The organism is Chroococcidiopsis cubana SAG 39.79 (genome assembly GCF_003991895.1).
Lineage (GTDB): Bacteria > Cyanobacteriota > Cyanobacteriia > Cyanobacteriales > Chroococcidiopsidaceae > Chroococcidiopsis > Chroococcidiopsis thermalis.
On record NZ_RSCK01000046.1, the window covers coordinates 1 to 52,124 of the forward strand.

A 52,124-nucleotide genomic window follows, 5' to 3' on the forward strand; every position below is an offset into this window, starting at 1 on the left:
AATTCGCGATCTGAGTGTAGATGCTTCTAGCACGGCACAGGCTGAGGCGATCGTGCAGGCAGTACGGGCATTACCAGAAATTGAAGTGATTAATGTCTACGATCGCACTTTTAATTTGCATCGGGGTGGCAAAATCTCCGTCAGTAGCAGAATTCCGCTTAAAAGTCAAGATGATTTGGCAATGGCATACACGCCAGGAGTGGGGCGAGTTTGCTTGGAGATCGCCCGCGATCCAGAACAGGTGTACAGTCTGACAATCAAACAAAACACCGTGGCGATCGTCACTGATGGGAGTGCAGTTTTAGAATTGGGAAATCTGGGGGCGGCGGGGGCATTACCTGTCATGGAAGGCAAAGCCACGATCTTTAAAGAATTTGCTGGGATTAATGCTTTTCCAATTTGTTTGGCGACTCAGGATACAGAAGCAATTATCGCTACTGTGAAAAAAATTGCTCCCGTATTTGGTGGCATAGACTTGGAAGATATTGCTGCCCCGCATTGCTTTGAGATCGAACGACGGCTGCGGCAAGAATTAGATATTCCCGTGTTTCACGGCAACCAGCAGGGGACAGCGATCGCGACGCTGGCGGCGCTGACTAATGCTTTGAAGTTAGTTAATAAGTCAATAACGGAAGTGAGGATCGTTATTAACGGTGCGGGGGCGGCGGGAGTTGCGATCGCGCGGCTGTTGAAAAAAGCTGGTGCTGCCCATATTTTAATGTGCGACTCTAAAGGTATTCTCTCCACGCAGCGTCAAGATTTACCTGCCCAAAAGCAAGAATTTGCCGTCAGTCAAATGGGAACTTTGGCAGGTGCTTTAGTCGGTACTGACATATTTATTGGTGTTAGCGCCCCAGGTATATTAACGCGAGATATGGTGCGATCGATGGCAAAAAATCCAATTGTGATGGCGATGGCAAATCCAATCCCTGAAATACAGCCAGAACTAGTAAATAATGATGTTGCAGTCATAGCAACGGGGCGCAGCGACTACTCAAATCAAATCGATAGTATTCTGGCATTTCCTGGGGTATTTCGCGGCGCTTTAGACTGTCGTGCCACGACAATAACTACCATGATGTGTTTAGAAGCAGCACAGGCGATCGCTTCTTTAGTAGCACCCACAGAACTCAACCGCGAACATATTATTCCCTCTATATTTGACGCTAGAGTTGTTCCTACTGTAGCTGCGGCTGTGCAACGCGCCGCCCGTCAGGAGGGAATTGCACGTTGTTAATATTTATATTTCGCTTTATGAGAGTGGGAATTATATATATGTCAACACAAGAGATTTTCTATGACTGGTGGCATTTATTTAATTCAGGATGACGAGCGATTAGTGGAAATGACGGAACAAGCCTATAACTCAGAAGCTTTACTACAAAAATTGTTAGTGGATTATCCTAGCCTTCTAGCTGGGGATCGAATAGACAGCACCACACCGCGACGCTGGTTATTAATAAAACCAGAAATGGAAGTTCCTTCAGAAGAAGATGGATATGGACGCTGGTTTGTCGATCATTTATTTCTCGACCAAGACGGAATTCCTACAATTGTGGAAGTCAAGCGTAGCTGTGATACCCGAATTCGGCGAGAGGTTGTCGGTCAAATGTTAGATTATGCATCTCATGCTGTAGTTTATTGGTCAATTGAAAAAATTATTACTCAGTTTGAAGCAAATTGTCAGATTAGAGGTTTAGAACCTAACACATTGTTATCGCATTTCCTTGTACCCGATCGTCCAACATTATTCGATCTTATTGAAGATGATATTCAAATCTCTAATTTTTGGCAAAGAGTTAAAGATAATTTGCAGACAGGTAAAATTCGTTTAGTATTTGTAGCTGATAAAATTCCATCTGAACTTCAGCAAATTATAGAATTTTTAAATAGGCAGATGAACCCAGCAGAGGTTATAGGAGTTGAAATTAAGAAATTTGAAGGGCAAAATTTAAAAGTTCTCATTCCTAGAGTTATCGGTCAGACAACAGAAGCAAAAGGTACAGAAATTAGTAGTGTTGCGCGAGAGGTTAGACAGTGGAATGAAACAAATTTTATTGAAGAAATAGAAATAAAACAAGGAGTTGACATAGCAAAGACTACTCAAACAATCCTTGATTGGGCGAGCTGTAAAAATTTATCTCCTACATGGGGTCAAGGAAAGCAATCTGGTTCTTTCACACCAAGAATCGTCACTGCCAAAGGAGACAAGAAAAAGTTTTTTGTAGTTTGGACAAGTGGCACAGTTGAAATTTCTGCAAACGAAGCTCCGTTTCATCTGCCAGAAATCAAGAATGAACTGCTTAATCGTCTGACTTTTCTTGTAGGCAACGCAATATCTGTAAACCCGTACTATTGGTATATTCCGTTATCAGTACTAACAGAAGAAAGTATCTTAAAACAATTTTTAGAAGTAATTGAATGGGCAATAAGTGAAATACAATTATTGTAAAATTTGAAGATTTCTATTACATAGCTTTGAATCTTACTCTTATCTTTTTAACATTAGTATGGTTAATCATATAAAAACCCTAGATGAATCGTGAAATTGATTGCCCGTGTAGAGACGTTACATGTAACGTCTCTACACGGAAAACGATCAAAAATCAATTTGGATTGCTATATATCCTAGTGTTAAATTAATTCATCTGTTCAACTTTAGCTTTTAACCCGTTACTAGTAAGTAACTGCGCAACTTCATCAGCCTTAGAGCGATCGCTAAATGCGCCCGCTTGCATAATTGTTTTACCCTTAGCAATAACCCGAAACGAACCAGGAACGAGCGATCGCACTTTTTCTTGTGTAGGTGCGTTTTCTGCTTCTACCAAGACTCGATAGCGCAAATTTCCCACTTGAGAAGAGTTACGCGATGATACCGCAGCAATTCGGGCAGGGCGATCGCTACCAGAAGGTATGTCACCATCGGGAACGGGTAACAATTCGTTAGGATTGACGGCAGCTGGTTTTAAAGTTGGTAAGCCTTGAGTTATCGTATCGCCTTTTGCTGGTGGCTGCGATCGGCTGACAGGAATTTCCACTTCAGTTTGAGGGTTGGCAGCAAGCTGTTGCTTCTCATTTGTAGCAGGGGCTTTCGTTGCTTCGGGCTTGGGTTTAGTTGCAGGAGCTTTTGCTACTTCGGGCTTAGGTTTTGTCGTTGATGTCGCAACTTTTGGAGATTGGTTTTGTGATGCAGGTTTGCTAGGCTTAGATGCTGAAGGCTTCTTGGGCTTTTGAGCGGGCTTCTTTTGAACTGGCGCTGATTCCGACTCTGGAGGCGGTACGGGAATTTCTACGACTTCTAATGCTGGTTGAGAAACTGGAGGAGAATTCGGAATTCGACGCGGCTTTAATGACGAGGAAACCTCGTCATCCGCCTGCTTGACTTCGGAATTCGGCATCAAAGATTCTCGTGCGGGCGAGTTTGATGGAATTGTAGGTTTGCGCACAGGATCTTCTGGTAAACCCGCCCCTACGACTCCTGTACGGGCGGGTTTTGAACCAAGATTTATCGCTTCATCGGTGGCACTTTCGCTAAACCCGCCTCTACGATTCTCGACTCCCGCATTTGAGGCAACATTACTCGTTCCTACAAAATCGATATTACCAATTGAACGATCTGCGGTAACTTGATTGCCTACCGCAGAGATTGTAACTCGCTTGGCTGCGCTGCTATTGATGTCATAACGACCATTTTGGCGAAATTGATTGTTACCTGGTTCGGTTGGCGTGCCTAAATTGGGTTGACTGTTGGCGATCGCCACGACACCATCTTCTTTATTACCCTCGATAATGTTATTGCGAAGGACTGGTTTTGTGAAAGCTTGAGACACGACACCAGCCCGATTATTTAGAATTTGATTCTCTACAATTAACGGTGCAGCTCGTTGAGCAACATTAATGCCATAACCGGTTTGCTCAAAGACATTAGCGCGGATCTCTGGTTTGGAAATTCCGTAAACTGTAATTCCATTCGCGCCATTTTGAGTAAAGCGGTTGTTACGGATGATTGGCGCACTATCACCCGTGATGGAAATTCCATCGTGGCTGCTACCAGTAAAAGTATTATCCGCGATCGCCGGACTGCATGACTCAATCCATAATCCATAACCGCGTGGGTTGGGATTCGTGACTGTTATTCCTGTCAATCCGGCTTCATCCGCCCCTAAAATTGCTACATCTTGACGGGCAAAGGTAGGACTCATGTACATTCCCCCACCTTTGATAACAATATTGCTACCCTGGCTGCTAGAGTCGCCTTGAAGAGTAACTCCTGGTTTCAGTCTGAGCGGAAATGTCTCACCAGATTCTCTGCTATAAGTTCCCGCCGCTAGTTTAATGATGACATTGGATTCAGCTTGTTGAAGGGCTTGAGCAATCGTTTTAAAAGGACTGCTTTCACTGCCATTGCCATTCTCACCAGCTGTAGGATTGACAAATATAACTTTCTTCGCAGTTTGAGATTCGCTAGTTGGGGTTTGCGTCAGTTGCAGTGGTGGGATAGCAACACCTACATGACTGAAACACAGCCAGAAAAATATAGTTAGACTAATTCTAGTGGCACTTGAGAATAAACCGTGAATGCAAGTTTTTTGCGCCATCGTCTGGAAGGATAAATAGGGATGGCGATCGCTACGGAAACTTTTCATACTCACGGCACTCCTTCTCACACAGACACAGAATTTTACTGCCAAATTTTAAATGGCAATAAAGTTTAGCTTTTTTCTACTTTGACTTGTTCTGCCTCCTTATATAGCTAAAGAGTCTAAAAGTCAAGAGGTAATTGGTAATTGGTAATTGGTAATTGGTAATTGGTAATTGGTAATTGCTCCCTTGTCCCCCTTGTCCCCCTTGTCCCCCTTGTCCCCCTTGTCTCCCTTGTCCCCCTTGTCCCCCTTCTCCCCCGACTCCCAATTCTCGACTCCCGACTGTCGTAAACTGAGCAGGGACTGTTACGATTAGAACATCAAATGGTCTGTTCTCAGTCAAGTAGCTACGAAACGGGAGAGGACAAGTGCAGCCAGCTGTCTGCCGAATTTTGGATGCAAATTTAGACCGCGCCCGTGAAGGCTTGCGGATTGTAGAAGAATGGTGTCGATTTGGATTGAATAGCAGCCAATTCAGCGATGAATGCAAGCAGTTACGCCAAGAGCTAGCCAGCTGGCATACCCTAGATTTACGTTTGGCACGAGATACTCCTGGCGATCCTGGGACAGAACTGACTCATCCCCAAGAGGAGCAACGATCTGGCTTGGGAACTTTGCTGCAAGCCAATTTCTGCCGAGTAGAAGAAGCTTTGCGAGTAGTAGAAGAATATAGCAAGCTCTACAATCCGAAAATGGGAGCTGCCTTTAAACAGATGCGTTATCGAGTTTATATCCTAGAAAGTCACTTACTAGGTTATCAACGACACCAACGACTAGCGCAATCGTACTTATATTTAGTGACTTCTCCGACAGAGGGGCTGTTTCATGTAGTAGAAGCAGCACTGCAAGGAGGGCTGAGCCTCGTACAGTACCGCGATAAGGATACCGCAGATCTCGATCGCCTGGAGACTGCTCGACAATTACGTCAACTCTGTCACCAATACGGGGCAATTTTTTTAGTCAACGATCGCATCGATCTTGCTTTGGCAGTAGATGCCGATGGAGTGCATCTAGGACAACAGGATATGCCCATCGCGATCGCCCGTCAACTCCTTGGACCCCAGAAAATTATCGGACGCTCTACCACAAATCCAGAAGAAATGCAACGGGCAATTCAGGAAGGAGCCGATTATATTGGTGTAGGTCCGGTCTACGAAACGCCGACAAAAGCAGGTAAAGCACCAGTAGGATTAGAATATATTCGCCATGTGGCTAAAAATGTTTCCATTCCCTGGTTTGCGATCGGTGGCATAGACGTTAACAATGTGAATGAAGTGCTAAACGCAGGTGCGCAGAGAGTTGCAGTCGTAAGAGCGATCGTGCGAGCCGAGCAACCCACTCTAGTAACGCAGTATTTTTTAGCACAGCTCGCCCGCGTACAACCACGTACAACTCCATAAATAAAGACTCCATAAATAGGAGTTAATCGAGATTTATGACCGAACAAATTAGCTTACAAGTGAATGGAGAAACTCGTAATTGTGCTAATACTGCTCGACTTCCAGAGGCGCTAGAACAACTCGGTTTTAACCCGCGCTTGGTCGCAGTAGAATACAACGGCGAAATTTTGCACCGTCAATTTTGGGAGAATACGCAACTGCAAGCAGGCGATCGCCTAGAAGTCGTTACAATTGTTGGTGGCGGAGCAACAGTGACCAGTGACCAGTGACCAGTGACCAGCGATCGATGGTAATGTTAACCTCTGTCTCCTATCTTCTGTTTTCTGACTCCTCAGTTTTGACTTTTGACTTTTAACTTTTGACTTTCTCAAGTTTTGACTTTTGACTTTTAACTTTTGACTTTCTCAATGGACTCAACCATAACAGTCCAATCAAAACCTGCTATTAAACCAGCAAATTTTTGGGTCAATTTTTTGCCTCCTTGCTTATGGATGTTGGGGTTTTATTTCATTCCCCTAGCCATACTCCTCAGTTATGCTTTCATGCAGCACCAATATGTGGAGGTTATTCCTCGATTCACCTGGGAAAATTTTGCCCAAATCGTAACTAATTCTGGCTACCGCAATACAGTTATTCGTACTCTATACATTGCGATCGCTGTCACTATAATTGATACTTTATTAGCTTTTCCAGTTGCCTACTTTCTGACTAAGTATGCAGGAAAATATAAACAATTACTAACAATCTTAATTCTCTTGCCGCTGTGGTCTAGTTATCTCGTGCGCGTCTTTGCGTGGCGAATTATTTTAGGCTACAACGGCGTACTCAATAGCTTACTAATATCTCTAGGTATACTGTCCCAGCCTTCTTCTCTATTTCTCTACAACCAATTCTCAATGGTTGTCACTCTCTGCTACGTATGGCTACCATTTACGATCTTACCTTTGGTAACTGCCTTTGAAAGATTGCCTAGCAACTTACTAGAAGCATCGGCAGATTTGGGAGGAAATCCTTTATACACTTTTCGTAAAGTTACTTTTCCTCTAGTCTTACCAGGATTTTTGGCGGGTTCGCTATCAGTATTCAGTTTGACAATGGGAGATTATATTACCCCTTCCTTAGTGGGTGGGGCAGGAGATATTTTGATTGGTAATATTGTTGCCAATCAATTTGGTGTCGCTGATAACTGGCCTCTTGGTTCTGCTTTAGCAATGGTAGTATTGTTGCTAATATTTGGACTGATAGCCATTATCTCCCGCAAAGGTGCTTTAGAAAACTTATGAAATTATTAGGAGACAAAAGGGAATTCGGAATTCGGAATTGAACCCTCTCGACTCCCGACTCCCGTACGGGCGCAAAAAAACTTCGTACTCAATAGAGATTCTGTGTGAACCTGCCCCTACGACTCCCTAAATTGATTTTCGGCACAGTTACGCTGATAATCTATTTATTCATGTATTTGCCCATCCTGACGATCGCTATCTTTAGCTTCAGTCAGGGGAGAGTGCTATCTCTACCAATTCACGGTTGGACGCTAGATTGGTATGCCAAGGCTTTGCAGGACGAACAACTGCAAGTAGGATTATTTAATAGTTTAAAAGTGGCGATCGCATCTTGTACTATTGCTGCAACTTTAGGAACTTTGGCAGCTTTAGCCATCCAGCGATATCAATTCTTTGGCAAAAACTTCTTTCGCGCCGCAGTCATCTTACCGATTGTTCTGCCTGGAATTGTCACGGGGGTAGCCATGCTTAGCTTCTTTTCAGCAATAAACCTACCCTTGGGATTAATGACTGTCATCATCGGTCATGCCACGTTTGGCTTTCCAGTTGTATTTAACACTGTCGCCGCCCGAATTGCTCGCCTACCCCGCAGTTTGGAAGAAGCCGCCGCCGATTTAGGTTCCCCCCCTTGGGAAGCGTTTTGGAAAGTGGTATTTCCTGGGTTACGTTCGGCTCTGATTTCAGCTACCTTACTTGCCTTTACCCTAAGTTTTGATGAGATCGTCGTGACAATCTTCCTCACGGGGCAGGATAATACACTACCAATGGAAATATGGGCGCGACTGCGTTTTGGTATGACCCCAGAAATTAACGCTACAGTAACACTAATTCTTTTATTTTCAGTCGGTTTGGTACTGTTGAGCCAGTGGTTAGGGGTGAGGAGTGAGGAGTGAGGAGTCGGAAGTGGCTAGCGGCTGGTGGCTAGTGACTAGACAAAGATTCGAGCCACTAGTCACTAGTCACCAATAACTGAATAACTGAGGGGATTATGGAACAACATAAGATGATTATCGGCGGGGAAGCAGTGGCAGCGGTGAGTGCTAACTGGGAAACGGTCATCGATCCTGCCACGGAAGAAGCGATCGCGGAAGTCCCGCAAGCAGATTATGCTGATGTGAATAAAGCTGTAGAGGCTGCAAAACAAGCTTTTCCTTCATGGTCTAGTCTCTCTCCAGGCGAACGGAGTGCATTGCTGTATAAACTTGCCAATGCTTTAGAAGCAAAAGCAGAAACAATAGCACAAACTGAAAGCCTCAATGTCGGTAAACCAATAAAACTAGCAGCCAACGGCGATATTCCCTTTGCGATCGATAATATTCGCTACTTTGCCGCACAAGCCAGAGTCGTAGAGGGAATTGCATCTGGAGAGTTTGTTCCTGGCTACACTTCTACTATCCGTCGCGAACCAATCGGTGTAGTTGCCTCCATTGCCCCTTGGAATTATCCAATCATGATGGCAGCATGGAAAATTGCCCCAGCAGTTGCAGCGGGTAATACCGTTGTGATTAAACCCGCACCCCAAACTCCTCTAACAACTATAATGCTGGCTCAAACAGCTTTAGAAGTCGGCTTTCCACCAGGCGTTATTAATGTCGTGACAGGTAAAGGTCCAGGGGTAGGGGAACCTCTGGTCAATCATGCCGACGTGCGAATGGTATCGTTTACTGGTTCTACCCGCACGGGTAAGCGGATTATGGAACTAGCAGCCCAAAAAGTGACGCGAGTGCATTTAGAATTAGGCGGAAAAGCTCCCTTTGTCGTGTTTGCTGATGCAGATATCGAAGCAGCAGCTAGAGGTGCAGTCGTTGGCGCTTACATCAATACAGGACAAGATTGTACGGCAGCCACGCGAATTTTAGTAGAACGCTCCCGCTATCAAGATTTCTTATCGGCTTTTACCGAACTGTCGCAACAGATCCGCTTGGGAACGCCACAAGCAGAAACAACAGATATGGGTCCATTAATCTCATCTGACCAACGCCAACGGGTGCATGGATTTGTAGAAAGAGCCAAGGCAGATGGAATTACCGCGCACTTACCAGGCGGAATACCCGAAGGCAAGGGTTTTTTCTACCAACCAACAATATTTTGTCAGGCTGCCACTCAAAGTGAAATTATGCAAGAAGAGGTATTCGGTCCCGTCCTGGTAGTCAACTCGTTTGATTCTGAGGCAGAGGCGATCGCAGTTGCAAATGACGTGAAATACGGTTTGGCTGCCTCTGTGTGGACGAAAGACTCTGCTAAAGCATGGCGCGTTGCGAGTGCGCTACAATTTGGCACGGTATGGATTAACGACCATTTGCCCTTGGCTTCCGAAATGCCCCACGGTGGCTTTAAAGAGTCCGGCTTCGGCAAAGATCTCTCACGATATGCTTTTGATGAATATACAATTGCCAAACACGTTATGTTCGACCTCAGCGGCGCAGTCAAAAAACCCTGGCACTTTACAGTATTTGGCGATGCTTAATCAGTTATCAGTTATCAGTGACTAGTGGCTGGTGGCTAGTGGAATCAGAATTTTGCTTGTCCTCCACCACTTCCGACTCCCGACTCCCGACTCCCGACTCCCGACTCTCGACTTCCTCATCAATGGCAGCAGTCACCCTAGAAAACGTTTACAAAAGCTTTCCCGCTCGTCTTGGCGATCGCGCTGTAGTCCCAATGACAGCAGATCTACTCGCTCCGGTTGAGGTTACACCTGCAATGGAAGTTCCATCTAAGTCGCAGGTGGAGAAAGTACCAAAGCAAGCAGAAAATGTCGATGTCTTGCGCTCGATTAACCTCACTATTGAGGATGGCGAGTTTATGGTGCTGGTTGGACCTTCAGGCTGCGGGAAAAGTACGCTGTTGCGCTCGATCGCGGGGTTGGAAGAATTAAGTTCAGGCAACATTTGGGTTGGCGATCGTTTGGTCAACCAACTCCCGCCTAAAGCACGAGACATCGCGATGGTGTTTCAAAATTACGCTCTCTATCCCCATATGTCGGTGTATGACAATATTGCTTTTGGACTGCGACGTACCAAAACTGGGGGAGCCGAGGGAGCAGGGGAGACAAGAGTTCCGCTTCAGATCCAAAATTTCTTGGTGGGGATGACCAGTCGATTGCCGAAAGGACTGCGTTACATGACAGCAAGGGAACGGGCGATCGACCAGCGAGTTAGAAGTGTTGCGGCATTGTTACAAATCGAATCGTTTTTGCAGCGCTTGCCAAAACAGCTATCGGGGGGACAAAAGCAAAGGGTAGCTCTCGGTAGAGCGATCGCCCGCAACCCCCAAGTCTTTTTGATGGACGAACCCCTGTCCAATCTAGATGCAAAATTACGAGCAGAAACCCGCGCTCAAATTGTCAAACTGCAACGCCAGTTGGGAACGACAACAATCTACGTCACCCACGATCAAACAGAAGCAATGACAATGGGCGATCGCATTGCTGTGATGCACCAAGGACAAATCGAGCAAGTCGCTCGTCCGCTAGAGCTTTACAATCACCCCGCGACTAAGTTTGTGGCTGAATTCATCGGTTCGCCACCCATGAACTTTCTCTCAGTTCAGTTTCAAGCTTCGGCGATCGTTCATCCCCTATTTCGTCTCAATCTCCCTGAAGTTTGGGCATCTGCTTTACAGAAGTACGATGGACGAGATTTAATTTTGGGCATTCGACCAGAACACCTAAATTTGAGTAGCGCCGCACCTCATAATCTTCCGGTACAAGTCGAGCTAGTGGAAGCTTTGGGCAACGAAACCTACCTCTTTGTCACCACTACGGCTGCGGCTAATGCTACTCCTACTCCGTTACAAGTACGTATTCCACCAGAGCAGACGGTGAACATTGGCGAACAATTATGGCTATCGCTTCACCCAGAAAAAATTCACTTTTTCGATCCAGCAACTAATTTAGCAGTTAATTGGGAGTAGTGAGTGGCTAGTGGCTGGTGGAACCAGTGGCTTGACTTTTTGCTAGTCACTAGCCACTAGCCACTGATAACTGATAACTGACAACTACCTATCTCCTCCTTAAGATAGAGCGCAGCAGAATCTTGATTTTTTACATTAATTTACATATTCTGTTGTAATTCTTAATGAGTCAGGGCTAACTGGAGATAGAAGTATGCAAGATACTACAAAACTTGCCACTACAGTGATGGAAGATCGCAATGCGTGGCGCTGGGGTTTCACCCCTCAAGCAGAACTCTGGAATGGTCGCTTGGCAATGGTAGGCTTTTTCATCGCCTTATTTCTTTACCGATAGTGTGAGACTAGGAACCACTCTTTTTTGGTTAGCGAATGTTCTAGCTTTTGTAGAGTGGGCATCTTGCCTGTGTGGAGTGGGCATCTTGCCCGCTCATATACTGTAATTTGAATGTGCGCTAGCTAATTTGAATGTACGCTAGCTGATTTTTTTGATTTTGGTTCGATCTTCTTTGCTTCAGTCCGACTTTTTGTCAGTAAATTTCATTTAAGCTGTTGCATCTCCATCAACTAATTGTTATATTAGTTTACATAACTAAATAAAGAGTTACAGTTTTCTGACTGAAGTACCAATTTAGGAGCATCAATCATGCAAGACACAACTAAAGTTACCACACCAATCATTGACGATCGCAACGCATGGCGTTGGGGCTTCACACCACAAGCTGAAATTTGGAACGGTCGTTTGGCAATGATCGGTTTTCTAGCAGCTGTTGCGATCGAACTATTCTCAGGTCAAGGTTTCCTACACTTCTGGGGAATTCTGTAAATCGGTGATATCGACTTTAGAGCAACAAAAAGACTTGGAAACAGGCATTCCCAAGTCTTTTTTTGTGTGAAGACAATCCACAACTATCTTCACACCAATCATGCATTTTTCTCTTCAAAACCAGAAGTTAGTCTAGATACATCTAAAAATCTTTAATTCCGACTTCTGACTTCTGACTTCCGACTTCATCTAATATATTCTTTCAGCACGCTATTACGGTTGGGATGGCGAAGTTTACGTAAAGCTTTTGCTTCGATTTGACGGATTCTTTCGCGAGTCACGTTGAAGATCTGACCTATCTCTTCTAGCGTTTTCATTCGACCGTCATCTAAGCCATAGCGCAAACGCAACACGTCTCTTTCCCGTGGGCTGAGACTATCCAAAACTTTTTCTAAGTCTTCGCGCAATAAATTCTTAGAAACCTGATCTTCTGGCGTTTCTCCATCCGACTCAATAAAATCGCCCAGTCGGGAATCTTCTTCCTTACCGATGGGCGTTTCTAATGAAATTGGTAGCTGGGCTGATTTAGCAATAAACCGCAGCTTTTCGATTGTCATTTCCATGCGGGTAGCAATTTCCTCTTCGGTTGGCTTGCGACCCATTTCTTGCGATAGCAATTTAGTGGTTTTCTTAATGCGAGAAATAGTTTCGTAGAGGTGGACTGGTAGGCGAATAGTACGAGATTGATCGGCAATAGCGCGAGTAATTGCTTGGCGAATCCACCATGTAGCGTAGGTAGAAAACTTATAGCCTTTTTCGTGGTCGAACTTCTCAGCCGCCCGAATCAAACCTAAAGAACCTTCCTGAATCAAGTCTTGGAACGACAGCCCGCGATTCATATATTTTTTAGCGATCGAAACCACTAGGCGCAGGTTTGACTGCACCATCTTGTCCTTAGCCCGTCGTCCGACATGCAAGCGATAGCGAAATGCGGGCAAATTCTGCTTAACTGCTTCCGCCCATTCACTGTCTTGCGGTTCGCGATCTAAGCGATCGGATAGCTTTTCTCGAATTCTCTCTAGCTCTAGTAAATCGGCAATTTTTCGCGCTAATTCAATCTCTTCGTCTGCTCGTAGGAGACGAATTCTACCGATTTCTTGTAAGTAAAGGCGAATCGAGTCTTCGGTATATTGTTTTTTCTTGGTTTGCGCCCGCCGACGGGTTTTTCCACCTTTCCCAGGCTTAGCGTCATCCTCGTCAGGCTGAACTTCTAAAAATCCGTCACTATCATCTACTTCTAAGCTTTGTAACTCTTCTGCTTCTTCTAATGAAAAGTCAAAATCGCGCTCGAAATCAGACTGGCGAGCCATTTGGGGTTCAGACTGTTGAATATTTTCGAGTAGTACGTTGTTAGCCTGGTTCATGCCGCGTTCCTCATGCTCCTTGATTCAACAAACATTTAGTCACTTAAAAATTGCTCTCATTGCATCAGCTAGCGACTGGCTGCAAAGAGATTCTCTGTCGGGAAGATTCATGGGCAGATCCGAACGATATGGTGGTAGGATTCTTGCCTGAAAACATACTTTGAGATTAACCGATTGGTCTAAAATAAGCTCTGCTCAATTTAATAGACATAGCCTTGGATAGATGCACCAATAGCTATTTATCTCTTAGGTAATGAAGACCGTTCCGATTGTAGCCTGTTTCACAAAATTTGGGCAGATTTAGTGTTCTAATTTTGAAGTCAGAAGGTCAAGACAAGTTCAATTGTTTCCCAATTTGTATTTACACCTACGAATTACATCTTAAATTTGTCTTCCGCAATCTGGAGAAAAATCGCGTAGATCTACCCAGGTTGCAGAGTGCAAATTGATGGTGAAGTGTAATGCTTAGTAGTGTAAGACAACAGGAGCAGAGCGTTTTTTGCCATTGCGTGTTTTGCGAGGAAAAATAGTCTAGACCACCTATTCAGCCTTGTTTAGTCGTTCATGTGTCCCCTAAGCGCGATTGACAATAGTAGTACCAGTAACTCTGCACTGGTGCGGAGATAGGTTTTGGCATTTTCCAAAACATCAAACTTACCACTTAGTGCAAATGTTCTAATTTTGATTGAGATGCAACTGATTCGATCGTCAATCATAATCACAAGTTAACTGAGGTTGTACGGATATTTCAACCTACGTGTTCTTGACAAACTAATAAACTTTTCTCTGTCATTGTAATTAATACTGAAGGCAGATGACAGCTCCCCTCACGAGAAATTCACTAAATTTGTGTCAAAAAGAGCGATCGCCACTAGTCAAAGAAGAGAAAAAACCTTGATTCGTAAGGGATAGAGATTGTTGCCACAAGGTATCGATCGTGACAAATTCGTAACCCAAGCTTAACAATTGAGGAATTAAGAGAGCAGCAACATCGGCAACATCTGTACCACCACAAGCACCGTCGTGCAGTACGATCAGCGAACCGTTTTGTACCTGCTGCATGACCCGTTGAACGACAACAGCTACCCCAGGACAAACCCAATCTTCAGGAACCACACTCCACATTACGGGTCTGTAGTCCCATTGATGTAACAAATTTAAGGTTTGAGGTGTAAATAAACCATTTGGCGGACGGACATCACGCACGCGAGCAGTAGGCAAGTCACAAGCAGTCGCGATCGCCTCTTGGGTAGCTACCAGGCTGTGTTGCAATTCGGTAGGTGTCAGCATGGGAAAAGAGCGATGGTCGTAACCGTGATTACCGATCCAATGTCCTCGTTGGTAAATTGCTTTGGCAAGCTCGGGAGAGCGTCGAACGCAAGCACCCAGCCAAAAGAAACTAGCAGGGATGGCATAGCGGTCTAAAACTTCTAGTAACTTAGGCGTATGGGAAGGATGGGGACCGTCATCGAAAGTCAAAGCGATCGAGCGGGCGCGATCGTGTCCAGACCACAAGCAACTAGGAAACGACGGCTTGAGAATTCGATACATTAGGGGTAAGAAGGGAGCTAGCTGCATTAATGAGGGAGTAGAGAGTAGGGAGTAGGGAAAGTTAAAAGTCAAAAGTTAAAAGTTAAAATTTCCCGACTCGCTGATAACTGATAACTGATAACTGACAACTGATGAGCAATTCTTGGTATGGACTGATGGTAGTGGGGGGTGCGATCGCGATCGCCCTAAGTGGTTGTTCTAATCTAACAATTGACCAATACGAAGCCACTGCAAAAACAATTTACACTTGGCAAGTCAAATACGCCATCGACCTTAATAACAAATCACCTCGATTTGAAACTTTTGCTTCCACGTCCTTAATCAATCGTAATGGAATTAAACCAATGGGTGCAGTGACTGGTCCCGACGATCGAGGATTGTGGTGGGCGGCTCTACCACCACGCCCTACAGTAGACGAGGTAGAACAAAGAAAGAAATCGGGCGAACGGGCGAGTACTCCAGAGTTAATCAAATCTGTGGAGTATCAGTTTAGTTATCCCCAAGGCGATCGCCAAGTCACTTTACCGACGAATTATCAAGTCTATCGCCAAGTGGTCAAAGCTTACCCCACGCGCACGCCCTTAAAACTGACTTTGGGAGTCACCGATAAATCAGTAGAAAAAGCAGAACCCGTGAATCAGTGACCAGTTATCAGTGACTAGTGACTAGTGGCTAGCTATTAGCAAATGACCAATGACCAATGACCAATAACAAATTATGTTTTTACCACCTGGATTTGAACAGCGTTCTGTGATGACCTCATTAGGCAGAATGGTTTACTATACTGATGCTGGAGAGCCTTGGCTGAAAGATGGAGCTGATAATGCTGAGAAACCAACTTTAGTCTTTTTACATGGTTTTGGTGGCGGATCTTCAGCTTACGAATGGTCGAAGGTTTATCCAGCTTTTGCTGCGGAGTATCGCATTATCGCGCCCGATTTAATTGGCTGGGGGCGATCGGAGCATCCAGCACGGAACTATCGCGTTGAAGATTATTTAACAACGATCGCGGAATTTTTAGAACAGACTTGTCAGGGTGCGGTAACAGTTATTGCTTCCTCTCTGACAGCAGCGATGGTTGTTAGGGTAGCGATCGCTCGTCCAGAATTATTTCAATCTTTAATCTTGACTACACCTGCCGGACTATCTGATTTTGGCGAAAACTATTCCCGTAGTTTCTTTGCTCAAATCGTCAGCGTTCCCATTCTCGATCGCTTGCTCTACAGCACGGGGGTTGCTACGAGTAACGGGATTCGTAGTTTCTTAGAACAGCGCCAGTTTGCCCAGCCCAACCGTATTTATGAAGAAATAGTTGCTGCTTACCTCGAATCTGCGACTCAACCAAACGCTGAGTACGCCGCCTTATCTTTTGTCCGTGGCGACTTGTGCTTCGACTTATCTCTCTATATTCCCCAACTGACCGTTCCTACAGCTATCATTTGGGGACAAAAATCTGAATTCACTTCCCCAGAAATCGGACAGCGATTTGCCCAGATCAATCCTCAAGCCATTAAGATTTTTCAAAAATTACCAGAAGTCGGCTTGACACCACAGCTAGAACTTCCAGCCGTGACAATCGGACTGATTCGGCAATTTTTACCTTCCTTAACTAGCTCTGTAGCTGCTGTTGTATAAACTCTTTACGGAGGCAAATTCTTGCGTCTCCACTCTCAATTCCGAATTCCGAATTCCGTAGCTTGCTTCCCCGCAGGGGTATTCCGAATTCTCATTCATCCTTTTTCTGGAAATCTTAGAGCGATGACACCACCAGTAAAATCATAGTTAAAGCCTTCTAGCTGAGCAGGAATGCCAATTTTAAGTTTGCTGTTACCAATAACTGGACCATTTTTGGTTAATTGAGCGTTGCCTTCTAAAGTGACGACCATATCCATAATGTATTGATTTTCGCGTGGATCGGGCAAAACTTTCACGGAGCCATCAGGTTGAGGTACGAGGGTGGTTCTCGGTAGTTGTTTAACAGCTTTCACGCCTACCTGACCGTAAGGCTGATTGCGGATAATGATGTTGGTTTTTCCACCTGGCTTTAGTCCCTGCTCAAATAGCTGTTGCGGATCGCGCACGCTCAAACCCCGCACGATCACGTCAATTTCTACAGGTTTGGTAGTCACGCCAATTTGCGCTCCAGAAGTGCCAGGGAAGAAAAAGATCCCCACCACTACCAAGAAGATGACTAAGGCTGCTCCGATGTCGAGGAGACTGACTTTACCAAATAAACGCCCTTGGGAATCTAAAATTTTCATACTTAAGGGAAGAGACGAGGGAACAAGGGAAACAAGTCAAAAGTCAAAAGTCAAAAGTCAAAATTAACTGGTTGCTGGTCGCTAGTCAATGAAAGGGTAGCACGATTCTACTGCGATGAGAGATATTTTACGATTTGAATAGACAAGAATCGGGGAGACTATATTTCTTCCCCTTATCCCCCTTGTCCCCCTTGTCCCCCTTGTCCCCCTTGTCCCCCTTATCGCCTTTCTCATTCCCCTATATGGCAACCAAAAGCTTTTTTGCCCGTCTATCACTACAGCAAGTTTAAAAATTTTTCAGTCTTTCAAACAACAATTCCCGGCGATGTTCAACCTATTCTTTTCGTTCTCTCGTCGCATCCAGCGTCGCTGGCTTTATCCGCTCATATCACTATCAGTAGTCATCGGCTTACTGATTGGTTCGGCTGGGTTGGCAAAAGCCATTTCCTGGTTCGATCTCATTCAACAGGGAGCGCAAATCATCCAACTGTCTGATGTTTCTGAGGAAGAGGAAGTCGAGTTAGGCAAGCAAATTAACCAACAGATGGTTGGGAAAGAATTCCGCCTCTATCGCAATCCGAGCGTCAATCGTTATGTTGAACGGGTAGGAGAACGGGTAGCGGCTGAAAGCGATCGCCCTAATCTTCCTTACCAGTTTCAAATTGTAGACAATAACAGCGTCAATGCCTTTGCTACGGCTGGGGGTTTTGTCTATGTCACTACTGAATTGCTGCGTACTGCCGATAACGAAGCAGAATTAGCTAGCGTACTAGGTCACGAAATCGGTCACATTACTAATCGTCACTTAATTAAGCAAATGCGTAGCACGGCGATCGCGGGAGGACTGGCAACTGCGGCTGGCTTAAACCGTAACCGAGCTGTGGCGATTGGTGTCGATCTGGCTTTACGCCGTCCTAACAGTCGTAAAGATGAGTACGAAGCAGATACGACAGGGTTAGAGATGTTAGGACAAGCTGGCTACGATCGAGAAGCAATGGTTTCGTTTATGGAGAAATTATTAAAGAAAGGTGGTTCCACACCTGCTGTTTTGAGTACTCATCCAGCCACTCAGAGCCGTATTGCCAGATTAAGAGAAGCGATCGACTCTCAAGCAGCAGATGAGGGCGATGGGTTAGATAGCGCCGCTTACAGAGCTAGAATTCGCCCGCTTTCACGTTAATTTTTATTTGTAGAGACGTTCGGTAGAGTGTCTCTACAATCGCGCTAACACCTGGGCAGGATTAATGCGAATCGCGGCTTCCGACAGAGGCAATGTCCGAACTAGCTTATCGTAGACATCGACTTGATAAACAATCTGATTATTGATATCAACTGCTGTGAGCCAACCGCTTCTGGGATGATAAGCACCAGTATCGATATCCAACCAACCTTGTCCTTGGGCAAGTTCTCCAGGGCGTACTCCTGGTAGGGTAAACGTGATTGTATGACCGACAATAATGAGTTTGTTTTCAAAGAAGGGCTGCTTCATGCTGTGGAATTCCTGCCGCACCCAACAAAATTGCTCGACTGACTGCTCTTCCAAGGGAAGCCTGGGATCGAGTCCAGCATGAGCTAACCAAATATCGCCTAAGTCGAGGTGAGTAGGCAAGGTTTGCAGCCATTCGATATGATCGCGAGGAATAGTGGCTGTTTTGTAACTGCTTAAAGTCTCATATCCGCCGCTATAAAGCCAAGCTTGGCGAATTTGATTGGAAGCGCGTTTAGTTAACACATCTAGCAGCATTTGTTCGTGATTGCCAAGCAAGCAATAGTAAGGACTTTGCTTGACAAAATCAACGACTTGTGCGCTTTGCGGTCCGCGATCAATTAAGTCTCCCAAGAAATAAACTTCATCGGCTGCGCCAGGGGCGATCGCCTCAAGCAAAATCATCAGTCCGTCATAGTGACCGTGCACATCACCGATAATAATGCGACGTTGGTGCGCTGCGCTCATAGAAGTTTTGGGTTAACAATAATACCGCTTGTTGTTTCCAGCCTATCTGTACTCAAGGAGATATTGGTTAAAGAATGGATGAAGAATGTTTGGAAGATATTAATCTTTCATTTTAATTATGGCTTAAGCCAAAAAAATCAGCTCTAGTAAAATTAAGTAAGTATGAATGTAGCCGATTTAACAGTTGCCAAAATTAACGCTCTAGTCGTCCCAACCACCGAGGAGTGGGTAGAACAAGCAATCGCTAACTTGGATACCATCTTATTGGATCATTCCCAATGCGAACGCAAAGCAGCTGGGGTAGCTCTAAATTTAATATTTCGTTACCCTTCGAGCCAAAAATTAGTCCGATCGCTAACAGCGATCGCCCGGGAAGAACTGGAACACTTCGAGCAGGTGAACCAATGGTTGGAACGGCGAGGAATTCCTCTAGCACCCTTAGCACCACCTCCTTACGGCGCGGGGTTAAAGGCGCAAATTCGTGCCAAAGAGCCAGAACGGATGTTGGATTCTTTGCTCGTCTCTGGTTTGATTGAAGCTCGCAGTCACGAACGGTTAGGACTTTTAGCCACGCATTGCCCAGAACCAGAGCTAGCTAAATTTTATCGCGGTTTGATGGCTTCGGAAGCGAGGCACTTTGGAACTTATTGGGTTTTAGCTGATACTTATTTCGATCGCGCTGCGTTTACCCAAAGGCTAGAAGAATTAGCAGTGGTAGAAAGTCAGTTATTATCAACATTACATCCTCAACCGAGGATTCATAGTTAGTTGGTCATTGGTCATTGGTCACGAGTAAGTAGCGAGTAGTGAGTAGTGTTTTGACTTTCGACTTTTGAATTTTGACTTTCCCATTACCCATTACCAGTTATGCAAGCTATTTACAAAGATTTTCTCATTCGAGATTGGAGCCAAAGCGATCGCAATCTGGTGGCAGCGGTTATTGGTTCTGTGTTGGCAGAATATAGTTTGGATTGGGAACCTCTAGGTGCTGACCGAGATGTGTTGGAGGTCGAAAATTATTATTTAGCCACCGGTGGAGAGTTTTGGGTAGTAGAATCCCAGGGTCAAGTAGTGGGAACGGCTGGTTACTATCCTTTCCATCGTGGCGAGACAGCTGTAGAAATTAGAAAAATGTATCTTCTATCCCAAGCTAGAAAGTTGGGTTTGGGGAGATTTTTATTACAAGAGTTAGAAAAAGCGATCGCAGCGAAGGGATTTCAGCAAATTTGGATTGAAACTGCCAGCGTTCTTGTAGAAGCGATTAAATTATACGAAAGCAGCGGCTATCAACCTGCAACAGGGGTAGAAACAGCACGCTGCGATCGCATTTATGTCAAAAATTTGTAGAGACGTTACACGTAACGTCTCTACAAAAACTAAATCAGCGATCGATGTTCATTCTGGTCACTGGTCACTGGTCACTGGTCACTGTTAAAAAGCATCCTGCAATTCGTAGAAGTCGGGGGAGACGTAATCTTTACGTAAGGGAAAACCAACCCAATCTTCAGGCATGAGCAGCCGTTTCAAATTTGGATGTCCTTCATAGACGATGCCAAACATATCGTACGATTCTCGTTCTTGCCAGTCTACGGCTTTCCAAATCCAGTAAACCGAAGGTATGCGGGGGTCTTCTCTAGGCAGAAAAACTTTAATCCGCACTTCCTCTGGTCTGTCAGCATTATCGCTCAGCTTGATTAAATGATACATGCTGACTAAATCTTGTCCTGGACCAGAATCGTAGCCGCACTGACACTGGAGATAGTTAAAACCGTAAGCATATAGTGCTGTGGCGATCGGCAAGAGAAAATTGCGATCGACTTTAATAATCTCCACTCCCAAGTGGTCTGGCTCCATAACTTCGTGATCGAAGCCGTTTTCCTTCAACCACTTGGAAGTCTTTCCCGCTTCGACAATTTTTGTTTCTTCGGCAGGTACGGGTTTAGTCTCTTCTTTTGTTTCTTCTTCAGCCACGGTTCACTTCCTCTTTTTTGGCAACAGATTGCAGGGCTGGTGGTATGGGCATACCAATTGCCTCTGTCAGCTCCTTCGGTGGCGCTTGCCGTGTAGCAACCTGTAGATATTTACCATCGCTGATAGGTGGTACAACCTTCATGCTATGGGTCGTGCTGTAGTAGCGGTGAGTTTGCTTGATTGGAGTCCGCTCCTGCATCGACTCGTTCGCAATTTTCTTGCGTAACTTGATGATGGCATCGATGATAGCTTCGGGACGAGGAGGGCAACCAGGTAAGTAAACATCGACGGGAATCAATTTATCGACACCCCGCACGGCGGTTGGCGAATCCACGCTGAACATACCACCAGTGATAGTGCAAGCTCCCATAGCAATGACGTACTTGGGGTTTGGCATTTGTTCGTAGAGCCGCACCAACTGCGGAGCCATCTTCATCGTGATCGTGCCAGCTGTGATGATTAAGTCAGCTTGACGGGGGCTAGAACGGGGGATGAGTCCGAAGCGATCGAAGTCAAATCGCGAGCCAATTAAAGCAGCAAATTCGATAAAGCAGCACGCCGTACCAAACAATAGAGGCCACAAACTAGAGAGTCTAGACCAGTTATAGAGATCGTCAACCGTGGTGAGAATGACGTTTTCAGATAGTTCTTGAGTAACTGAAGGGCGCTCGATTGGGTTAATGATGCGTTCTTTTTGTCCGGCTGGATCGATATTTAAGACCATTCCAAAGCTCCTTTACGCCATGCATATACAAGGGCAACAACTAAGATTGCAATGAAAATGAGGGCTTCGATAAAAGCCAACAGACCGAGGCTGTGGAATGCAACTGCCCAAGGATAGAGAAATACTGTTTCTACATCAAAGACCACGAAGACCAGTGCAAACATATAGTAGCGGATATTGAACTGAATCCAGGCTCCGCCTATGGGTTCCATGCCTGATTCGTATGTCGTCCGGCGTTCTGGGCTGCGTCCGCTCGGTCGGAGGAGCTTAGATGCAGAAAGGGCAAGCGCTGGAACTAAACTACAGATTAAGAGGAAGCCTAGTAAATACTCGTAGCCGCTAAGAACAAACACGATGGATAATTACCGTTGCTAGAGTCAATAATTTTGTTATCTGTCTTTACATATTATATATATTTGGGTTTCACGCACTAGCAAAACCTAACCCTTGGCATCATTCGATTCAGTTCTGCTTCTGATTGAGAAAATCTATGCATGAGTTAGGGATGAGGAGCGAGGAGCGAGGAGTGAGGAAAATTCGGAATTTGTTAAGAGAGAGTGGTGCATGTTAATCAGTCACTGGTCACTGGTCACTGGTCACTGATAACTGCTCCCTTACCCCTTGTAGAAGAAGTCATTTCGCGTCATAATTTTTAACATGATTTTAAGTTTTGCGCCTCTACTTTCTCATTTGCCTTACTATGAGCGAACCAGCTATTGATACCCAAGCGCTAGACCGATATGAATGTCGGGCTTGCGGCTATGTGTACGAACCCGATCGCGGCGATGATAAGCACGATATTGCCCCTGGCATACCATTTGCAGAACTATCTTCTACTTGGCGATGTCCAGTTTGTGGAGCGCGTAAAAACGCATTTGCCAACATTGGTCCAGTGGGACAAGCCTCTGGCTTTAAGGAAAATCTCGGCTACGGGCTTGGCGTGAATCAGCTCACTCCAGGTCAGAAGAACATTTTGATCTTTGGTGCTTTAGCATTAGCCGTCTTGTTTTTTCTCAGCCTATATGGGTTACAGTGAACCTGCTGTCAGGCAAGCTTGGTGCAGACGGCGATCGCCTAACCATATATCTGTATGCTGACAAGTAGATAGGCTTTCATTCGACCTATCGGCATACTGAAATATTCTTACAATACATTCAATTTGTTTAAGTAGAGCACGTAAAATCAGCATGTTTTCACCGTTAAAATTTTGGCAAAAGATTGTTGTCCTCGTAGCAGTCGTCTTGCTGTGCGTCGGCTGTAGTAGCGTTCCCTCTACTAGTTACAATCCTTGGGAGGTAGTTACTTTACCAACGGATGTTAACTTGCAAGATGTTGGCTTTACGGACGATACCCAACATGGCTGGTTAGTGGGGAATAAATCTGCTCTATTTGAAACTAAGGATGGTGGCAAAACCTGGCAGCAGAAGAGTTTGGATTTAGGTGACAAAAACTTTATTCTGTCTTCCGTGAGTTTTTCCGGTCAAGAAGGATGGATTGTTGGCGAACCATCTTTACTGCTACATACAAATGATGGTGGCGAAACTTGGTCGCGGATTCTCTTAAGTGAAAAGCTACCAGGCAACCCAAACACAATCGTGGCGCTGGGGCAACAGTCAGCGGAGATGACTACAGATGTAGGCGCAATTTACCGCACTACTGACGGTGGTAAAAACTGGAAAGCAATGGTACAGGAAGCCGTAGGCGTGCTGCGAAACGTGGCGCGTTCTGAAGATGGTAAGTACATTGCTGTTTCTGCTAAGGGGAATTTCTATTCAACCTGGGAACCAGGTCAAACGGCATGGCAAGGTCATAACCGGAATAGTTCCCGTCGCCTGCAAAATATGGGATTTGGTAAAGACGGGCGTGTATGGATGCTGGCACGAGGCGGTCAGGTGCAATTTACTAAGGCAGATAATACAGAAGAATGGGAAGAAGTACAAAATCCAGAGTTATCTACTAGTTGGGGATTGTTAGATTTGGCTTACCGGACACCTGAAGAAATTTGGGTGACTGGTGGTAGCGGTAATCTACTTTGCAGTCCAGATGGCGGAAAAACTTGGCAAAAAGACCGAGGCGTAGAATCAGTCCCCTCGAATCTTTACAAGATCGTCTTTCTCTCTCCAGAGAAAGGATTTATTATCGGTCAGCGCGGAATTTTGCTGCGTTATCAAGGTCAAGCAGAATCAGCTTAATGAATTTGGGGAGTCGGGAAGAAAGAGACAAGGGAGACAAGAGAGACAAGGGAGACAAGGAAGAAACTCTAGCCACTAGCGCCTAGCTACTGATAGCTGTCTACTGTCAACCAATTATCAAATGTTCGCAGCCATTCTTTACTCCCGACTAATCGCTAACTACTGGTCAAGGTTTCGTATGATAATGAGTAAGAAAGTAATGGTTCTTAATGGAGGAAGGTAAATGTCAGGAACGACAGGCGAGCGTCCGTTTTCGGATATTATTACCAGCGTGCGTTACTGGGTGATTCACAGTATTACGATTCCAGCTTTGTTTATCGCTGGCTGGTTATTTGTTAGTACTGGTCTTGCCTATGATGTATTTGGAACACCCCGACCAAACGAATACTATCCCCAAGAACGGCAAGAGTTGCCAATCGTGAGCGATCGCTTTGAAAGCAGAAAACAGATCGAGGAATTTATAGGAAAGTAGTTTGAAATGAATACCAATCAAGTCAATCAACCAATTCAATATCCAATTTTTACCGTCCGCTGGCTAGCCGTTCACACCTTAGCTGTACCGACAGTATTTTTCTTAGGTGCGATCGCTTCTATGCAGTTTATTCAGCGATAGGAGAAGTTTATGCCATTAGAGAGATCGAAAAACCCTAATAACCAGCCTGTAGAATTAAACCGGACTTCCCTATACTTGGGTTTGCTGCTAATATTCGTGCTGGGCATTTTGTTTTCTAGTTATTTCTTCAACTAACTAGATTCAAGGCTGTTGTCTTTAATTTATCTAACCGTGTAATTTAGGTAGGAGAAAAAGCTGTGTCTGGAAGTGGAAGAATACCCCTTTGGGTTGTAGCAACTATTGCTGGTTTGGGCGTGATTGTTGTTGTTGGAACATTCTTTTACGGTTCTTACACTCATTTAGGTTCCTCGTTGTAAGAACTTTTGCAAAAGTCAAAAGGCAAAAGCCAAAAGTCAAAAATTATGACGTTCCTATTGGAGACTTTTGACAGACCTTGAACGATCGCCCTAATTCTGCAATGCTGTACTAGCTAGCTGAAGTTCTTGGGATCGAGTATATCGTTATCGACAATAATGCTAAAAAAACCGCTTATCCAGTTTAGGTAAGCGGTTTTTAATTAGGGATTAGGAAACAGGGCTGAGTTAACAGAGTTATAGCGTGGAAAGATGAGGACATGAAAGCAGCTTGTCTTCTTTACATGAAAGGTATTTTCCTTCTGCCCTCAGCATAACTGCCTTCTGCCATAGTCCCGAACTCTCTAGATCCCTGAGGGGTCTTCACGCTCGATGTAGAGAAACAACAAAGCCATTGCTACGGAAGGAAATACTAGAACCGTCAGCGGAACTAGGATTGATGGTAAAAACGATGCTGAAAACATATTGCTAGATTCCTTATGAATATAAGACTACAACCAAAAACGAATTTACTGCAATTTGCGATCGCTGCGGCATTTTCTAAAAATTTTTAACAATAGTGAAGTAGGATTAAGCGCCTCTCAGCAAAGTACTAGAGGTCGCGATCGCCACAATTTCCTCATTTCAGTATTTCAGAATACTTTTATTCTGGCATTTTTATTGTATACAGTATACTTAAATAAATTTAATTGGATGGCGCGATCGCATTGGTCAAGCACTTTTATGCAGCCCAGTGGCTGACTCGTCTAAGATCGATCGCGAAGTCACTTTTTAACTATGTGGATTTAGAAAGTGCAGCAATTATCACCAGAACGCTTAATTTTAACCATCAATGGCGAAACAGTCCGCCTAAAAGATGTCTCACCTACGATAACGCTGTTAGAGTACTTGCGGCAAAGCGGACGCATCGGGACGAAAGAAGGCTGTGGGGATGGCGACTGTGGAGCATGTACTGTTGCCATTGTAGGTGAAGGCGCGGATGGAAAACCCCACTATCAAGCAGTGAATAGCTGTCTTATTCCCTTGGGTGCAGTAGCGGGAAGAGAAATTATTACTGTAGAAGGGGTTGCCAACGGACAGTTACACCCAGTTCAAGCCGCAATGGTAGAAACAGGTGGTTCCCAGTGTGGCTACTGTACCCCTGGCTTTATTATGAGTATGTTCGCTGCCTACTACGATCGCCAAGTAGACGATATGGCAATAGAAGGAAACTTGTGCCGTTGTACGGGATATTTGCCAATTCGCCGTGCTGCCCAACAAGTGATGCAAATGCAGCCGCCAAGCGATTGTTTCAGCCAGAAGGTAGCACAAGCAACAACTGAAGTCAGTCAAATTAGCTACAGTTGTGAAAACCAAAAGTTTTATCGCCCGACGCAACTACAGACAGTTTTAGAATTACTGCAACAGCATCCTGGCGCTAGCTTAGTCGCAGGGGCAACAGACTTAGGACTGGAAATGAGCCATCATAGCAAAAGCTTTCCGGTGCTGATTTCCTTAGAAGCGGTAGCAGAGTTGAAAACGCTGACAAATATACCAGAATTGGTGGAAATTGGGGCAGCAGTACCACTAAGTCATATTGAAGAAAACCTACGCGGTGTCTTTCCAGCAATGGATGAGATGCTGCACTGGTTTGCGGCGCGTCAAATCAGAAATCGAGCCACATTAGGCGGTAATATCGGTACAGCTTCACCAATTGGCGACTTGCCTCCAGTATTACTCGCTTTAGATGCCCAACTGCGTATAGCTGGAATTGGGGGTAAAAGAATTCTTTCCTTGGCAGATTTCTTCAAAGGATATAGAAAAACAGATTTGCAGCCAGGAGAAGTCATCGTCTCCGTTCAAATTCCCAAAAACATTACACCTGGCGCGACTCGCCGCTTGAGTCAATCTTATAAAGTAGGCAAACGCGGCACGGACGATATTAGTATTGTCGCAGCCGCATTTACGATCGATTTAGGCGATCGCGATCGAATCGAACACGCCAGACTCGCATATGGCGGAGTTGCCGCAACACCAGCCAGGGCAGTAGCAGTAGAATCGAAGCTAATTGGCAAACCCTGGAATGCCGAAACAGTAAAACAAGCCAAGCAAGAATTGAAACAAGCCTTCACACCACTTACCGACTTGCGAGGTAGCGCCGAGTATCGCAAGATGCTAGTTGCGAATTTGTTTGAGAAGTTTTTTGTGGAAATGGGTAATGGGTAGTTGGTAGTTGGTAGTTGTTAGTGATTTTGACTTTTAACTTTTAGCTTTTGACTTCCTTATCTTTGCGCCTCTGCGTCTTTGCGCGACCAAAATCACATAACCTTGAGGGGGACGAGATGACAGTAGGGAAAACAAGAAGCCACGAAAGCGCCGCCGGACACGTCAGCGGCAAAGCAATTTATACTGATGACCAACGCTTACCAGCAGGGATGCTTTCCCTCTACCCTGTATTATCTCCTCATGCAAAAGCGCGAATTACAAAAATCGATCCTGCTGGCGCATATGAAATTGATGGTGTCGTCACAGTCATCACCGCCGCAGACGTACCAGGCGTAAACGATACTGGAACGATTGTCTACGATGAAATCCTGCTTCCCGACAAGGAAATTAGTTACTACGGACAAGCAGTAGTTTGGGTAGCAGGGGAAACCGATGAAGTTGCAAGACTGGGTGCAGAAAAAGTTGTCGTCGAATACGAACCACTAGAACCAATTCTGACGATAAAAGACGCGATCGCAGCAGGTAGCTTTCATCTTAAACCGAGAGTGATTAAACGAGGCGATCCAACAACAGCTTTACAGCAGGTAGATTGCTATGTTGAAGGCGAAATGGCAATGAACGGTCAGGATCATTTCTACCTGGAAACCCATGCGAGTTGGGTCATACCAGACGGAGAAGGTAATTACCAAGTCTATGCTTCTACCCAGCATCCCACAGAAACACAAATTGTCGTTTCCCGCGTGTTGGGAATTAATAAGAATCAAGTTGTCGTCACTTGTATCAGAATGGGTGGCGGATTTGGCGGAAAAGAATCGCAAGCAAATCCTTTTGCAGGTGTAGCCGCGATCGCAGCATGTAAAACAGGTCGTCCGGTGCGAGTAAAATTAAAACGTCACCACGATATGATTTTGACGGGCAAGCGTCACGGCTTTTTAGGACAATATAAAGTCGGTTTTACTAATGATGGCAAAATCGTTGCTTTAGATGTAGATTTATACGCCGATGGTGGCTGGAGTTTGGATTTGTCGCCTCCCGTACTTTTGCGGGCAATGTTACATGTAGATAATGCTTATTACATTCCCCATTTAGAAGTCAGAGGACAAATTGCCAAAACTAACAAAGTCTCGAATACAGCATTTCGAGGTTTTGGCGGTCCTCAAGGCATGGTAGTTATTGAAGATATTATGGATCGAGTAGCACGGTATTTGGGTTTACCGCCAGAAGTGGTGCGAGAACGCAACTTTTACCACGGGGAAGGAGAAACGAATACGACTCATTACGACCAAGAAATTTTTGATAACCGCATTACTAAAGTTTGGCAACAGGTAAAAGATAGCTCGAATTTTACCGCACGTAGAGAGGCGATCGCGCAGTACAACCAAGCTAGCACTTACAAAAAACGCGGTTTGGCAATTACTCCGATTAAATTCGGGATTTCATTTAATAAAACTCAATACAACCAAGCAGGCGCATTAGTCCTCATCTACACCGACGGTAGCATTCAACTGAATCACGGCGGTACGGAAATGGGACAGGGGTTGCATACCAAAATGTTGCAAGTCGCCGCCCAAACGCTAGGGGTAAAGATCGAACGCCTGCGGATCATGCCTACGAGTACGGAAAAAGTACCGAATACCTCTGCAACTGCTGCTTCTAGCGGTGCAGACTTAAACGGACAAGCGGTGAAAGATGCTTGCGAAACGCTGAAATCTCGGCTGGCTGTGGTGGCGGCTGGGTTATTAAAGTTGGATACACCCGAAGAGATGGTATTTGCTGACGATTGGATTTACTGTCGCACTTACCCTTCAGCGCGAATTCATTTTGAAGAGGTGACGAAACAGGCGTATGGCGATCGCATTAGTCTTGCTGCTACAGGGTATTATCGCACTCCTAATATTTATTGGGATGATGCGACGGGTAAAGGCAGACCGTTTTACTATTATGCTTACGGGGCGGCGGTGAGTGAAGTTGAGGTAGACGGCTTTACAGGTAACTTTAAGTTACGACAAGTTGACATCGTGCATGATGTGGGAGAATCTTTAAATCCCTTAGTCGATCGCGGGCAAATTGAAGGTGGTTTCGTACAAGGGATGGGTTGGCTGACGATGGAAGAGTTGGTGTGGGATGAGAAAGGACGCATTCGCACTTATGCCCCTAGTACGTATAAAATTCCTACAATTGGGGAAATACCGGAAAGTTTCAATTTACATTTGTTAGAACGGGCGGCTCAAGATGGGGTAATTTATGGTAGTAAAGCTGTCGGCGAACCCCCGTTGATGTTGGCGCTTTCGGTACGGGAAGCGATTCGGGCAGCAGTGGCGGCGTTTGGGGATACAGATTACGTTCCTTTAGCTTCTCCTGCAACTCCTGAAGCTATTTTATGGGCAGTTGAATACGTCCGCGATCGCGCTACTGAAGCTGTGGAAGCAGTGGGGGAACCGCAGCCTGTTTCGGGTTAGGATCGAATTATAATAGACTCTTTGGGGGGTTGGGAGTCTCCAAGATATACGATTCAATTTCGAGTCTTAGCCCCCTTTTTAAGGGGGTTGGGGGATCTCCAAGATCTTCGATTTTGCAGATTGAAATGTGTTGAAATGAACCCAGTTGAAGATTGGTTTTTATAGTATATCTATTAACCAATAACTTTTTGACTACGGCAGAAAGATCCCCCCAACCCCCCTTTTTAAGGGGGGCTATAGAAATCTCCCTTAATAAGGAGGGCTATAAAAGATTGTCTTTAACATATTATTTTGACTCTTGACTTTTAACTTTTGACTTTCGACTATGGTGTTACTCAACGATTTAACTCAACGCCTGCAAGCTGACGATCCAGAAGAGAAACGGATTGTTACTGGAGTGAGTTGGCAGCATTACGAAGCCTTAGTCGCCGATTTAGGCGATAATTCTGGCTATCGGGTTGCTTATTTAGATGGAGTTTTAGAAATTGTGTCGCCAAGTCGCCGTCATGAAAAGGGAAAAAGTCGTATTGGTGGATTATTAGAACTTTTCTTTTTAGAAACAGATACAGAGTACTTTCCTACAGGTTCTACGACTTTTCGCAAGGAAGAAAGCCAAGCAGGTGGAGAACCAGATGAAAGCTATTGTATTGGCACTGAAAAAGATTTTCCCGATTTAGCTATTGAAGTAGTAGTAACTGGCGGTGGAATTAATAAATTAGAACTCTATCAGCGATTGAATGTACGAGAAGTTTGGTTTTGGCAAAATGAGAATTTCTTTCTTTATCATTTGCGTGAAGAAACGCCTTCTCAGTTTCAGCAAACCTTTGGCTATGAGAGAATAGATCGAAGCGAAATATTACCGAGTTTAGATATTAATTTACTGGCTGAATGCCTCACTAACTCCAACCCCTTAGCAGCTGCAAAAGATTTTCGCCAAAGACTGCGATCGCAATTTAGTAAAAATTCAATTTAATTTAATTATGAGGGCATTACTCATCCTATACTTAAATCTCACTATAAATACCTATTATTTTGACTTTTAACTCTTGCCTTTTGACTATTGACTAGCGCGATCGCGCCAGTTAACCATACAAGATGCAGTTTTCCTCGCTGCACCTTAAACTGAGTATAGGTATGTCAGCAATTCTGCCCCAAAAGATTATTTACTCAGCATGGTTTCTACTTCCTTAAATCCTCTCACAGTCGATCGCTCTCGCATTCGCCCAGATATCCAAGCGTTGCAAGCGCAATTGGTAGAATGGCGGCGGCGGCTGCATCAACGTCCAGAACTAGGGTTTAAGGAACTTATTACATCTGAATTTATTACCCAAAAGCTACAAGAATGGGGCATCGAACATCAAACGGGAATAGCCAAAACAGGAATCGTAACTACAATCAAAGGCAAAAAATCTTTAGGGACGCACAGCTGTGCGCCCGTTCTAGCCATTCGCGCTGATATGGATGCGTTACCCATCCAAGAACAAAATGACGTGCCTTATAAGTCGCAGCATGATGGTGTAATGCACGCTTGCGGACACGACGGACATACCGCGATCGCACTAGGGACAGCATACTATCTTTCTCAGCACCAAGAAGATTTTGCAGGTACTGTAAAAATTATCTTTCAACCAGCAGAAGAGGGACCAGGCGGTGCAAAACCAATGATTGAAGCGGGAGTGTTAAAAAATCCCGATGTGGATGCAATTATCGGTTTGCATCTGTGGAATAACTTACCTTTGGGTACGGTTGGAGTGCGTAGCGGCGCGTTAATGGCTGCGGTAGAACTATTCGACCTCAAAATTAAGGGGAAAGGCGGACATGGTGCAATGCCGCATCAAACAGTAGATGCAATTCTCGTCGCCAGTCAAGTTGTGAATGCTTTACAAACAATTGTGGCGCGAAATGTCGATCCAATTGATTCTGCTGTCGTCACAGTAGGAGAATTTCATGCTGGTTCTGCCCATAACGTCATTGCAGATTCAGCCCATCTGGGCGGTACAGTCCGCTATTTTAATCCGAAATATGACGGCTATTTCGGTCAACGATTTGAACAAATTGTTGCAGGTGTTTGTCAGAGTCAAGGTGCGAGTTACGAGTTAGAATACTGGCAATTGTACCCACCTGTAATTAATAATGCAGAAATAGCAGATTTGGTGCGATCGCAAGCTGAAAAAGTTGTAGAAACGCCCATTGGTATCGTGCCGGAATGTCAAACAATGGGTGGTGAAGATATGTCATTTTTCTTACAAGAAGTCCCAGGATGCTACTTCTTTTTAGGCTCTGCTAATCTCAGCAAAAACTTAGCTTATCCTCACCATCATCCTCGATTTGATTTTGATGAAACTGCTTTGGGTATGGGAGTAGAAATTTTTGTACGTTGCGTGGAAAAGTTTTGCAGTTGAAAGCTGTCTTTTCACCTTAAATGAGTTTGGACTGATTCTGGTTGTACAAGCCTTTGAGGAGAACTCCAATCGGGGCGTAAACTCTTTGCTTTGCGTAAATAAGGATGCCAAACCTGGACTTGATTAGCAGGAAGATTTGCGTGGATTAAGCAGCGGATGCAACGTTCTAAACTACCTTCTACATGCATCTGCTGTACGTCAAGCATGGCTACACAGTCCCAGAAAGGACGCTTACGGGCGATCGCAGCGGGAAAAATGGCATCGAGATCGCGAGTGACAGTAAAAGTGACGCTCACAATTTGAGTCGGATCTAGCTGATTCTTCATCTCCAACTCATCTAACATTTCTGTCACGGCTTCGTCAATTGCCTGCACCGTATTTTCTGTAGCGGTTGTTGCCCCACGAATTGCTTTTAATCGCCACTCCACGCTCAATTCCTCCTTAAATTAAATTAACCGAATAGTTGTTTGTGTTGATGAGTGGCTAGTGGTTGGTGGCTAGATTCTTATTCCGATCTAGTCACTAGTCGCTAGCCACTAGGATCTAGAATCAGCCAAAATCATCTCAATTACGGACGATATAGCCACAAAGGTAAGCCGCTGGTAGATAGCTCAAACTCTAACCAATCTACCCCAGTTAATAAACCAGATGCTACCGTAGACTCCCTAGAAAGTAATCGCTGCAATGGGGGTTTGCGTTCTTCTAGAGTGAAACACTTGGTTTTTTCTGGATCGAGTCCGACTAATTCTGCTGCCCAACGACGGGCATCTTCTTCAGTTCCCAACCGATCCACAACGCCTAACTCTAAAGCTTGCTGTCCGGTGAAAATGCGTCCGTCTGCAAAGCTTCTCACAGCTTCCTCTGTCAGATTTCGCCCTTCAGCCACAGATTGAACGAATTGCCGATAGCTGGTATCGATCAATTCTTGCAAAATATGTTGTTCTGGTTCTGTCAATTCGCGATCGAAAGCCAGGATATCTTTATAGGGTCCAGATTTGATTGTTTTGAACGAAACACCAATTTTATCTAGCAAGCGTTCTAGGTTGTTGCCCCGCAGAATTACCCCAATACTACCCGTAATCGTACCTGGGTTTGCCACAATATGACTGGCTCCCATGCCAATATAGACACCGCCAGAAGCAGAGATATTACCAAAACTGGCAACAATTTTGATTTTTTCTCGCAGTCGTTTTAAAGCACTATAGATTTCCTGAGAGTCTCCTACCGTACCGCCAGGGCTATCAATGCGGAGTAGTAAGGCGGGAAAGCGTCTTTCTTCTACAGTTTTGAGGGCTTCTAGAACTCTTTTGCGCGTCGCACTCGCGATCGCCCCAGTAATTTCTAGCCGTGCAATTTGTTTGCGAAAAGGGGTTTTAAACAGCCGTAGCATGTACAGTTATATACCAGACGTAACTCAATTTAGACTTTAAGCATAGAACATTTTTTCTCTGTAGATTTCTGTTACAGTACATAGCGATCGCTTCACAAAAATACATAATCGATTAAGATCGGAGAAATGTTATCTTCTCATCCCAGCCGTCAGCCATCCCATGCATCTGAAACTGACTGAATCAAGATTACCCTTTGCCTCCGTGCTACTAATCGCACCCTTTTTCCTCTGGGGAACAGCAATGGTAGCGATGAAAGGCGTTATTCCCCATACAACACCTTTATTCATGGCAGGAGTCAGACTGTTGCCTGCTGGCATATTAGTATTAGGTGCAGCAATGGCGATGGGTAGACCTCAGCCTAAAGGATGGGCGGCGTGGTTGTGGATTAGTCTATTTGCCTTAATTGATGGATCGCTGTTTCAAGGCTTTTTGGCAGAAGGTTTAGTGAGAACTGGGGCGGGTTTAGGATCGGTTATGATTGACTCCCAGCCTCTAGCTGTGGCTTTAATGTCGAGTTGGTTATTTGGCGAACGAATCGGTTTATGGGGATGGCTGGGATTGATGTTTGGCGTACTGGGGATTAGTTTAATTGGCTTACCAGACGATTTAATTCTCAACCTATTTTCTGGTATTACCCCTGTGCGGGCGAGTTTACCAGATATGTCAGTGTTGCAACAAATATTTCAGAACCCGCCCCTACAATCCTTATTCGCCAGCGGCGAATGGTTGATGTTACTCGCAGCCCTATCAATGGCTGTCGGTACGGTAGCTATTCGTTATGTTTGTCGTCACGCCGATCCGGTGTCAGCAACGGGATGGCATATGATTATTGGTGGAATTCCCTTATTTGCTCTTTCTGCGGGGTTAGAGGCTGGGCAATGGGCAGATATTAGTTTATCTGGGTGGATATCGCTAAGTTATGCCACGATTTTTGGTAGTGCGATCGCCTATGGGTTATTCTTCTACTTTGCCTCTAGCGGTAACCTTACCAGTCTTAGCGCCCTTACCTTTCTCACACCTGTATTTGCCCTCTTATTTGGTAGCTTAATTCTCTCCGAAGTTCTCAGCCCCATCCAGTGGACGGGCGTTTCTCTCACCTTAGTTAGTATTTATCTCGTCAATCAGCGAGAGAAATTAGAACAATTGTTTCAGAAATCTACAGCCAAAGAGTCACATCTATCCGAATCGGAAAAAGTTTTGGAAACAGCAAAGTCCGTACCTGTTCCTATGAAAGAATCAGAGTTATGAAAGTCAAAAGCTAAAAGTCAAAAGTTAAAACTGAGGAGTCAGGAGTCAGAAGGATGTAGAGACAATCTCTGCCATGCGCTATTCACTCATGACCAACTACCAAATACCAACTACCATTGAAACTATTATTTATCTCTACTTCCGTGGGACCCCTCGGCACAGGATTGGGGGGTGGAGTAGAATTAAGCCTGTACAATATTGCTCAAGAAATGATAAAGCGGGGGCATACGCTGCAAATTCTTGCCCCTCAAGGGTCGAAACTTGAGTCAATGCCAATTGTAGAAATTCCTGGTAATTTACAAATTATTGCCCAGAACCAGGAAAGAAATGCACCCATTACTATGCCGGAAAATTCTGTGCTGGCGAATCTGTGTGAATATGCAAGACAAGTACAGAATGAGTACGATTTAATTGTCAATTTTGCTTACGATTGGTTGCCATTTTATCTCACCCCATTTTTTAAAACTCCTATTGCCCATTTTGTGAGCATGGGTTCAATTTATGCTGCGATGGATGAAATTGTGGCACAAGTTGCAGAGCAATTTCCAAGGACGATTGGTTTCTACACTCCCTCCCAAGGAGCAACATTTTCTTTTGTAGAAACTAGTGATAGGTCTATATATTATCTTAGTAGTGGCATAGATTTATCCTTATATGAGTTCTGTTCTCATCCTCAAAACAAATTAGCTTGGTTAGCAAGGATTGCTCCTGAAAAAGGCTTAGAAGATGCGATCGCTGCAGCTCAAATTGCTAAAATTCCCTTAAAAGTTATGGGAAAAATTCAAGATGAAGACTACTGGCAGCAAATTTGCCAGACTTATGCTAACGCACCTTTTGAGTATTTAGGGTTTCTTTCAACCACAAAAATGCAACAAGAATTGCGTCAGTGTCGGGCAATGTTAATGACTCCCCGTTGGGTAGAAGCATTCGGCAATGTAGCAATTGAAGCCTTAGCTTGTGGCGTACCAGTCATATCATATCGCCGTGGGGGACCCGCCGAAATTATTCAAGATGGAAAGACGGGATTTTTAGTCGAACCAGATAGTGTAGAGGGATTGGTAAATGCGATCGCGCGTTTAGATGAAATCAATCGTTATACTTGTCGTCAACAAGCCGAAGCTGAATTTTCTTTAGAGGCGTTAGGCGATCGGTTTGAGGCGTGGTTTAGGGATATTTTGCAGTTATAATTCTTCCCATTAAATCTGTATTAGCTATTTGCATAATCGTATACCTCCCAGGTATATTTTACGCTAACTACAGTTTCGTTATATGCAGCAATGCCTATTTGCCAACCGCCACCGCCACTAAAACCAGGAGATTTATTAAAAGTAATTGCCCCTAGCGGCGCTTTGCGAGAAATGGCAGCATTTGAACAGGGGATCGAAATATGGCGATCGCGTGGTTATCAAGTTAAAGTTAGTCCTACAATCGGCGACAGTTTTGGATATTTAGCCGGAACCGATGCGAGTCGTCGCCAACAACTCCTCGATGCGTGGCAAGATCCCGACTGTCGCGGTATTCTCTGCGCTAGGGGTGGCTATGGTGGGATGAGAATTCTGGAAGATTGGACGTGGATGGCTGCTAAGGGCGCACAGCTGTGCGCCCCCACATCCTTTCCCAAATGGCTTATCGGTTTTTCCGACATTACCGCCTTACTCTGGAGTCTATGTAAAGAAGGAATTTCAGGCGTTCACGCGCCTGTACTGACGACGCTAGCAGGGGAACCAGATTGGTCTAGACAAAGATTATTCGATTGGGTGGAAGGTCGTCCCCTATCTCCTCTCCAGGGGAAGGGTTGGGGTGGTGGCGTGGTGACGGGCGTGCTGCTACCAGCAAATCTGACTGTTGCGACTCATCTCCTGGGTACGTCGATTCAACCGAATTTTGATGATGTTATTCTTGCCTTAGAAGATGTTACCGAAGCACCGTATCGGATCGATCGCCTTTTGACACAATGGCGTTTGAGCGGTGCATTTACTAAGGTTAAAGGTATTGCTTTAGGACGTTTTAGCCGTTGCGAACCACCGCCAAATATTTCTAGTTTGACCATAGAAGAAGTATTATGCGATCGCTTAGGGGATTTAAATCTTCCCATAGTTTCAGATTTGCCTTTCGGTCACGATGGTTGCAACGCCGCATTACCAGTTGGTATCTCTGCAACTCTAGATGCAGATAAGGGTCAGTTGACAGTAGAGAGTGATGCATGAAAATACCTCTCGCCAACTACCAATTACCAACTACCGATTACCAATTTTAAATTTGTTATCTTTCTTCTGTCACCTTAGCGGGAGTAAAATAGATGGTAAAATTTTCTCTTTCACTGCTAGAGCATGGTTGAGCCACGTCCTGCCGTTACTACTGTTGGCTTCGTCGATTTCTGTTGCCAAGCAATACATTGGTAACTTGGGTAAAACTGATAATGGAATCGTGTCAGTCAACGCTGATGCAGTCGTAGATCACATCACGTACCCATTGCGATTGAAGATATTCAAACCACGCTCACGACTGCAACCGGGTGATGTATATAGCAGTTCTAAATGATTTGTAAAGTAGGCTTCTAGCCTGCCGCAGGCTTCAAGCCTGCTCCACGTTCATGAATCAAATAGGATTGCTATATAAAACGCGCCCCCCAATTAGCGGTGGAAATTTTACAAGCACTTGAGGAATGGAAATTCCGCTCTTGTGCTAGTACTAGCAGACAGCTGATATGGAGAAAGTGGAGATGTGATTCACGAATTTCTTCGCTTAAAACTTCCTTGTCTGGTTGCAATTCGTAGTCCTCATGGTGTGCTACTAGTAGTAGCAGGTCAGAAAGTCCATTACAACCGAGCCGCGTGCATCCGTTCAAGCTCTCTCTCATCGACCAGATGAAACTTGCTAGAGAGCGCGAAATTGTCTTTAGCAAAGCCCATCCAATCCGCTACTACAAAATCAGTAAAACAAACAGCCCAACTACAAATCCACTTGAGACTTGGTTTGTGATGACTAATCTACCTAAATCTTGGCAGTTACAATTGGGGAAACGCTATAGCCTTCGCGGTTGGATTGAGTATGGATTTAAACAGGTGAAAAATGAACAGGGGAAGGGCAGATTTTCGAGTCACTGACTATACCAGTATTGAGCGGTGGTGGGAAATAGTGTTGATCCCTCTTCTGTCAAACTGGGGTGAAACCTTGATTTTTCGTAGGCTAAAACCACGTAGATTCGTTGAATTTGCCTAAAGTGACAGAAGAGGGATCGGGAGTGAGATGAAATACAAGATCTGTAGGGGCGCACGGCTATGCGCCCCTACAAATGCGCCTCACAACGAGAATTGCGATATATAGATATCCTTACCAGGAATTGAATTTGTCGATAATAAAATTATGAGTTTAAAAAGATGATTGTAAAAATCTGAGTGGCAGAAGTAAAGAGTGAAGAATCTACTTAAACCTCTTCGCGACTCACGATTCACGACTCACGACTCACGACTTACTTCAAAGAATGATAACCAAAACAATTGAACCTATTCTCGATCGCGCCTTATCTGGAGACGATATCTCTCCAGCCGAAGGAGTAGAGTTATTACAACAAACTGCACCGGAAGCAATTGCTCTCATCCGCGATACTGCCGATAAACTCCGCCATCAACAAGCGGGCGATACCGTTACTTATGTCATTAACCGCAATATCAACTTTACCAATATTTGCGAACAATACTGTAGTTTCTGCGCCTTTCGTCGCGATGCGGGCGAAGCAGGTTCCTACTGGTTGGAATGGGGACAAATCTTAGAAAAAGCTACCGATGCCGTACAAAGAGGGGCAACAGAAATTTGTATGCAGGGGGGACTTCACCCTACAGCAAAAATAGATGGCAAATCGCTGTCATACTATTTGCACTTAGTCAAAACTATTAAAGCTGAATTTCCCCAATTGCATTTACATGCCTTTTCTCCCCAAGAAGTGCAATTTATTGCTAGGGAAGACGGTTTGAGCTACGCCACCGTTATCGCTGCTTTGCGGGATGCTGGTGTTGGTTCAATGCCAGGAACAGCAGCAGAAGTATTGGATGATGATGTTAGGCGAATTCTTTGTCCAGAAAAGATTAATACAGCGACATGGTTAGAAATTGTAAGTACGGCACATAAGCTTGGCTTGCCGACAACAAGTACCATGCTATCTGGACATATTGAAACACCCCAACAGCAAATTCGTCACCTAGAACACTTGCGATCGCTTCAACAAATTGCGATCGAGCGGCAGTATCCTACAAAAATTACAGAGTTTATTTTACTGCCTTTCGTCGGACAAGAAGCACCTAAGCCGTTAAGAAAGCGGGTGGGAAGAGATCAACCAGTTTTAGCAGATGCTTTGCTACTCACAGCAGTGGCGCGAATTTATCTAGGAAAATGGATTCCCAACCATCAACCGAGTTGGGTCAAACTCGGACTCGCAGGCGCAACAACAGCTTTAGAATGGGGTTGCAACGATATTGGCGGCACGCTGATGGAAGAACACATTACCACAATGGCAGGCGCAGTTGGCGGTACTTGCATGGAAGTAGACACACTACAAACAGCGATCGCTTCCCTCAATCGTCCCTACCGTCAAAGAGATACCTTGTATGGCAATCTCATTTAAGTTATGAAATCTTCTTGACGCTACTACAAATTATTTAATAAACCTGGGGAACGAAAAACTGTTCGTTTAGAGGTGGACGATTATAGCCAGTTCCAGGTTTTCTAGGTGGTAAATCGAATGCATCTGGAGTCATATCTTGATAGGGAATCTTGCTTAAAATGTGTTGAATTAAGTTAAGTCGCGCCCGTTTTTTATCGTCGGCTTCCACCGTAAACCAAGGAGCCTCTGGAATATTAGTATGAGCTAGCATGACATCCTTAGCTTTAGAATATTCCTCCCAGCGATCGCGGGCTTCAATATCCATCGGACTGAGTTTCCAGCGTTTAGCCGGATCTTTTACCCGCGCTTGAAAACGGCGTTCCTGTTCCTCATCGCTGACAGAAAACCAGTACTTCAACAAAATAATCCCCGATCGCACCAACATCCGCTCGAATTCAGGGCAAGATTGCATAAACTCTTGATATTGAGCCTCAGTACAAAAACCCATCACCCGTTCTACCCCCGCACGATTGTACCAACTGCGATCGAACAGCACAATTTCCCCCGCCGCAGGTAGATGGGCAACATAACGCTGAAAGTACCACTGCGTCTTTTCCACATCTGAAGGCGTACCCAAAGCCACCACACGACAACCACGCGGATTGAGGTATTCCGTCACGCAACCAATTGCGCCTCCCTTTCCGGCTGCATCACGTCCTTCAAAAATCAGCGCTACTTTTAAACCTTGATGTTTAACCCAGTACTGCAATTTCACCAACTCTGTTTGCAGTCGTGCCAATTCTTTTTCGTATAACTTACCGTTCAGCTTTTTCTTCGATTTGTTCTCTTTGGTGCTTTCAGCAGACTTGACTGCTGCATGAGTCCCATTTCGATCTATAGCTGACATGGGTTTTTCTCCTAAACGAATTTTTTTTAAAAAAGTTAACCTGTTCTTTCCTTGTCAATATAGTTCGCTTGTACTAACATGCAGTTAAAATTTGAGCGGCGATCTCCAATCGAGAAATAGTATGACAAAACTCAAATCAAACTTAGTCCAATTTCCCATCCAGCAGCATCTAGGGCGTTCTAGAGTCGTAACATTACCAGTATCTCCCGAACGCCATCGATCGTGTGTAACGGCGATCGCAATCCCAAAGCGAGAACATCAGGCAATACCACCCTTGCAGCCTCAAATCCCATCAGAATTGTCTCACAGCAATCGCCGCGAATGGCAGCACTTGGCAGCACAAGCAGACAAAATTAATCAATTAGCCGCAGAACTAGAAGCAGCAATCTTTGGATTAAAAGCGATCGCCAACCAAATAAACTATACTCAACAGCTATCTGGAAGTGCTTGCGAGTATCGCTCAGTCATTGTCCCCCAAGTCAAGCGCCGCAATACAAGTGAATTCATTTTGACAACTAAAGTCATCGATTTATTTCAAGCTGAAAGAGAAGCACAACAGCTAGCGCAAACATTGAGACAAAAGACAAAAACCAAGCAAAAATTCCCTCTACTGAATTGGTTGTTATAGATTAGGGAGTAAGAGGGTTGTTGGTTGTTGGTTAACGGCGTACTGGCTAGTGGCTGGACTCCTTTCTAGTCACTAGCCACCAGTCACTAGTCACCGATAACTGATAACTGACAACTGACAGCTGACAAGAGGTAAAGCACAGGTGGGAGTAGCACTCTGGATTCTTGCTTTAGGACTAATGCCATCATTGCTATCGCTGTGGCTACTGCGCCGAAGAGAGGCGCAAATACAAGCGAGATTTAGGCAAGCGATCGACTTTACCTCCATCAGGACACAGAGAAGCGAAGCTACACCACTTCATAGCGATCGCTACTATTTGGAAGGAGTAGGATATCTAGTTGGTGACATCAGCTGTCGCTACAATGCTCGTTCCGGGTATATTAGGTGTGCGGTCAATCCTGAAGGACCCTGTGAGGGTTGTCGCTACTATGAACCGCGATAGCTGCTTGATTAATTTATTGGTGTAATTTATTTGGTGTAAGGGGTGTGAGGGTTGGTGAATTTTACCCAGAGAAGTTGGCTTCAATGGCTAACACTTTTCGGCTGGATTGCGATCGGCACGATTATTAGATTTATTAATTTGGATGCGAAGCCACCTTGGTCGGATGAATTTGCCACCTTAGTATTTAGTTTAGGTAATAGTTTTCGCACTGTCCCTTTAGATCGAGCGATCGCCCTAGACACCCTACTACAACCACTACAGCCTCGTCCATCTGCCAGTTTTGGTGATGTTTTTCACAATTTAATGACAGAGAGTACCCATCCTCCTGTCTATTTCCTCCTCAATCACCTATGGTTACAGCTATTTCCCCCAGATGAGGGACTAGTCTCATTATGGGCAGCAAGAGCCTTCAGTGCCATTCTGGGAGTGGCTGCAATTCCTGCTATTTTTGGTCTGTGCTGGCTAGCTTTTCGTTCCCGCCTGGTAGGACAAATCGCCGCCGCAATGATGGCAGTCTCACCCTATGGCATCTACCAAGCCCAAGAACCGCGCCACTATACCTTAGCAATCTTAATTATTATTGCTTCTCTGGCTTGCTTAGTTGTCGCTACACGCTGTTTAGAGAACCGAAAACCGATCCCAATTTGGTTAGTCTTCACTTGGGTGGGAATTAACACTTTAGGAATCGCCGTTCATTACTTTTTCACCCTCACCCTCTGCGCCGAGGCAATAGTTTTGCTTGCTGTAGTGTGGAAACAATTCAAAATTCACAATTCACAATTCCCCGAATCCACTGTACGGGCGGGTTTCGGTCGAAGATTTATTGACATAAGCGTGAATATGCTTGCTAAACTCGCCCCTACCACCTCCCGACTCATTGCCGTTGCAGCTGGAACCACAGCAGGGGGTTTAATCTGGTTGCCTTTCTTGCAAAGTATTCCAGATAACCAAATGACAGATTGGATTTATCGTGGTAATCCTTTCGGCAGTATTTTAGAAAGCACGGCGAGGTTTTTAGCATGGATGATTTCAATGCTGTGGCTGCTACCCGTTGAGGGCGTGAGTCAACCAATTGCCCTGGTTTGCGGTGTAATTATCGTCGCTTTTCTATTTTGGACGTTGCCCATACTCATTAGCGGTTGGAAAATTCAGTTATGGCGATCGCGATCTCGCAGTGGAACTCAAGTTGTAGGTGGATTTGTTTTGGTAGCGATCGCGCTATTTTCGATTGTTACCTACGCCTTGGGTGCAGATTTGAGTATTGCCTCGCGCTATCACTTTGTTTACTTTCCAGCCTTGATTGCGATCGTCAGCGCGGCATTAGCAATTTGTTGGGATAGCAATCGATTAGTTCAACATACAGAGTTAAACTGGACTCCTCGTCAGCAGTTACGACTCAAGTTTCTGCAAACAAGAGGTAAAGTTGCAGTCGTGCTAATTTGGCTACTCGGTTTGCTCGGTGCTTTAACTGTCGTTTTTAACTTTGGTTATCAAAAGATTGAAAGACCCGATCGCCTCGTACCAATTATGCAACAAGGATCGCAAAATCCAATTTTAATCGCTACAGCTCACTATACTCGCGCACAGGTGAGAGAACTCATGACACTGGGTTGGCAGTTTAAACATCTGTATGGTTCTCAAGTAAATTCTCCTTTGTTTCTTTTAGCTCAGCACGACCGTAGCTCGAATCGCTCAGTAGAAACTCTTTACAAAACAATTGCTGAACTACCAAAACCCCTAGATTTATGGGTTGTCAACTTTACTAGCGCCAGACACGACTTAGAGGAAGGAAATAATCAAATTTGTGTCCCAGATTCACAACGCCGAGCTAAAGTCAATGGCTACCGAGCCAAACTTTTCCACTGTCAATAAGGGACAATTCCCAAATTCTATACAACCATATTCGCAAAATTGTCTGAATTACCGGTAACAAATTAATTTCTGAAAAAACGACAAACGGTTACAACTGAGGTTGTGGTAAAGATGGAAGTAGTCAAAAATGGCTAGATAAAATCTTGATGGCAGTGAGGTAAATATTGCGCCATTACTCTGCTGGAGAATAAATTGTGCTAAAAGGCTTAGAAGTAATTAATTGGCACGAACTCGAACACGCTTACGGTATGGCTGATGATGTACCCGAGCTGCTCAGAAGTTTAGCCTCCGCTGATGCCCCGTCTCGTCAAGATGCTTTGTCTAAATTGTACAGTAATATTTATCATCAAGGTACTGTTTTTGAAGCTACAGTATACGCAATACCATTTTTACTAGAACTGAGTCAAACTGAAGCAGTACAAGATAGAGATAAAATTTTAATTTATTTGGCACACCTAGCACGCAGTCATTCTTATTTAGAAGAACATCAAAATTTATTGTTTTATAACGATGAATTAGATAAGCCTGAGTTTCAAGTGCAAATACAACACGAAATGATCTGGATAAGACGTGTTAATCGTGCTGTTCATAGTGGGATAAATGTTTATCTGAGTTTGCTAAAACATAATGATTCAAAACTCAGAATTGCTGCACCTTACATCCTCGCTTATTGCCAACGGCAAGCGTCGGAATTTATTCCTTATCTAAAGCACTGTTTAGCGCAAGAACGAAGCTCTCAAGTCAGAGCCAGTTTAATATTAAGCCTGGGTTTTTTGGAGCCGCCGCAATTAGCAAACATAGAACTATTTATGCAATTTCTGAGTTCTGAGGAAAGCGATCTCGTGCGCTTAGCGGCTGCAATGACACTTGTAAGGCTAGCAAAAGATAAAACTCCACTGGAAGCCATAGCAATACCGATCGAAATTATCGAACATCCGATATCTGTGAAAGAAGCGTATGCTCGATTACCTTGGGCTAATAGCGATGTTATTAGCGATGCTTGCGCTTGCTTATGCTATCTAGGGGCAATAGGAAATGTTGTCATTCCAGCCTTAATAAATACTCTGAAAACTGTAGATGGTTATAGTGCTTTAAGTGTAGTACGAACGCTACTATATCTAGCTTTTAACGGACACAAATTAGCAGACACGATCGAATACAAGAATATATCTGTACAAAAATCTGTCATAGAAGCGATCGCCTCGTACGATCGCGTTTGGCAGTTCAATAGTAATATGGCGCATCTGCTCAGATCGTTTGGTTTACCACAAGAGCGAAATCAGTTGCAAGCATTTCTATAAAATAAGTAAATTAAATATTATTCAATCTACGATCGAATACAAATTTATCGCTCTTGAACTATTTATTGATAGACATTTTGTGGATTCAGGTATTGTTTTTTATACATAGTTTTTTGCTCGAAGCATTATTAAGTGCTAAAGCCAAAAATTACTAAATAGTTATTTGTCAAATAATAGAAAAAGGCTCTATAACTTGAAAATCAACGGTTTCAGTTACACATCAAAATTGAATAAAGAAAATTTTGCTTTTAGCAATTGTTTTTGACACAAATTAATGTTAATATGCACGGCTATGGATAGCGAATGTTAAAAAATGTGTGTAGAAATAGAAGCTTTCCAGTAGTATTAGTCACGCCCAACAATAGACAAAATGCTCAAAAAACTCCCAACCTCACTTAGATTTTGGCTCCGATCTCTAGAACACAAATTTGCTGGGTTTTTCACAACGCTGTACAAATATAAGCCATATAAAAAGGGAGTATCTTCTTACGTCATCCCCAAATCATCTCTTACAGATCGGCAAGCCGATAACGTAGAATTAGCAGTACCTCCACAAGAATTTTGGTTAGGATATGGCAAGACAAGGGAAGAATACTTGTCGTCTGGAGCAGAAGACACGCAGAAGATGTTGGAATTAGCCAAATCTTCAGGACTTACACTAACCGCAGGCGATCGCGTTTTAGATTTTGGTTGCGGTGCATGTAGAATGACTCGTCATTTGCAAAAATACGCGCAGTCATGCGAGATCTGGGGAGTAGACATTGATGCTGACATGATTTATTGGTGCAAAGAACACTTAGAGCCACTCTTCAATTTTGCAGTCACAACGACAATTCCTCACTTACCATTTGAAGATCGATATTTCGATTTGATTTATGCTGGTTCGCTATTTACCCACGTTGACGATTTGACTGAAGCTTGGTTGTTAGAACTTCGGCGAATTCTTTCTCCAAAAGGAAGACTTTACCTGACAATTCACGACAATCAAACTATCAAATTACTGCATACTGATTTCCAGAACATTTTCCTGTCTAAAAAACTCCGAGCTTCAGATTTGTACAATCAAACTAAAAATGATATGGCTGTTCTGACAATCGGTCGCGATACGGGTTCGCAAGTTTTTTACGACATCGATTATTTCTGTAAAAAACTGAGCAAGCTCTACAAAATACATTCGGTAACGACAGAAGCTTACAATTATCAAACAGCAGTCTTAGTTGGTAGGAAATAAACCAAAATAGTCAGGTGGGCGTTGCCCACCTACAGCAAAAGTAGTTCGTGCTACTGGCAAACTTGTTGCAGAGTTGGGATGAAATCTGGATAAGAAATTGCTGCGGCTTCGGCTCGACTTATAGTTGTCGTACCGCTGGCATTCAAAGCCGCGATCGCCAAACTCATAGCAATGCGATGATCGGTGTAACTATCTACCTCCGTACCCTTTAAAGCCGTCCCACCAGTAATTTCTAAACCATCGGGTAATTCCGTGACTTTCGCACCCATACGATTTAACTCGGTTGCCATAGCTGCAAGGCGATCGCTTTCTTTAACCCTTAATTCTGCTGCATCCCGAATTATCGTCGTACCGCTAGCAAACACTGCTGCTACTGCTAAAATCGGAATTTCGTCAATTAGACGCGGAATTAAGTCACCTGCGATCGTACACGCTTTTAAACCGCCAGAACGCACCAGTAGATCGGCGACTGGTTCCCCTGCGACAACTCGCTGATTTTCTAGTTGAATATCTGCCCCCATCATTTCCAAAGCTGCTAAAATCCCAGTGCGCGTAGGGTTAACGCCAACATTTTCAATGACCAATTCTGAATCTGGGACGATCGCCCCAGCCACCAACCAAAAAGCAGCCGAACTAATATCACCAGGAACGACTACCTGCTGTCCTTGCAGTTGCGCTGGTCCGATTACCGTGACACTATGGGTTTGGGGATCGACGCTCAATTGCGCCCCAAAAGCTTGCAACATCCGTTCGCTGTGGTCGCGGGATAAAGCTGGTTCTGTTACCGTTGTTTTTCCTTCAGTCATCAACCCAGCTAGCAGAATACACGATTTCACCTGTGCCGAAGCGATGGGAGATTGATAGTGGATCGGTTTGAGGTTTTGCCCTTGAATTGCCAAAGGTGCGAGAGAATTACCCTTACGTCCCCAAATTTGCGCTTCCATTTGTTGCAAAGGTTTGACGACGCGAGACATGGGACGCGATCGCAACGAACTATCTCCCGTCACTGTAAAAAATCTTTCTGGATGAGAAGCTAAAATTCCCAACATCAACCGGATCGTCGTCCCAGAATTTCCTGCATCCAATACGTCTGCTGGTTCCTGCAACTGACCCAAACCAATCCCTTTCACCCGCACCAAATCTGTATTGAGTTCTGAAATTTCCGCCCCCATTGCCCGAAAACAGCTAGCCGTACTCCTGGGGTCTTCCCCCAACAGCAGCCCTTGAATTTGGGTTTCTCCCGTCGCCAGCGCCCCCAACATCAACGCCCGATGGGAAATTGATTTATCGCCAGGAATCCGAATGCGACCGCGCAAGCAAAACCCTGTCTGGGGTCTAGTGACAATCAGATTTTGCTGGCGATCGATAGTTTCAACTGCGAACGGAGAAGCCAACATGGGGATAATTTAACAGATTGAGTGCGCTTGTTAGTTTATCTTGTTTGCCGACTCTGCGATCGCCTAGTCGCAATTTATAGAAAGAAAAGTCATTCCCTACTCGATACATCTCGTTTAACGACGAAAAGATCTTAGAGATCCCCCAACCCCCTTAAAAAAGGGGCTTTGTTCCCCCCTTTTTAAGGGGAGTTAGGGGGGATCTAGTCTTAACCGAAAAGTCTCAATCCCTTATTCCCTGATCCCTTCTAGCTGTTGATAAGCCTCCAGCAATCCCTTAACTTCACTGGGAGAAAGAGACTCGATTCGTTCCAACAATTCAACTGCCATTTTCTCCGGTGTTTGTCCCGAAGTATTGCTCAGATCGGGTCGGCTAGAGCGGCTAGAGTCAATATAACCTCCTAGCGTGGAGTGAATCAGGATATGGGTGTCCTTGAGCTTAAACCAGGGACGAATCCGTTCAAAAGCAATACTACCAACTTGACACATCCCAATTCCGTAACTTGGAGCCGAAACCTCTAGCTGATGTGCCATAATTCCCGATTCCAAGGTAACGAAGTGAATTCCTCGCTCGCCATAGCCAGGTCCAATCGCATCTAAATCGGCAATGAAGAAGATGGAGAAGGCACATTCATCAAACATTGGTGTATTAATGAATGGAATATGGACTCCTCTGTCAATATCGACATTAGATGTCAAAACAACGAGTTGATGTTCCTCTGGATGATAGTAGTAAACACCAGCTGGCACATTTTCAATGCGTCCGGGTTTGACATGCAAGTAAACTTGAGTTGGATTCAAACCGCCAGGGGAGGCATAGAGAAACTTAGATTGACCGTCTAGGATAATTTGAGATAAACAGCTTAAAAATAGGCTGAAATTCTCAAATGGAATTGATTTTAACAAGAACTTACGATAACTGCTGCGATCGCGATATTTTTTCTGTAACTCCTCATCAACAACAGGTCTTTCTAATTGAATTGCAGGTGTCTCTTTCAGATCTTGCCGGACTCCTGGGCGCGATTTCTTAAATTTCTCCCGCTCCACAGGATCGAGAATAATCCTGTAGGAAGACAGTAGCTTATTTCCTAACAGACTGTCATCTGTATTGCTAGAAACCGATTTACTTTCTTGCTGCTCGTAATAATCAACTAATGCTTGAATTGACTGCAAGCGGAACAATTCATCAATCCGGGGACGATTCTTAAATTCCTTTTCTAGTTGGTTGCCAATTCTCACCATATCGAGCGAATTCGCCCCTACACTCAATAAATTCGCGTCCAAATCGACATTTTCTAACTGCAATACTTTACACACAATTCGACTGACTTTTGCCTGAATCCCTGAAGACTGCTTTTGAGTTGTACTTTTAGCAGGGGTAGCATCTGCTGCAAAAGGTGCGGGTAGCGCTTTGCGATCGACTTTGCCATTAGGAGTCAAAGGAAACTGTTCTAGCATTACGAAAGCAGCAGGAACCATATGTTCTGGTAACTTACCGCGTAAAAACAAGCGCAGTTCGTCAGTATTTAGCTCTGACTCTTTCGCCAGAATGACGTATGCTACTAAAAGCTTTTTGCCTTTCTGGTCGTAAGTCGTCGCGATCGCCGAATTAACACCTGCGTGTTGTTGTAAAGTTGACTCGATTTCCCCTAGCTCGATCCGCTGACCGTTGATTTTAACTTGAAAATCGACCCGTCCCATGAACTCGATCGTCCCATCGGGGCGGAAGCGTCCCATATCTCCAGTTCGATAAATTCGTTCGCCAGTACGGGGATGCAAAATAAATTTGGCGTTGGTTTTCTCTGGATCGTGCCAGTAACCTTTGGCAACTCCCACGCCAGCAACGCACATCTCCCCCGACACCCAAGCGGGACATTCCACCAAAGCATCGTTGAGAATGTAGTAGCGAGTATTGGAAATTGGTCGTCCGTAGGGAATGCTTTTCCAGTTCGGGTCAAACTCCTCAATCGGATACCAAATATTCCACAGCGTTGTTTCTGTAGGACCGCCGACGCTGACTACTTTCGCTCCTTCTACCAGCGCCTCAAGACGTTTGGGAATCGTTAACGGAATCCAATCTCCACCTAGAAATGCCAGCCGCAATGTCGATGGAATGACATCCGCGCGTGAAGCGAAGCTTGCGCCACGCGCATCGCCTGCATACTCTAAGAACATATCCATCATTGCCGGAACCGAGTTCCAGAGCGTAATCTGATGCTTCATGCACAGATCCGACCAATGGGACGGGTCGCGTCGTCCGCTGGCATCGGGGATAATTAAGGTTCCTCCAGCACCCAACACGCCAAATATGTCAAAAATTGACATATCGTGATGTAAAGCTGTCAATCCTAAAATGCGATCGCCAGAATTAATCTCAAATTGCTTTTGAGTGCTGACAACCGCATTCACTAACCCACGATGGCGAATCATCACTCCTTTTGGCAAGCCAGTAGAACCCGATGTATAAAGTACAAACGCTAAATCGTCAGGTGTTTGAATCGGTTCTAAGGGGCGATCGTCAATATTTTCCAAGTTTTCGCGATCGACGCAGAGGCGCTGCACGCGATCGCTCCATTCCAGGCGATCGTCTAACCAAGATTGAGTCAGGACGATTTCAGCTTTACCATTCTCCAGCAGGTAGTCAAGCCGTTCTTTTCCGACTGTGGCATCAATCGGAAGGTAAGCAGCACCAGCGTGTAATATGCCCAGAGCAGCTACCACTTGCTCCCAACCCTTTTCCATCACAATTGCGATCGGTTGGTTTGGTTGCGCTCCTAAATTCCGCAAATGCCGCCCCCAAAGGTTTGCCAAGGAATACAATTCTTGGTAAGTTAGAGTTTTCTGAGTAGTAACGACCGCCGCTTGGTCTAGACGCTGAGGCACTTGAGCCGCAATCAGCTCGTGAAGCAAGATTTCCGGCATTGGCTGCTCGTCCCCGGCAGCTACCAACTGCTGACCTGTTGCCACCATCACCCGCCGCATGACTTCCGACCAACTCTGCTGCCAGAGATTTTCATCAGTACCTAGCAGATGGAGCAATTGGATAAAAGCATCTAAGAGATTTTGGGATAGTCCTTCAGGAAAAAGTTCTTCCACGGTATCCCAGTGGCAATAAAGCGCACCATTATGCTCAAAAACGTGGTTGTCTAACCACACTTGAGAAGTTTGGTTAATTGCAAATACCACCTCACCCAGAGCCTCTGCTTGCACTGTAGCATAGGTACTTTGTCCGGTTTCATCTGCTGGAATTGCAGTAAATACAACTGGCATCAGCGAACCAGAGAGTCGATTTTGAGCAACGGCAAGTTCCCGCAGGACTTCGACCCCGTTAAAGAAACGATGGTCTATGTCGCTCCAAAGTTGCGCCTGTAGGCGTTGCGATCGCTCGGCAAAGGAAGCATCTCCCGTATTGTCAACTTCCAGCACGGTAAATGAGGCAGATTCTCCAATCAAGCGATTCACCTGCGAGTGGAGGGGCAGGCGATTGAAACTTGGCACATTGATACAGAAATGTCGTTCTTTATTCCATAACGTCAGAACTTCGGCGTAGGCTGCTGCCAAAATTCCTGGTGCGGTGATGCCTAATTGAGTTGCCCGCGCCTTAACTCGCTGCCAAATAGAAGCTTCTACTACCCCTTCTCGACGCACAAACCTGCCACTCGTGAGAGCAGACGGCTGTTTGGCGAGGGGCAGATCTGGTCCCAAAGGTAAGGAGTCAATTCGTTTGCGCCAGTAATCTTGCGATCGCCGATACTCGTCGGAATTCGACAGCGATCGCTCTGCCAAGACATAATCGCGGAAGCTAATTTCTAAAGACTCTAGTTGAGTTTCAGGATTGTGGTAAAGCGCCGCCCATTCTTTATAAGTAATTGCAATACTCCAGCCATCAAAGATCAAAGCATCCAAACTAACGTGAATCCGAGTCCGTCCATCGTCTAGTAAAGTTGCTTGAATATCAAATAAGGGATACTTATGGCTGGGAAGAATTTGATGCGACATCCGATCGCGCACGTCTTTTAGCTGAGCGTTGACTGTTTCCGCATCCCGTCCCCGCAAATCGAGCATCCGAAACTGATAGGAAGGCACATTTTCCAAGACCTGTTGAGTTCCATCCGGCAGAACGATCGCCCGCATCATGTCATGACGATCTATTAGTCGTTGCCAAGCTTGAGTCAAGCGTTCCAGATCGAAGTTGCCTTCCAATTCTACATAGCTGTGGCTGGCAACCTGTCCCATTTCTACTTCACCACTGCGCCCAACCCAATAAGCTTGTTGCAATCCAGTCAATGGAAAGGGCTGAAATCGTTCGTCAGGGGCAGCAGTAATCGTTGGTAGGTTAAATACTGCTCGCTGCGGTTGCCGCTCTTGTTTTACACCTACCTTTTTCTCGCGAATTAACTGAGCTAGCAAAGCTTTTCGTTCGGGTGAAAGAGATTGGAGTTTGTCAACGTGCGCTTGGGAATTTAACTTTTGGCTTATAATTTCAGTCATTGGCTTGATTTATACCAACAGAATAGATTTGGAAAAATTTATGCAGGGGTTTTAAGTGGCTAGTTGGCGATTGCTCTTTGAGAGGGCGATCGCCAGCATTGTTATTTCAGCAGCGCCATCACTTCTTCATCAGACAATTGCGCCAAATATGCGATCGTGTCTTCCATGTCATCTAGATTGACTTGCATAGCTTGAGCTTGTTCGATCTGTCGAGCCATACCACCGACAGTCGGAAATTGAAATAAATTAATTAGCGGTAAGTCAACGCTAAACGTCGAGCGGATCGTCCCCATCAATGACACGGCGATCAAGGAGTTTCCTCCCAAACTGAAGAAGTTATCTCCCGTACCAATTTCAGACACCTGAAGTAAGTTTTGCCAAATCGCCATTAGGGTTTGCTCGACCTGGTTTTGAGATGCTGTCTGCTCGATCGCCCTATCCAACTGCACCGTCGTCGGCGCAGGCAGTGCCTTGCGATCGACCTTATTGTTTGGCGTGAGGGGAAAAGCCTCTAGCACGACAAAGTTGGAGGGAACCATGTATTC

The 52,124-nt window shown here is 44.8% G+C and carries 54 protein-coding genes; 36 read left to right on the forward strand and 18 right to left on the reverse strand.

Features of this window, described 5'->3' with window-relative positions:
* Positions 1-1,237, forward strand: a 1,237-nt coding sequence (locus tag DSM107010_RS22825; protein WP_148125935.1) for an NAD-dependent malic enzyme, incomplete at its 5' end; no start/stop codon positions are given.
* Positions 1,238-1,297: 60 nt separating this feature from the next.
* Complete coding sequence (locus DSM107010_RS22830) at positions 1,298-2,452, forward strand: hypothetical protein (protein ID WP_106169896.1); 1,155 nt, start codon at positions 1,298-1,300, stop codon at positions 2,450-2,452.
* Between the two features lie 187 nt (positions 2,453-2,639).
* Here the strand turns inward: DSM107010_RS22830 and DSM107010_RS22835 are convergent, their stop codons facing one another.
* Together DSM107010_RS22835 and DSM107010_RS39955 are read right to left on the reverse strand one after the other, a co-directional pair.
* On the reverse strand, positions 2,640-4,646 hold the full coding sequence (locus tag DSM107010_RS22835) for a DUF1565 domain-containing protein (RefSeq protein WP_106169898.1): 2,007 nt from the start codon (positions 4,644-4,646) through the stop codon (positions 2,640-2,642).
* 76 nt (positions 4,647-4,722) lie between these two features.
* Positions 4,723-4,986 carry a hypothetical protein gene (locus tag DSM107010_RS39955; protein ID WP_199755702.1) on the reverse strand — a complete coding sequence of 88 codons (264 nt, stop codon included), beginning with the start codon at positions 4,984-4,986 and terminating at the stop codon, positions 4,723-4,725.
* A 25-nt stretch (positions 4,987-5,011) separates the two neighbouring features.
* Between DSM107010_RS39955 and DSM107010_RS22845 the strand changes: the two genes are divergently transcribed.
* From DSM107010_RS22845 to DSM107010_RS22880, 8 genes are all read left to right on the forward strand, one after another.
* Positions 5,012-6,043, forward strand: a complete 1,032-nt coding sequence (locus DSM107010_RS22845; RefSeq protein WP_015154029.1) for a thiamine phosphate synthase — start codon at positions 5,012-5,014, stop codon at positions 6,041-6,043.
* A gap of 35 nt (positions 6,044-6,078) precedes the next feature.
* Complete coding sequence (gene thiS, locus DSM107010_RS22850) at positions 6,079-6,312, forward strand: sulfur carrier protein ThiS (RefSeq protein WP_015154028.1); 234 nt, start codon at positions 6,079-6,081, stop codon at positions 6,310-6,312.
* Positions 6,313-6,450: 138 nt separating this feature from the next.
* Positions 6,451-7,326: an ABC transporter permease gene (locus DSM107010_RS22855; RefSeq protein ID WP_106170906.1), complete on the forward strand. Its 876-nt coding sequence runs from the start codon at positions 6,451-6,453 to the stop codon at positions 7,324-7,326.
* A 104-nt stretch (positions 7,327-7,430) separates the two neighbouring features.
* On the forward strand, positions 7,431-8,219 hold the full coding sequence (locus tag DSM107010_RS22860) for an ABC transporter permease (protein WP_015154026.1): 789 nt from the start codon (positions 7,431-7,433) through the stop codon (positions 8,217-8,219).
* Between the two features lie 95 nt (positions 8,220-8,314).
* Entirely contained in the window at positions 8,315-9,793 is a 1,479-nt protein-coding gene (locus DSM107010_RS22865; protein ID WP_106168635.1) for a gamma-aminobutyraldehyde dehydrogenase, read from the forward strand.
* Positions 9,794-9,915: 122 nt separating this feature from the next.
* Complete coding sequence (locus DSM107010_RS42385; RefSeq protein ID WP_106168634.1) at positions 9,916-11,241, forward strand: ABC transporter ATP-binding protein; 1,326 nt, start codon at positions 9,916-9,918, stop codon at positions 11,239-11,241.
* A 193-nt stretch (positions 11,242-11,434) separates the two neighbouring features.
* A complete protein-coding gene (locus tag DSM107010_RS22875; RefSeq protein ID WP_015154023.1) occupies positions 11,435-11,575 on the forward strand; it encodes a chlorophyll a/b-binding protein in 141 nt (46 codons plus the stop codon).
* A gap of 309 nt (positions 11,576-11,884) precedes the next feature.
* Complete coding sequence (locus DSM107010_RS22880; RefSeq protein ID WP_015154022.1) at positions 11,885-12,064, forward strand: chlorophyll a/b-binding protein; 180 nt, start codon at positions 11,885-11,887, stop codon at positions 12,062-12,064.
* A gap of 185 nt (positions 12,065-12,249) precedes the next feature.
* Here the strand turns inward: DSM107010_RS22880 and rpoD are convergent, their stop codons facing one another.
* A complete protein-coding gene (gene rpoD, locus DSM107010_RS22885; protein WP_015154021.1) occupies positions 12,250-13,428 on the reverse strand; it encodes an RNA polymerase sigma factor RpoD in 1,179 nt (392 codons plus the stop codon).
* Here rpoD and DSM107010_RS38665 point away from each other — a divergent pair.
* Positions 13,427-13,579: a hypothetical protein gene (locus DSM107010_RS38665; RefSeq protein ID WP_158266008.1), complete on the forward strand. Its 153-nt coding sequence runs from the start codon at positions 13,427-13,429 to the stop codon at positions 13,577-13,579. The genes rpoD and DSM107010_RS38665 overlap by 2 nt on opposite strands.
* Before the next feature lie 403 nt (positions 13,580-13,982).
* Here the strand turns inward: DSM107010_RS38665 and DSM107010_RS38670 are convergent, their stop codons facing one another.
* Positions 13,983-14,144, reverse strand: coding sequence for a hypothetical protein (locus DSM107010_RS38670; RefSeq protein WP_158631848.1), 162 nt, complete (start codon positions 14,142-14,144; stop codon positions 13,983-13,985).
* A gap of 136 nt (positions 14,145-14,280) precedes the next feature.
* Positions 14,281-15,006, reverse strand: a complete 726-nt coding sequence (locus DSM107010_RS22890; protein WP_015154020.1) for a polysaccharide deacetylase family protein — start codon at positions 15,004-15,006, stop codon at positions 14,281-14,283.
* 104 nt (positions 15,007-15,110) lie between these two features.
* Here DSM107010_RS22890 and DSM107010_RS22895 point away from each other — a divergent pair, with 104 nt between their 5' ends.
* Complete coding sequence (locus DSM107010_RS22895; protein WP_106168633.1) at positions 15,111-15,623, forward strand: hypothetical protein; 513 nt, start codon at positions 15,111-15,113, stop codon at positions 15,621-15,623.
* Between the two features lie 73 nt (positions 15,624-15,696).
* Positions 15,697-16,614: an alpha/beta fold hydrolase gene (locus DSM107010_RS22900; RefSeq protein WP_106168632.1), complete on the forward strand. Its 918-nt coding sequence runs from the start codon at positions 15,697-15,699 to the stop codon at positions 16,612-16,614.
* 95 nt (positions 16,615-16,709) lie between these two features.
* On the opposite strand, the gene DSM107010_RS22905 is transcribed toward DSM107010_RS22900, so the two are convergent.
* Complete coding sequence (locus DSM107010_RS22905; protein ID WP_015154017.1) at positions 16,710-17,240, reverse strand: DUF4330 domain-containing protein; 531 nt, start codon at positions 17,238-17,240, stop codon at positions 16,710-16,712.
* A 325-nt stretch (positions 17,241-17,565) separates the two neighbouring features.
* Between DSM107010_RS22905 and DSM107010_RS22910 the strand changes: the two genes are divergently transcribed.
* The gene (locus tag DSM107010_RS22910) at positions 17,566-18,420 is read left to right on the forward strand and encodes a M48 family metallopeptidase (protein WP_127024030.1); all 855 of its coding nucleotides are present in this window, start codon (positions 17,566-17,568) and stop codon (positions 18,418-18,420) included.
* A gap of 33 nt (positions 18,421-18,453) precedes the next feature.
* Here the strand turns inward: DSM107010_RS22910 and DSM107010_RS22915 are convergent, their stop codons facing one another.
* Complete coding sequence (locus tag DSM107010_RS22915; protein WP_015154015.1) at positions 18,454-19,194, reverse strand: metallophosphoesterase family protein; 741 nt, start codon at positions 19,192-19,194, stop codon at positions 18,454-18,456.
* A 162-nt stretch (positions 19,195-19,356) separates the two neighbouring features.
* On the opposite strand from DSM107010_RS22915, the gene DSM107010_RS22920 reads away from it, so the two are divergent.
* A complete protein-coding gene (locus DSM107010_RS22920; protein ID WP_106169439.1) occupies positions 19,357-19,962 on the forward strand; it encodes a MiaE family protein in 606 nt (201 codons plus the stop codon).
* 99 nt (positions 19,963-20,061) lie between these two features.
* Entirely contained in the window at positions 20,062-20,541 is a 480-nt protein-coding gene (locus DSM107010_RS22925; protein WP_015154013.1) for a GNAT family N-acetyltransferase, read from the forward strand.
* 84 nt (positions 20,542-20,625) lie between these two features.
* Here DSM107010_RS22925 and DSM107010_RS22930 read toward each other — a convergent pair whose 3' ends face one another.
* Genes DSM107010_RS22930 through ndhC form a run of 3 tightly spaced genes read right to left on the reverse strand, consistent with a single transcriptional unit; the run spans position 20,626 to position 22,242 of the window.
* Positions 20,626-21,165: an NAD(P)H-quinone oxidoreductase subunit J gene (locus tag DSM107010_RS22930; protein ID WP_015154012.1), complete on the reverse strand. Its 540-nt coding sequence runs from the start codon at positions 21,163-21,165 to the stop codon at positions 20,626-20,628.
* On the reverse strand, positions 21,158-21,889 hold the full coding sequence (ndhK, locus tag DSM107010_RS22935) for a photosynthetic/respiratory NAD(P)H-quinone oxidoreductase subunit K (RefSeq protein WP_015154011.1): 732 nt from the start codon (positions 21,887-21,889) through the stop codon (positions 21,158-21,160). The genes DSM107010_RS22930 and ndhK overlap by 8 nt, the downstream gene beginning before the upstream one ends.
* Entirely contained in the window at positions 21,880-22,242 is a 363-nt protein-coding gene (gene ndhC / locus DSM107010_RS22940; RefSeq protein WP_015154010.1) for a photosynthetic/respiratory NAD(P)H-quinone oxidoreductase subunit C, read from the reverse strand. The genes ndhK and ndhC overlap by 10 nt, the downstream gene beginning before the upstream one ends.
* Before the next feature lie 347 nt (positions 22,243-22,589).
* Here ndhC and DSM107010_RS22945 point away from each other — a divergent pair, with 347 nt between their 5' ends.
* Positions 22,590-22,925 (forward strand): rubredoxin, encoded by a 336-nt coding sequence (locus tag DSM107010_RS22945; RefSeq protein WP_015154009.1) that lies wholly within the window; start codon positions 22,590-22,592, stop codon positions 22,923-22,925.
* Here the strand turns inward: DSM107010_RS22945 and DSM107010_RS38675 are convergent.
* Positions 22,917-23,078, reverse strand: coding sequence for a hypothetical protein (locus DSM107010_RS38675; RefSeq protein ID WP_158266018.1), 162 nt, complete (start codon positions 23,076-23,078; stop codon positions 22,917-22,919). The two genes, DSM107010_RS22945 and DSM107010_RS38675, sit on opposite strands and share 9 nt — an antisense overlap.
* Here DSM107010_RS38675 and DSM107010_RS22950 point away from each other — a divergent pair.
* The 5 genes from DSM107010_RS22950 to DSM107010_RS22970 all read left to right on the forward strand — a co-directional run bounded on the left by DSM107010_RS22950 (position 23,077) and on the right by DSM107010_RS22970 (position 25,011).
* Positions 23,077-24,081, forward strand: a complete 1,005-nt coding sequence (locus tag DSM107010_RS22950) for a photosynthesis system II assembly factor Ycf48 (protein ID WP_015154008.1) — start codon at positions 23,077-23,079, stop codon at positions 24,079-24,081. The two genes, DSM107010_RS38675 and DSM107010_RS22950, sit on opposite strands and share 2 nt — an antisense overlap.
* Before the next feature lie 223 nt (positions 24,082-24,304).
* Entirely contained in the window at positions 24,305-24,553 is a 249-nt protein-coding gene (gene psbE / locus DSM107010_RS22955) for a cytochrome b559 subunit alpha (RefSeq protein WP_015154007.1), read from the forward strand.
* 6 nt (positions 24,554-24,559) lie between these two features.
* The gene (psbF, locus tag DSM107010_RS22960) at positions 24,560-24,694 is read left to right on the forward strand and encodes a cytochrome b559 subunit beta (RefSeq protein WP_015154006.1); all 135 of its coding nucleotides are present in this window, start codon (positions 24,560-24,562) and stop codon (positions 24,692-24,694) included.
* 9 nt (positions 24,695-24,703) lie between these two features.
* On the forward strand, positions 24,704-24,829 hold the full coding sequence (locus DSM107010_RS22965) for a photosystem II reaction center protein PsbL (protein ID WP_015154005.1): 126 nt from the start codon (positions 24,704-24,706) through the stop codon (positions 24,827-24,829).
* Between the two features lie 62 nt (positions 24,830-24,891).
* The gene (locus tag DSM107010_RS22970) at positions 24,892-25,011 is read left to right on the forward strand and encodes a photosystem II reaction center protein J (protein WP_015154004.1); all 120 of its coding nucleotides are present in this window, start codon (positions 24,892-24,894) and stop codon (positions 25,009-25,011) included.
* Between the two features lie 341 nt (positions 25,012-25,352).
* Here the strand turns inward: DSM107010_RS22970 and psaI are convergent, their stop codons facing one another.
* Entirely contained in the window at positions 25,353-25,472 is a 120-nt protein-coding gene (gene psaI / locus DSM107010_RS22975) for a photosystem I reaction center subunit VIII (protein ID WP_015154003.1), read from the reverse strand.
* A gap of 328 nt (positions 25,473-25,800) precedes the next feature.
* On the opposite strand from psaI, the gene xdhA reads away from it, so the two are divergent.
* The 4 genes from xdhA (at position 25,801) to DSM107010_RS22995 (ending at position 32,074) form a co-directional block, all read left to right on the forward strand.
* Complete coding sequence (xdhA, locus tag DSM107010_RS22980) at positions 25,801-27,213, forward strand: xanthine dehydrogenase small subunit (RefSeq protein WP_106166610.1); 1,413 nt, start codon at positions 25,801-25,803, stop codon at positions 27,211-27,213.
* Between the two features lie 116 nt (positions 27,214-27,329).
* Entirely contained in the window at positions 27,330-29,672 is a 2,343-nt protein-coding gene (gene xdhB, locus DSM107010_RS22985) for a xanthine dehydrogenase molybdopterin binding subunit (RefSeq protein WP_106166611.1), read from the forward strand.
* Between the two features lie 325 nt (positions 29,673-29,997).
* Positions 29,998-30,645 (forward strand): Uma2 family endonuclease, encoded by a 648-nt coding sequence (locus tag DSM107010_RS22990; RefSeq protein ID WP_106166612.1) that lies wholly within the window; start codon positions 29,998-30,000, stop codon positions 30,643-30,645.
* A 199-nt stretch (positions 30,646-30,844) separates the two neighbouring features.
* A complete protein-coding gene (locus DSM107010_RS22995; protein ID WP_106166613.1) occupies positions 30,845-32,074 on the forward strand; it encodes a M20 metallopeptidase family protein in 1,230 nt (409 codons plus the stop codon).
* 11 nt (positions 32,075-32,085) lie between these two features.
* On the opposite strand, the gene aroH is transcribed toward DSM107010_RS22995, so the two are convergent.
* Positions 32,086-32,502: a chorismate mutase gene (aroH, locus tag DSM107010_RS23000; protein ID WP_106166614.1), complete on the reverse strand. Its 417-nt coding sequence runs from the start codon at positions 32,500-32,502 to the stop codon at positions 32,086-32,088.
* Positions 32,503-32,642: 140 nt separating this feature from the next.
* Positions 32,643-33,464 carry a signal peptide peptidase SppA gene (sppA, locus tag DSM107010_RS23005; protein WP_015153997.1) on the reverse strand — a complete coding sequence of 274 codons (822 nt, stop codon included), beginning with the start codon at positions 33,462-33,464 and terminating at the stop codon, positions 32,643-32,645.
* 160 nt (positions 33,465-33,624) lie between these two features.
* On the opposite strand from sppA, the gene DSM107010_RS23010 reads away from it, so the two are divergent.
* From DSM107010_RS23010 to cofH, 5 genes are all read left to right on the forward strand, one after another.
* Positions 33,625-34,713: a DMT family transporter gene (locus DSM107010_RS23010; protein WP_015153996.1), complete on the forward strand. Its 1,089-nt coding sequence runs from the start codon at positions 33,625-33,627 to the stop codon at positions 34,711-34,713.
* A gap of 116 nt (positions 34,714-34,829) precedes the next feature.
* Positions 34,830-35,900: a glycosyltransferase family 4 protein gene (locus DSM107010_RS23015; RefSeq protein WP_041462420.1), complete on the forward strand. Its 1,071-nt coding sequence runs from the start codon at positions 34,830-34,832 to the stop codon at positions 35,898-35,900.
* A gap of 90 nt (positions 35,901-35,990) precedes the next feature.
* Complete coding sequence (locus tag DSM107010_RS23020) at positions 35,991-36,920, forward strand: S66 peptidase family protein (RefSeq protein WP_015153994.1); 930 nt, start codon at positions 35,991-35,993, stop codon at positions 36,918-36,920.
* A complete protein-coding gene (locus DSM107010_RS43070) occupies positions 36,913-37,254 on the forward strand; it encodes a hypothetical protein (protein WP_106166615.1) in 342 nt (113 codons plus the stop codon). The genes DSM107010_RS23020 and DSM107010_RS43070 overlap by 8 nt, the downstream gene beginning before the upstream one ends.
* 943 nt (positions 37,255-38,197) lie before the next feature.
* Positions 38,198-39,334 (forward strand): 7,8-didemethyl-8-hydroxy-5-deazariboflavin synthase subunit CofH, encoded by a 1,137-nt coding sequence (cofH, locus tag DSM107010_RS23030; RefSeq protein ID WP_106168725.1) that lies wholly within the window; start codon positions 38,198-38,200, stop codon positions 39,332-39,334.
* Positions 39,335-39,368: 34 nt separating this feature from the next.
* On the opposite strand, the gene ppk2 is transcribed toward cofH, so the two are convergent.
* Positions 39,369-40,220, reverse strand: a complete 852-nt coding sequence (ppk2, locus tag DSM107010_RS23035) for a polyphosphate kinase 2 (protein ID WP_015153991.1) — start codon at positions 40,218-40,220, stop codon at positions 39,369-39,371.
* Between the two features lie 121 nt (positions 40,221-40,341).
* On the opposite strand from ppk2, the gene DSM107010_RS23040 reads away from it, so the two are divergent.
* The 5 genes from DSM107010_RS23040 to DSM107010_RS23060 all read left to right on the forward strand — a co-directional run bounded on the left by DSM107010_RS23040 (position 40,342) and on the right by DSM107010_RS23060 (position 45,694).
* Positions 40,342-40,848: a hypothetical protein gene (locus DSM107010_RS23040; protein ID WP_015153990.1), complete on the forward strand. Its 507-nt coding sequence runs from the start codon at positions 40,342-40,344 to the stop codon at positions 40,846-40,848.
* Between the two features lie 142 nt (positions 40,849-40,990).
* Positions 40,991-41,290: a DUF6464 family protein gene (locus tag DSM107010_RS23045; RefSeq protein WP_015153989.1), complete on the forward strand. Its 300-nt coding sequence runs from the start codon at positions 40,991-40,993 to the stop codon at positions 41,288-41,290.
* A 54-nt stretch (positions 41,291-41,344) separates the two neighbouring features.
* A complete protein-coding gene (locus DSM107010_RS23050; RefSeq protein ID WP_106168723.1) occupies positions 41,345-43,162 on the forward strand; it encodes a glycosyltransferase family 39 protein in 1,818 nt (605 codons plus the stop codon).
* Positions 43,163-43,356: 194 nt separating this feature from the next.
* Positions 43,357-44,463, forward strand: coding sequence for a HEAT repeat domain-containing protein (locus DSM107010_RS23055; RefSeq protein ID WP_106168722.1), 1,107 nt, complete (start codon positions 43,357-43,359; stop codon positions 44,461-44,463).
* Between the two features lie 370 nt (positions 44,464-44,833).
* Positions 44,834-45,694 carry a class I SAM-dependent methyltransferase gene (locus tag DSM107010_RS23060; RefSeq protein ID WP_015153986.1) on the forward strand — a complete coding sequence of 287 codons (861 nt, stop codon included), beginning with the start codon at positions 44,834-44,836 and terminating at the stop codon, positions 45,692-45,694.
* A 50-nt stretch (positions 45,695-45,744) separates the two neighbouring features.
* Here DSM107010_RS23060 and aroA read toward each other — a convergent pair whose 3' ends face one another.
* From aroA to DSM107010_RS23075, 3 genes are all read right to left on the reverse strand, one after another.
* Positions 45,745-47,091, reverse strand: coding sequence for a 3-phosphoshikimate 1-carboxyvinyltransferase (aroA, locus tag DSM107010_RS23065; protein ID WP_127024035.1), 1,347 nt, complete (start codon positions 47,089-47,091; stop codon positions 45,745-45,747).
* Positions 47,092-47,319: 228 nt separating this feature from the next.
* Positions 47,320-51,579, reverse strand: a complete 4,260-nt coding sequence (locus DSM107010_RS23070; protein ID WP_106166417.1) for a non-ribosomal peptide synthetase — start codon at positions 51,577-51,579, stop codon at positions 47,320-47,322.
* A gap of 101 nt (positions 51,580-51,680) precedes the next feature.
* Positions 51,681-52,124: phosphopantetheine-binding protein (locus DSM107010_RS23075; RefSeq protein WP_199755703.1), on the reverse strand; the 444-nt coding region annotated here is incomplete at its 5' end.

Bases quoted from the DNA above. Each gene is read 5' to 3' on its own strand.
- DSM107010_RS22890 (WP_015154020.1), bottom strand. From the start codon at position 15,006: ATGCAGCTAGCTCCCTTCTTACCCCTAATGTATCGAATTCTCAAGCCG.
- DSM107010_RS22945 (WP_015154009.1), top strand. From the start codon at position 22,590: ATGAGCGAACCAGCTATTGATACCCAAGCGCTAGACCGATATGAATGT.
- cofH (WP_106168725.1), top strand. From the start codon at position 38,198: ATGATAACCAAAACAATTGAACCTATTCTCGATCGCGCCTTATCTGGA.
- DSM107010_RS23020 (WP_015153994.1), top strand. From the start codon at position 35,991: ATGCCTATTTGCCAACCGCCACCGCCACTAAAACCAGGAGATTTATTA.
- DSM107010_RS22910 (WP_127024030.1), top strand. From the start codon at position 17,566: ATGTTCAACCTATTCTTTTCGTTCTCTCGTCGCATCCAGCGTCGCTGG.
- DSM107010_RS42385 (WP_106168634.1), top strand. From the start codon at position 9,916: ATGGCAGCAGTCACCCTAGAAAACGTTTACAAAAGCTTTCCCGCTCGT.
- DSM107010_RS22905 (WP_015154017.1), bottom strand. From the start codon at position 17,240: ATGAAAATTTTAGATTCCCAAGGGCGTTTATTTGGTAAAGTCAGTCTC.
- aroA (WP_127024035.1), bottom strand. From the start codon at position 47,091: ATGTTGGCTTCTCCGTTCGCAGTTGAAACTATCGATCGCCAGCAAAAT.
- DSM107010_RS22880 (WP_015154022.1), top strand. From the start codon at position 11,885: ATGCAAGACACAACTAAAGTTACCACACCAATCATTGACGATCGCAAC.
- ndhK (WP_015154011.1), bottom strand. From the start codon at position 21,889: ATGGTCTTAAATATCGATCCAGCCGGACAAAAAGAACGCATCATTAAC.
- DSM107010_RS43070 (WP_106166615.1), top strand. From the start codon at position 36,913: ATGCATGAAAATACCTCTCGCCAACTACCAATTACCAACTACCGATTA.
- psaI (WP_015154003.1), bottom strand. From the start codon at position 25,472: ATGTTTTCAGCATCGTTTTTACCATCAATCCTAGTTCCGCTGACGGTT.
- DSM107010_RS22995 (WP_106166613.1), top strand. From the start codon at position 30,845: ATGGTTTCTACTTCCTTAAATCCTCTCACAGTCGATCGCTCTCGCATT.
- rpoD (WP_015154021.1), bottom strand. From the start codon at position 13,428: ATGAACCAGGCTAACAACGTACTACTCGAAAATATTCAACAGTCTGAA.
- DSM107010_RS22895 (WP_106168633.1), top strand. From the start codon at position 15,111: ATGAGCAATTCTTGGTATGGACTGATGGTAGTGGGGGGTGCGATCGCG.
- DSM107010_RS38665 (WP_158266008.1), top strand. From the start codon at position 13,427: ATGCCGCGTTCCTCATGCTCCTTGATTCAACAAACATTTAGTCACTTA.
- DSM107010_RS23060 (WP_015153986.1), top strand. From the start codon at position 44,834: ATGCTCAAAAAACTCCCAACCTCACTTAGATTTTGGCTCCGATCTCTA.
- DSM107010_RS22855 (WP_106170906.1), top strand. From the start codon at position 6,451: ATGGACTCAACCATAACAGTCCAATCAAAACCTGCTATTAAACCAGCA.
- DSM107010_RS22865 (WP_106168635.1), top strand. From the start codon at position 8,315: ATGGAACAACATAAGATGATTATCGGCGGGGAAGCAGTGGCAGCGGTG.
- DSM107010_RS22965 (WP_015154005.1), top strand. From the start codon at position 24,704: ATGCCATTAGAGAGATCGAAAAACCCTAATAACCAGCCTGTAGAATTA.
- sppA (WP_015153997.1), bottom strand. From the start codon at position 33,464: ATGCTACGGCTGTTTAAAACCCCTTTTCGCAAACAAATTGCACGGCTA.
- DSM107010_RS22915 (WP_015154015.1), bottom strand. From the start codon at position 19,194: ATGAGCGCAGCGCACCAACGTCGCATTATTATCGGTGATGTGCACGGT.
- DSM107010_RS23070 (WP_106166417.1), bottom strand. From the start codon at position 51,579: ATGACTGAAATTATAAGCCAAAAGTTAAATTCCCAAGCGCACGTTGAC.
- DSM107010_RS22925 (WP_015154013.1), top strand. From the start codon at position 20,062: ATGCAAGCTATTTACAAAGATTTTCTCATTCGAGATTGGAGCCAAAGC.
- DSM107010_RS22830 (WP_106169896.1), top strand. From the start codon at position 1,298: ATGACTGGTGGCATTTATTTAATTCAGGATGACGAGCGATTAGTGGAA.
- thiS (WP_015154028.1), top strand. From the start codon at position 6,079: ATGACCGAACAAATTAGCTTACAAGTGAATGGAGAAACTCGTAATTGT.
- DSM107010_RS22920 (WP_106169439.1), top strand. From the start codon at position 19,357: ATGAATGTAGCCGATTTAACAGTTGCCAAAATTAACGCTCTAGTCGTC.
- DSM107010_RS22900 (WP_106168632.1), top strand. From the start codon at position 15,697: ATGTTTTTACCACCTGGATTTGAACAGCGTTCTGTGATGACCTCATTA.
- DSM107010_RS38670 (WP_158631848.1), bottom strand. From the start codon at position 14,144: ATGATTGACGATCGAATCAGTTGCATCTCAATCAAAATTAGAACATTT.
- DSM107010_RS23040 (WP_015153990.1), top strand. From the start codon at position 40,342: ATGACAAAACTCAAATCAAACTTAGTCCAATTTCCCATCCAGCAGCAT.
- xdhB (WP_106166611.1), top strand. From the start codon at position 27,330: ATGACAGTAGGGAAAACAAGAAGCCACGAAAGCGCCGCCGGACACGTC.
- DSM107010_RS22875 (WP_015154023.1), top strand. From the start codon at position 11,435: ATGCAAGATACTACAAAACTTGCCACTACAGTGATGGAAGATCGCAAT.
- DSM107010_RS38675 (WP_158266018.1), bottom strand. From the start codon at position 23,078: ATGCTGATTTTACGTGCTCTACTTAAACAAATTGAATGTATTGTAAGA.
- DSM107010_RS22990 (WP_106166612.1), top strand. From the start codon at position 29,998: ATGGTGTTACTCAACGATTTAACTCAACGCCTGCAAGCTGACGATCCA.
- psbF (WP_015154006.1), top strand. From the start codon at position 24,560: ATGAATACCAATCAAGTCAATCAACCAATTCAATATCCAATTTTTACC.
- DSM107010_RS22950 (WP_015154008.1), top strand. From the start codon at position 23,077: ATGTTTTCACCGTTAAAATTTTGGCAAAAGATTGTTGTCCTCGTAGCA.
- DSM107010_RS22835 (WP_106169898.1), bottom strand. From the start codon at position 4,646: ATGAAAAGTTTCCGTAGCGATCGCCATCCCTATTTATCCTTCCAGACG.
- ppk2 (WP_015153991.1), bottom strand. From the start codon at position 40,220: ATGTCAGCTATAGATCGAAATGGGACTCATGCAGCAGTCAAGTCTGCT.
- psbE (WP_015154007.1), top strand. From the start codon at position 24,305: ATGTCAGGAACGACAGGCGAGCGTCCGTTTTCGGATATTATTACCAGC.
- DSM107010_RS23010 (WP_015153996.1), top strand. From the start codon at position 33,625: ATGCATCTGAAACTGACTGAATCAAGATTACCCTTTGCCTCCGTGCTA.